Origin of the sequence: Bacillus sp. TH50 (assembly GCF_016650565.1) — a bacterium.
GTDB lineage: Bacteria > Bacillota > Bacilli > Bacillales > Bacillaceae_G > Bacillus_A > Bacillus_A mycoides.
Genome location: NZ_JAEKFM010000003.1, coordinates 1,960,835 through 2,018,505, shown reverse-complemented (window position 1 = coordinate 2,018,505; position 57,671 = coordinate 1,960,835). Strand labels below are relative to the sequence as shown.

General features: G+C 37.8%; 58 protein-coding genes, 2 tRNA genes and 1 other annotated feature (1 of these 61 cut by a window edge). Of the genes, 53 read left to right on the top strand and 7 right to left on the bottom strand.

Annotation, left to right across the window (positions count from 1 at the left end; all coding sequences use genetic code 11):
- Positions 1-129 precede the first annotated feature (129 nt).
- Positions 130-1,095 carry a DMT family transporter gene (locus JFU23_RS10460; protein WP_002129291.1) on the bottom strand — a complete coding sequence of 322 codons (966 nt, stop codon included), beginning with the start codon at positions 1,093-1,095 and terminating at the stop codon, positions 130-132.
- A gap of 101 nt (positions 1,096-1,196) precedes the next feature.
- Between JFU23_RS10460 and JFU23_RS10455 the strand changes: the two genes are divergently transcribed.
- Complete coding sequence (locus tag JFU23_RS10455) at positions 1,197-1,769, top strand: helix-turn-helix domain-containing protein (protein ID WP_002034214.1); 573 nt, start codon at positions 1,197-1,199, stop codon at positions 1,767-1,769.
- A gap of 70 nt (positions 1,770-1,839) precedes the next feature.
- Here JFU23_RS10455 and JFU23_RS10450 read toward each other — a convergent pair whose 3' ends face one another.
- Positions 1,840-2,025, bottom strand: a complete 186-nt coding sequence (locus JFU23_RS10450; protein WP_002129290.1) for a PspC domain-containing protein — start codon at positions 2,023-2,025, stop codon at positions 1,840-1,842.
- Between the two features lie 361 nt (positions 2,026-2,386).
- Between JFU23_RS10450 and JFU23_RS10445 the strand changes: the two genes are divergently transcribed.
- The 13 genes from JFU23_RS10445 to JFU23_RS10385 all read left to right on the top strand — a co-directional run bounded on the left by JFU23_RS10445 (position 2,387) and on the right by JFU23_RS10385 (position 12,725).
- Positions 2,387-3,628 carry an amidohydrolase family protein gene (locus tag JFU23_RS10445; RefSeq protein WP_201032274.1) on the top strand — a complete coding sequence of 414 codons (1,242 nt, stop codon included), beginning with the start codon at positions 2,387-2,389 and terminating at the stop codon, positions 3,626-3,628.
- Positions 3,629-3,741: 113 nt separating this feature from the next.
- On the top strand, positions 3,742-5,037 hold the full coding sequence (locus tag JFU23_RS10440; RefSeq protein ID WP_201031853.1) for a purine/pyrimidine permease: 1,296 nt from the start codon (positions 3,742-3,744) through the stop codon (positions 5,035-5,037).
- Positions 5,038-5,202: 165 nt separating this feature from the next.
- Complete coding sequence (gene gerE, locus JFU23_RS10435) at positions 5,203-5,427, top strand: spore germination transcription factor GerE (protein ID WP_000659484.1); 225 nt, start codon at positions 5,203-5,205, stop codon at positions 5,425-5,427.
- A 371-nt stretch (positions 5,428-5,798) separates the two neighbouring features.
- Positions 5,799-6,623 carry a glutamate racemase gene (gene racE, locus JFU23_RS10430; protein ID WP_003191613.1) on the top strand — a complete coding sequence of 275 codons (825 nt, stop codon included), beginning with the start codon at positions 5,799-5,801 and terminating at the stop codon, positions 6,621-6,623.
- Between the two features lie 129 nt (positions 6,624-6,752).
- The gene (locus JFU23_RS10425) at positions 6,753-7,802 is read left to right on the top strand and encodes a GerMN domain-containing protein (protein WP_002129281.1); all 1,050 of its coding nucleotides are present in this window, start codon (positions 6,753-6,755) and stop codon (positions 7,800-7,802) included.
- A gap of 131 nt (positions 7,803-7,933) precedes the next feature.
- Positions 7,934-8,671, top strand: coding sequence for a ribonuclease PH (gene rph, locus JFU23_RS10420; protein ID WP_002015340.1), 738 nt, complete (start codon positions 7,934-7,936; stop codon positions 8,669-8,671).
- A gap of 11 nt (positions 8,672-8,682) precedes the next feature.
- Positions 8,683-9,291: an XTP/dITP diphosphatase gene (locus tag JFU23_RS10415; protein ID WP_201031852.1), complete on the top strand. Its 609-nt coding sequence runs from the start codon at positions 8,683-8,685 to the stop codon at positions 9,289-9,291.
- Between the two features lie 13 nt (positions 9,292-9,304).
- On the top strand, positions 9,305-9,808 hold the full coding sequence (locus JFU23_RS10410; RefSeq protein ID WP_137057153.1) for a metallophosphoesterase: 504 nt from the start codon (positions 9,305-9,307) through the stop codon (positions 9,806-9,808).
- A 108-nt stretch (positions 9,809-9,916) separates the two neighbouring features.
- A tRNA-Gly gene (locus JFU23_RS10405) sits at positions 9,917-9,990 on the top strand.
- Position 9,991: 1 nt separating this feature from the next.
- A tRNA-Arg gene (locus JFU23_RS10400) sits at positions 9,992-10,065 on the top strand.
- A gap of 111 nt (positions 10,066-10,176) precedes the next feature.
- Positions 10,177-11,175, top strand: coding sequence for a tyrosine-type recombinase/integrase (locus JFU23_RS10395; RefSeq protein ID WP_201031851.1), 999 nt, complete (start codon positions 10,177-10,179; stop codon positions 11,173-11,175).
- A gap of 666 nt (positions 11,176-11,841) precedes the next feature.
- Positions 11,842-12,540: a hypothetical protein gene (locus tag JFU23_RS10390; protein WP_201031850.1), complete on the top strand. Its 699-nt coding sequence runs from the start codon at positions 11,842-11,844 to the stop codon at positions 12,538-12,540.
- Positions 12,537-12,725, top strand: a complete 189-nt coding sequence (locus JFU23_RS10385) for a hypothetical protein (protein ID WP_201031849.1) — start codon at positions 12,537-12,539, stop codon at positions 12,723-12,725. Before JFU23_RS10390 ends, JFU23_RS10385 begins: the two co-directional genes overlap by 4 nt.
- Positions 12,726-12,848: 123 nt before the next feature.
- Here JFU23_RS10385 and JFU23_RS10380 read toward each other — a convergent pair whose 3' ends face one another.
- Both JFU23_RS10380 and JFU23_RS10375 read right to left on the bottom strand, forming a co-directional pair.
- Positions 12,849-13,718 (bottom strand): hypothetical protein, encoded by an 870-nt coding sequence (locus tag JFU23_RS10380; RefSeq protein WP_207200004.1) that lies wholly within the window; start codon positions 13,716-13,718, stop codon positions 12,849-12,851.
- 1,409 nt (positions 13,719-15,127) lie between these two features.
- Positions 15,128-15,736 carry a recombinase family protein gene (locus tag JFU23_RS10375; protein WP_201031847.1) on the bottom strand — a complete coding sequence of 203 codons (609 nt, stop codon included), beginning with the start codon at positions 15,734-15,736 and terminating at the stop codon, positions 15,128-15,130.
- Between the two features lie 1,400 nt (positions 15,737-17,136).
- On the opposite strand from JFU23_RS10375, the gene JFU23_RS10370 reads away from it, so the two are divergent.
- From JFU23_RS10370 to JFU23_RS10320, 11 genes are all read left to right on the top strand, one after another.
- Positions 17,137-17,733, top strand: a complete 597-nt coding sequence (locus JFU23_RS10370) for a hypothetical protein (protein ID WP_201031846.1) — start codon at positions 17,137-17,139, stop codon at positions 17,731-17,733.
- 113 nt (positions 17,734-17,846) lie between these two features.
- Complete coding sequence (locus JFU23_RS10365; protein ID WP_201031845.1) at positions 17,847-18,128, top strand: hypothetical protein; 282 nt, start codon at positions 17,847-17,849, stop codon at positions 18,126-18,128.
- 72 nt (positions 18,129-18,200) lie between these two features.
- A complete protein-coding gene (locus JFU23_RS10360) occupies positions 18,201-19,190 on the top strand; it encodes a phage antirepressor KilAC domain-containing protein (RefSeq protein ID WP_207200003.1) in 990 nt (329 codons plus the stop codon).
- A gap of 583 nt (positions 19,191-19,773) precedes the next feature.
- Complete coding sequence (locus JFU23_RS10355) at positions 19,774-20,031, top strand: helix-turn-helix transcriptional regulator (protein WP_201031843.1); 258 nt, start codon at positions 19,774-19,776, stop codon at positions 20,029-20,031.
- Positions 20,032-20,513: 482 nt separating this feature from the next.
- Entirely contained in the window at positions 20,514-20,825 is a 312-nt protein-coding gene (locus tag JFU23_RS10350) for a hypothetical protein (RefSeq protein WP_242483498.1), read from the top strand.
- Positions 20,806-21,603 (top strand): hypothetical protein, encoded by a 798-nt coding sequence (locus tag JFU23_RS10345; protein WP_201031842.1) that lies wholly within the window; start codon positions 20,806-20,808, stop codon positions 21,601-21,603. Before JFU23_RS10350 ends, JFU23_RS10345 begins: the two co-directional genes overlap by 20 nt.
- An 82-nt stretch (positions 21,604-21,685) precedes the next feature.
- The gene (locus JFU23_RS10340; protein WP_201031841.1) at positions 21,686-21,865 is read left to right on the top strand and encodes a DUF4148 domain-containing protein; all 180 of its coding nucleotides are present in this window, start codon (positions 21,686-21,688) and stop codon (positions 21,863-21,865) included.
- A 59-nt stretch (positions 21,866-21,924) separates the two neighbouring features.
- Positions 21,925-22,155 carry a hypothetical protein gene (locus JFU23_RS10335; RefSeq protein WP_201031840.1) on the top strand — a complete coding sequence of 77 codons (231 nt, stop codon included), beginning with the start codon at positions 21,925-21,927 and terminating at the stop codon, positions 22,153-22,155.
- Between the two features lie 243 nt (positions 22,156-22,398).
- Complete coding sequence (locus JFU23_RS10330) at positions 22,399-22,605, top strand: hypothetical protein (RefSeq protein WP_242483497.1); 207 nt, start codon at positions 22,399-22,401, stop codon at positions 22,603-22,605.
- A 32-nt stretch (positions 22,606-22,637) separates the two neighbouring features.
- Positions 22,638-22,838 carry a cytoplasmic protein gene (locus tag JFU23_RS10325; RefSeq protein ID WP_201031839.1) on the top strand — a complete coding sequence of 67 codons (201 nt, stop codon included), beginning with the start codon at positions 22,638-22,640 and terminating at the stop codon, positions 22,836-22,838.
- Positions 22,839-23,126: 288 nt separating this feature from the next.
- Positions 23,127-23,669: a CopG family transcriptional regulator gene (locus JFU23_RS10320; RefSeq protein WP_201031838.1), complete on the top strand. Its 543-nt coding sequence runs from the start codon at positions 23,127-23,129 to the stop codon at positions 23,667-23,669.
- A 375-nt stretch (positions 23,670-24,044) separates the two neighbouring features.
- On the opposite strand, the gene JFU23_RS10315 is transcribed toward JFU23_RS10320, so the two are convergent.
- Positions 24,045-24,659 carry a PH domain-containing protein gene (locus JFU23_RS10315; RefSeq protein ID WP_201031837.1) on the bottom strand — a complete coding sequence of 205 codons (615 nt, stop codon included), beginning with the start codon at positions 24,657-24,659 and terminating at the stop codon, positions 24,045-24,047.
- A 315-nt stretch (positions 24,660-24,974) separates the two neighbouring features.
- Here JFU23_RS10315 and JFU23_RS10310 point away from each other — a divergent pair, with 315 nt between their 5' ends.
- The 7 genes from JFU23_RS10310 (at position 24,975) to yihA (ending at position 34,418) form a co-directional block, all read left to right on the top strand.
- Entirely contained in the window at positions 24,975-25,223 is a 249-nt protein-coding gene (locus tag JFU23_RS10310; RefSeq protein ID WP_001983650.1) for a hypothetical protein, read from the top strand.
- Positions 25,224-25,421: 198 nt separating this feature from the next.
- Positions 25,422-26,420 carry a hypothetical protein gene (locus JFU23_RS10305; protein WP_201031836.1) on the top strand — a complete coding sequence of 333 codons (999 nt, stop codon included), beginning with the start codon at positions 25,422-25,424 and terminating at the stop codon, positions 26,418-26,420.
- A gap of 310 nt (positions 26,421-26,730) precedes the next feature.
- Complete coding sequence (tig, locus tag JFU23_RS10300; RefSeq protein WP_002034203.1) at positions 26,731-28,008, top strand: trigger factor; 1,278 nt, start codon at positions 26,731-26,733, stop codon at positions 28,006-28,008.
- Positions 28,009-28,272: 264 nt separating this feature from the next.
- Positions 28,273-29,532 carry an ATP-dependent protease ATP-binding subunit ClpX gene (gene clpX, locus JFU23_RS10295; RefSeq protein WP_000472285.1) on the top strand — a complete coding sequence of 420 codons (1,260 nt, stop codon included), beginning with the start codon at positions 28,273-28,275 and terminating at the stop codon, positions 29,530-29,532.
- A 106-nt stretch (positions 29,533-29,638) separates the two neighbouring features.
- Complete coding sequence (lonB, locus tag JFU23_RS10290) at positions 29,639-31,309, top strand: ATP-dependent protease LonB (protein WP_002015346.1); 1,671 nt, start codon at positions 29,639-29,641, stop codon at positions 31,307-31,309.
- 185 nt (positions 31,310-31,494) lie between these two features.
- Positions 31,495-33,825: an endopeptidase La gene (gene lon / locus JFU23_RS10285; RefSeq protein WP_201031835.1), complete on the top strand. Its 2,331-nt coding sequence runs from the start codon at positions 31,495-31,497 to the stop codon at positions 33,823-33,825.
- Complete coding sequence (gene yihA, locus JFU23_RS10280; protein ID WP_002088829.1) at positions 33,822-34,418, top strand: ribosome biogenesis GTP-binding protein YihA/YsxC; 597 nt, start codon at positions 33,822-33,824, stop codon at positions 34,416-34,418. Before lon ends, yihA begins: the two co-directional genes overlap by 4 nt.
- Positions 34,419-34,452: 34 nt before the next feature.
- Here the strand turns inward: yihA and JFU23_RS10275 are convergent, their stop codons facing one another.
- Together JFU23_RS10275 and JFU23_RS10270 are read right to left on the bottom strand one after the other, a co-directional pair.
- A complete protein-coding gene (locus JFU23_RS10275) occupies positions 34,453-34,869 on the bottom strand; it encodes an organic hydroperoxide resistance protein (RefSeq protein WP_002015349.1) in 417 nt (138 codons plus the stop codon).
- Between the two features lie 2 nt (positions 34,870-34,871).
- The gene (locus JFU23_RS10270) at positions 34,872-35,324 is read right to left on the bottom strand and encodes a MarR family winged helix-turn-helix transcriptional regulator (RefSeq protein ID WP_002015350.1); all 453 of its coding nucleotides are present in this window, start codon (positions 35,322-35,324) and stop codon (positions 34,872-34,874) included.
- 418 nt (positions 35,325-35,742) lie between these two features.
- On the opposite strand from JFU23_RS10270, the gene hemA reads away from it, so the two are divergent.
- The 21 genes from hemA to JFU23_RS10165 form a co-directional block, all read left to right on the top strand.
- On the top strand, positions 35,743-37,092 hold the full coding sequence (gene hemA / locus JFU23_RS10265) for a glutamyl-tRNA reductase (protein WP_201031834.1): 1,350 nt from the start codon (positions 35,743-35,745) through the stop codon (positions 37,090-37,092).
- A gap of 17 nt (positions 37,093-37,109) precedes the next feature.
- Positions 37,110-37,943: a cytochrome c biogenesis protein gene (locus JFU23_RS10260; protein WP_002015354.1), complete on the top strand. Its 834-nt coding sequence runs from the start codon at positions 37,110-37,112 to the stop codon at positions 37,941-37,943.
- 15 nt (positions 37,944-37,958) lie between these two features.
- Complete coding sequence (gene hemC, locus JFU23_RS10255) at positions 37,959-38,888, top strand: hydroxymethylbilane synthase (RefSeq protein ID WP_002034194.1); 930 nt, start codon at positions 37,959-37,961, stop codon at positions 38,886-38,888.
- A 2-nt stretch (positions 38,889-38,890) separates the two neighbouring features.
- A complete protein-coding gene (gene hemD, locus JFU23_RS10250) occupies positions 38,891-39,643 on the top strand; it encodes a uroporphyrinogen-III synthase (protein WP_201031833.1) in 753 nt (250 codons plus the stop codon).
- Positions 39,644-39,663: 20 nt separating this feature from the next.
- Positions 39,664-40,653: a porphobilinogen synthase gene (gene hemB / locus JFU23_RS10245; RefSeq protein ID WP_002015358.1), complete on the top strand. Its 990-nt coding sequence runs from the start codon at positions 39,664-39,666 to the stop codon at positions 40,651-40,653.
- Positions 40,653-41,942: a glutamate-1-semialdehyde 2,1-aminomutase gene (gene hemL, locus JFU23_RS10240; RefSeq protein WP_201031832.1), complete on the top strand. Its 1,290-nt coding sequence runs from the start codon at positions 40,653-40,655 to the stop codon at positions 41,940-41,942. Before hemB ends, hemL begins: the two co-directional genes overlap by 1 nt.
- A 79-nt stretch (positions 41,943-42,021) precedes the next feature.
- Complete coding sequence (gene spoVID / locus JFU23_RS10235) at positions 42,022-43,029, top strand: stage VI sporulation protein D (protein ID WP_170969887.1); 1,008 nt, start codon at positions 42,022-42,024, stop codon at positions 43,027-43,029.
- A 72-nt stretch (positions 43,030-43,101) separates the two neighbouring features.
- Entirely contained in the window at positions 43,102-44,127 is a 1,026-nt protein-coding gene (gene ysxE, locus JFU23_RS10230) for a spore coat protein YsxE (protein ID WP_012261764.1), read from the top strand.
- Between the two features lie 134 nt (positions 44,128-44,261).
- Positions 44,262-44,493 (top strand) — a binding site (T-box leader).
- 38 nt (positions 44,494-44,531) lie between these two features.
- Complete coding sequence (locus tag JFU23_RS10225) at positions 44,532-47,177, top strand: valine--tRNA ligase (protein ID WP_002129263.1); 2,646 nt, start codon at positions 44,532-44,534, stop codon at positions 47,175-47,177.
- Positions 47,178-47,271: 94 nt separating this feature from the next.
- Positions 47,272-48,573 carry a bifunctional folylpolyglutamate synthase/dihydrofolate synthase gene (locus JFU23_RS10220; protein ID WP_201031831.1) on the top strand — a complete coding sequence of 434 codons (1,302 nt, stop codon included), beginning with the start codon at positions 47,272-47,274 and terminating at the stop codon, positions 48,571-48,573.
- 164 nt (positions 48,574-48,737) lie between these two features.
- Positions 48,738-49,700, top strand: coding sequence for a stage II sporulation protein B (locus tag JFU23_RS10215; protein ID WP_201031830.1), 963 nt, complete (start codon positions 48,738-48,740; stop codon positions 49,698-49,700).
- A 219-nt stretch (positions 49,701-49,919) separates the two neighbouring features.
- Positions 49,920-50,495, top strand: a complete 576-nt coding sequence (locus JFU23_RS10210) for a Maf family protein (RefSeq protein WP_012261761.1) — start codon at positions 49,920-49,922, stop codon at positions 50,493-50,495.
- A 50-nt stretch (positions 50,496-50,545) separates the two neighbouring features.
- A complete protein-coding gene (radC, locus tag JFU23_RS10205; RefSeq protein WP_061674638.1) occupies positions 50,546-51,223 on the top strand; it encodes a DNA repair protein RadC in 678 nt (225 codons plus the stop codon).
- Between the two features lie 158 nt (positions 51,224-51,381).
- Positions 51,382-52,401: a cell shape-determining protein MreB gene (gene mreB / locus JFU23_RS10200; RefSeq protein WP_002015369.1), complete on the top strand. Its 1,020-nt coding sequence runs from the start codon at positions 51,382-51,384 to the stop codon at positions 52,399-52,401.
- Positions 52,402-52,442: 41 nt separating this feature from the next.
- Positions 52,443-53,294, top strand: coding sequence for a rod shape-determining protein MreC (mreC, locus tag JFU23_RS10195; RefSeq protein ID WP_002129256.1), 852 nt, complete (start codon positions 52,443-52,445; stop codon positions 53,292-53,294).
- A 14-nt stretch (positions 53,295-53,308) separates the two neighbouring features.
- Positions 53,309-53,854: a rod shape-determining protein MreD gene (gene mreD, locus JFU23_RS10190; RefSeq protein WP_002015371.1), complete on the top strand. Its 546-nt coding sequence runs from the start codon at positions 53,309-53,311 to the stop codon at positions 53,852-53,854.
- Positions 53,855-53,889: 35 nt separating this feature from the next.
- On the top strand, positions 53,890-54,576 hold the full coding sequence (gene minC, locus JFU23_RS10185) for a septum site-determining protein MinC (RefSeq protein WP_002015372.1): 687 nt from the start codon (positions 53,890-53,892) through the stop codon (positions 54,574-54,576).
- A gap of 2 nt (positions 54,577-54,578) precedes the next feature.
- Entirely contained in the window at positions 54,579-55,376 is a 798-nt protein-coding gene (minD, locus tag JFU23_RS10180) for a septum site-determining protein MinD (protein ID WP_000503308.1), read from the top strand.
- Between the two features lie 133 nt (positions 55,377-55,509).
- Positions 55,510-56,256, top strand: a complete 747-nt coding sequence (locus tag JFU23_RS10175) for a M23 family metallopeptidase (protein ID WP_002034147.1) — start codon at positions 55,510-55,512, stop codon at positions 56,254-56,256.
- The gene (locus tag JFU23_RS10170) at positions 56,249-57,109 is read left to right on the top strand and encodes a M50 family metallopeptidase (protein ID WP_002088816.1); all 861 of its coding nucleotides are present in this window, start codon (positions 56,249-56,251) and stop codon (positions 57,107-57,109) included. Before JFU23_RS10175 ends, JFU23_RS10170 begins: the two co-directional genes overlap by 8 nt.
- A gap of 42 nt (positions 57,110-57,151) precedes the next feature.
- Positions 57,152-57,671 carry the beginning of an Rne/Rng family ribonuclease gene (locus tag JFU23_RS10165; protein WP_201031829.1) on the top strand. Its footprint extends 890 nt past the window's final position, so only the first 520 of its 1,410 coding nucleotides appear in the window; its start codon is at positions 57,152-57,154; the stop codon falls past the right edge of the window.

Below are 57,671 nucleotides of genomic sequence, written 5' to 3'. Positions count from 1 at the left end.
TTAATGCGCATGAAAGGTATTATAACATAGGTTTTAGTATAAACAGCTAATGAAATACTATTCTGATAAGGCGAAATAGGGAGATAATAAAAATAGATATGGTTCTATGAAGAAGAACCATATCTATTTTTATGCTGATTTTTTTTGTTTAATGACTGGAACAGAACGGTTTAAAACACTATTTACGATCATTCCTAGCATGATAATAATCATCCCAATCAGTGACAGCCCGCTAGGGAATGAACCATTTAAGAAAATAATCTCACCAAGCACAGTGAAGACCATCGTTCCAGCTTGTGTTGCTTCAACAGCTCCAAGTAAAGCAAGATTGTCTTTTGCTAAGTCAGTAGCAAAGAAAAATGTCATCGTCGCAATAACTCCGGAACATAATGCTAACAAAAATCCTTGCATCATTTGACTTGATGATGGAATACCGGTAGTGGAAAATCCGTATATACCAAGTAGGATTGTAATAGGGAGACTTCCGATTGCCATTCCTAATACACGTTGGAATGTATCAAGACGCCCGCCAACAAGTTCCATCATTTTTCGGTTACCGAACGGATATAAGAAAGCTGCTAATACGACAGGTAAAAATCCCGAGATGAACTGAGTCATTGTAATATGACCCGCTGCAGTCGCTTGCATACAAATTACACCAAGTAAAATAAATAATGCTACATATAAACTGCGAAGTGGAATTTTTCCACGTACAAGTTTTGTACCTGATTTCGTTTCTATTTTAACGAAAAATAATGGTGATAGTAGTAAACCTGCTAATATCGTAACTTGCCAAGTTCCAGCAACGAGCCAAGCTGGAGAAAAAACAGCTGCGAAACTTAATAAAGAATAGAAGCCGATGCCAGCGACCGAGCCCCACCCGATCCATACAAATGGATGTTTTTTTAATTCTGCCCATAAAGCTCCTAAGTTTTTGCGAAATAAAACGATAAGGAATAAAATAGGGAGAGCAAATAGAAAACGGAAGGAAGCAGTCCAAGCCCAGCTTGTTCCAGATACATTCATTGCTCTGTTAATAATAAAGGTTGCAGAAAAAAAGGCCGATGATAAAAGACCTAGTAATATTGCGCGCATGAAGTATGGCACTCCTTTCGGAATTGAGTATTTATGTATATTATAATATACTTAAAGTTAATAAAAGTAAACTTTTTTATATTTTAAGGTGGTTTTTATATATGAAAGAAAATGAAGATATGCAAACGAAAGAAGTAATTCAGCAAGTAGGTCAGCTATTAAGACAAATTCGAAATGAACAAAAATTAAGTTTAGAAGAATTAGCCCAAAAAACAGGGGTTAGTAAATTAACATTAGGGAAAATTGAGAGAGGCGAAACGAATCCAACGTTAGCTGTCATTTGGAAAATAACGAAAGGGTTATCGATTCCTTTATCGAGATTAATGGTTGTTGGAGAACCTGTAGCTGTTGCGCGCTGCGGAGAAGGATTTGCAGTAGATGTAGGACAAGCATGGCATTTAGAAACGATGTTCCGTTACACGAAAGAAACAGGGATGGAAATGCACCGTGCTTGTTTAAGAGCGAATAGTATATATGAACCGGAAGCTCATCATGAAGGAGCAATTGAGCTGGTAACAGTAATGAAAGGGAAAGTTTCTATTCAAGTTGAGAACGACGTATATGTGCTAAATGAGTTTGACTCCATTCAGTTTGAAGCTAATAAGAAACATAGTTATAAAAATGAAGAGGATGAAGTAGCGGTATTACATTTAACGATGAAATATTCTTCATGAAAAAATCCCCTATAGAAAAATCTATAGGGGATTTTTTATACGCTATGCTCAAATATATGAAAGAAAGTTATTAGTAAGAGCGTGGCATAAGTAATAAACAAATAAAATAAACTAAAAACCCCGTCCCAAAACATAAAATAGCAATGACCCAAAGTATGCGAATGAGAGTAGAGCTAATATCAAAATATTCTCCTAAACCACCGCATATACCAAATAACATTTTATCAGTTTCGGATTTATATAACCTCTTCGACATATTATGATCCTCTCCTTTTTATATCACCGCTGTTATGTATGAGTGATACAGTGTACTTTTATTCTATATGGAAATTTATCCCGCTATTTGTGGGTAGTAAAACTCCCACCTCAAAATTTGGCTGAAGCAAAGAAGTTAGGTGGGAGATCAACTGCCCGTAAACGCCCGATTGGTGAAGGCTAATAATCAGTGGGGGATGCCCCCCACTGATTATAGTTTCACTTTATGAGAAGACCATTAGGTTATATTACATTTTTTTGTGAAAGGACAATACAGTGGATTAATTGTCTTAATTTTCAGTTGGTATTAAAATGAAAATGAGGGTGTGACGTATTTTCTAATATAAGGTGGGGAAATGGTAATGACATTATATTGGTTGACTAATGTAAAGCTTGAAACAGGTTATACATATGAAGAAGCGAAAATTTCACAAACGGAAACTGAGATATGCAGTCTTCTTATTGAAGATGGGCGAATTAAAAGAATTATAGCGGGAATCGCCCAAGAGGAAGGAACGTTAACTTTTGATGCTAATCGTTTATTAGTTTTACCAGCTTTTGAAGAGATGCATATTCATATTGATAAAACATATTATAGTGGGCCTTGGAAAGCTTGTATGCCAGCAGAAAATATTTTTACACGTTTTAATGAAGAAAAAACGATTTTACCAAAGCAATTAGCAACTGCTCAAGACAGGGCGGAAAATATGCTAGAGTTATTGCTTCGAAATGGCGCAACAAATATTAGAACGCATTGTAATGTGGATCCGGTTATTGGACTTCGTAATTTAGAGGCAACGTTAGCGGCTTTAGGAACATATAAAGATCGGTTGTCTGGTAGAATAGTTGCATTTCCGCAACATGGATTATTGCGAAGTAATTCTATGCAACTTGTGAAAGATGCGATGCGTATGGGCGCACAATTAGTTGGCGGAGTGGACCCAGCTACAGTAGATAATGATATTGAAAAATCATTACATACGATTATGGACATTGCGGTAGAATTTAATGCGGATGTTGATATTCATTTGCACGATGCGAATAATCTTGGAACGTTTACAATGAAGAGATTAGCCAGTCTAACGGAAGAAGCAGGATGGCAAGGTCGTGTAACAATTAGTCATGCGCTTGGACTTGGTGGTGTTACTGATAAAGAAGCTGAAGAAGTGGCAGAAAGACTAGCAGCATTAAAGATTGATATCACTTCAACCGTTCCAATCGGTAAACAAGTAATCCCAATTCCATTATTAGATCGAAAAGGAGTTAAAGTTTCATTAGGAAATGATAGTATTACAGATCATTGGTCTCCGTTTGGCACAGGTGATATGCTTCAAAAGGCAAATCGATTGGCAGAACGATTTGGTTGGAGTGATGAAAGGTCTTTAGGGAAAGCTCTTCGTTTTATTACTGGAGGGAAAGAAACGTTAAATAATGAAGGGAAACGAGTGTGGCCGAATGTAGGTGATGAGGCAAGTTTTGTTTTAACGAATGCAACATGCGCCGCGGAAGCAGTGGCTCGTCAAACAGAGAAGCGTGTAGTTATGTATAAAGGAAATGTTGTTATAGGGGATTTAAATCAAGTGAAATCTGATAATCTTGTATAGAGGAATCGTTTAGATGTTTTGAGAAGGGTTCTAATTGTGAAAATAGAACCCTTATTTTTTTTTTTAGTAGAAACACGGAAGTACTATACTTCCTTATAAGGAAGCAAGAAGGGATGAAAAGTTTGGACAATCAACATAATCAAAATCATATTATGGGAACTTTGCAATGGTTTATTTTTTTATTAGCAAACTCAATCGCGCTACCAATTGTCGTTGGCGGATTATTTCATCTTACGACGGAAGAAGTATTTTATTTAATGCAGCGTACGTTTTTCGTAGTTGGTATATCTTCTTTTTTACAAGGATGGCTTGGACATAAGCTTCCGATTGCGGATGGACCAGCAGGATCTTGGGTTGGTGTATTTACCGTGCTTGCTTATGCAACTGTAGGGCAGGATCAATTACATAGTACATTGCAAATTTTAGAATTAGGAATGATGGTTGCGGGAGTTGTTTTAATAGGGCTAGGAGTAACGGGAGTTATCGGGCGTATTTTATTTTTATTTACGCCGCTCGTGACAGGGACGTTCTTACTTTTATTATGTTTACAATTAAGTGGTGTATTTTTAAAAGGAATGCTAGGAATTACAGCTACTGCTTCTCAAATTGATGGATTTACAGCATTAATTGCTTTTGGCATATTTTTATTCGTAGTCATACTCTCCAACTTCGGAAAAGGGTTTGTTAAAAGTTATGCGGTTTTAATAGGGTTAATTAGTGGCTGGATCATTTTTCTCATTGCAGGAAAAGTGACGATCCCATCTCAAGTAACTCAGTTTGTGCAACTTCCACATATATTCGCGTGGGGAATTCCAAAATGGAATACAGGTATGGCTGTATCAAGTTTCGTTATGGTATGTATTTTAGTTTCAAATACAGTGGCAGCTATTATAGCAATCAATCAAGCTACGATTCATAAAGCGACTATTGAACAAAAACAGTTGAGAAATGGTACGTGGGTCGGAGGGATTTCGCATATGATTTCCTCTTTGTTTTCAACTGTAGGTGTCATTCCACTACCAGCAACGGCAGGTTTCATACGTTTAACAAATCAAAAGTACATGCGTTCATTCTTATTTGCATGTGTACTATTAGTCGGTATGTCGCTGTTTCCAAGTATTATCCGCTACTTAGCCTCTCTGCCATCCGCGGTCGCATCTGCGGTTTTAATGGCTTCGTTCGTACAGTTAATTGGAATTGGATTTAATAATATAAAACAAGTGCCAATCAGCGAAAGGAATGTAACGATTTTAGGAGTTGCTATATTATTTGGAAGTGGTGTTATGTTTTTACCGTCTGGAGCACTCCAATCCTTGCCGTCTGTGATGCAATATATATTCGGAAATGGTTTGTTCGTAGGTACTGTTGTAAGTATATTGCTAGAACAAATATGGCGTACTGAAAAGTAAGTGGATAAAAAGAGTGTACGCACTGTATAAAAGTCTAAAATAACATAAGAAATAAAGCCTATTTTCATTCACCACCTGCACATTTCGTTCATACAATATCTTGACTAAATAAACACCCAACTTACACATATACAGCTCTGGCTTAAGCAAGGAGGGTTATACCAGTTGAAGGAAAAAGCGTATCAATCTAAACCGTTACTCACAAAGAGAGAAAGAGAAGTATTTGAATTACTGGTTCAAGATAAAACGACGAAGGAAATTGCAGGTGAACTGTTTATAAGTGAAAAAACAGTACGTAATCACATCTCAAACGCAATGCAAAAGCTAGGGGTTAAAGGACGTTCACAAGCAGTTGTTGAGCTTCTTCGTATGGGAGAGCTTGAACTATAAGAAAGCAGCCGACTTTTATACAAAAGGTCGGCTATTTTTCTGTTTGTTTCATGCTCCATATGAATGATAAGAATGTTTCATACATAAATAGGTAAGGCTATAAAGAACGCGATAAATAAAATATAGAAATAAAACTCCCGCTATTAATAAAAGTAGCGGGAGTTTTATTTTGAATGAGCATTTTATATAGAAGAAACCGACTTTCATATAGAAGGTCGGTTATTTTTCTGTCTTGCAAATTATGAAAAAAAGGAGCAAAATAAAAAAGGTCCTGATCTATATAGGTACAAATGAAAATTTTTATACAGGGGCACTTTAAGTTAGCGAACTTAAAGTGTGTGAAATATACTGATAAACATAAAAGATGATGAATGAGAAAACGGGTGATTAAGTTGAATAGAGCGATCGGTGTTATTGATTCAGGAGTGGGCGGTTTAACAGTAGCGAAGGAATTAATTCGTCAGTTGCCGAAAGAGCGTATTATATATTTAGGGGATACAGCACGTTGCCCTTATGGTCCGCGTTCTCGTGAAGAAGTGCGTCAATTTACGTGGGAAATGACGGAGCATTTATTAGATTTAAATATCAAAATGTTAGTTATTGCGTGTAATACAGCAACTGCGGTTGTATTAGAAGAAATGCAGAAACAATTACCAATTCCAGTAGTTGGAGTTATTCATCCAGGATCACGTACAGCTTTAAAAGTGACAAATACGTATCATGTTGGGATTATTGGAACGATTGGAACAGTAAAAAGTGGCGCCTATGAAGAGGCGCTAAAGTCTATTAATAACCGTGTTATGGTAGAAAGTTTAGCGTGCCCACCTTTCGTTGAGCTTGTAGAGAGTGGGAATTTCGAAAGTGAAATGGCGTATGAAGTTGTAAGAGAAACATTGCAACCGTTGAAAAGTACTGACATTGATACGCTTATTCTAGGATGTACACATTATCCGATTTTAGGTCCTGTTATTAAAAAGGTAATGGGGGATCAAGTACAATTAATTAGTTCGGGTGATGAAACAGCGCGTGAGGTAAGTACGATTTTATACCATAGTAAGATGCTAAATGAGGGAGAAGAACAAAGTGATCATCTCTTCTTAACGACTGGTAAAATAGGCCTGTTTAAAGAAATTGCATCAAAGTGGTTCGGTCAGCCGATTGAAAATGTGAAGCATATCAATTTAGAAACAGAATAATAGTAGATTCATATAAGAGAACTCCTGAGAAATCAGGGTTTTTTCTATATAAGTAGCCATAGCTTGTTCTAAAACATGAAACAGCTCGTATACATAATAGTACAAACTTAGATTTTAGGGGGGAATGGCATGCCTAAATCCACTTTTAAATGGGTTGTTGGTGCTACTGTGAGTGCGATTTTATTATCAGGGTGTGGCTTGTTAAATCAAGAGAAAGCGACAGAACAAATTGATCCGCCAAAAAAAGTTACGTATACAGAAGGTGAAAAGAAAGAAACTGCTAAAAAAGATAAACAAGGGCAAACAGTAAATAGAGAGTTATACCTCGTTGATAAAAATGGATATGTCGTACCGCAAACTATTGCAATGCCTACTCCGAAAGCGAATGAAGTTGTACAGCAAACGTTAGAGTATCTTGTGAAAGATGGACCAGTTACAAATTTATTGCCAAATGGATTTCGAGCAGTCCTTCCAGCGAATACGACGATGACCTTGAATTTGAAAAAAGGCGGGACAGCAGTAATTGATTTCTCTAAAGAAATGAAAAATTATTCAAAAGAAGAAGAACGTCAAATTGTTGAATCAGTAGCGTGGACTTTGACTCAATTTACAGAAATAAAACAAGTGCAGTTCCAAATAAATGGTGAAAAGTTAGTGAAGATGCCTGTTGCGGGTACACCGCTTGGTGAAGGTGTAAGTCGTGCGAATGGTATTAACTTTGATGATGAACAAGTAGCAGATGTGACGCATACAAAACCGGTTACACTTTACTTTATGGCGCAAAATAATAATAAGCAGCAATATTACGTACCGGTAACAAGGCGCGTTGCAGAAGGAAAAGAAAATGATTACTCGGCAATTGTGGATGAGCTTGTAAAAGGTCCGATTCAAGGGTCGCTACTAAATGATTTTAATCCAGGAGCTAAGCTTATTACGAATCCAAAAGTGGAGAACGGAAATATTACATTAAACTTTAATGAAAATATATTTGTGAACCCAGACAAAAACATGATTTCAAATTATGTGTTGAAATCGTTAGTCTTATCTTTAACGGAAAAACAAGGTGTGAAAAATGTTTCTATTGAAGTGAATGGGAAAGCAAATCTTATGGATGAGAAAGGTGAAAAGTTAATAAAACCTGTTGATCGTCCACAAAACGTGAATACAGGTAGTTTTTAATCGCGAATAATTTGATATACTTATGTAAGAAAGGGGAATTGCTTTTTGAGTTCCCCTTCTTTTATTGTTATACATATCGTACATTTAAATTTGGCTATACTAATGAGAGTATTTATGAGGGGGTTATTTTTATGCGAGTAGATGGTAGAGGAAAAGCAGAGCTACGCCATATACATATTCATACAAATTATTTAAAACATCCAGAGGGATCAGTACTAATTGAAGTTGGGGATACAAAGGTAATTTGTTCAGCGACAATTGAAGAGCGTGTACCGCCGTTTATGCGCGGAGAAGGAAAAGGCTGGGTAACAGCAGAATACTCAATGATTCCACGTGCGACAGAGCAACGTACAATCAGAGAGTCAAGTAAAGGGAAAGTAACAGGGCGCACAATGGAAATCCAGCGTTTAATTGGACGAGCATTACGTGCGGTTGTTGATTTAGAAGCGCTTGGCGAAAGAACGGTTTGGATTGACTGTGATGTAATTCAAGCGGATGGCGGAACGAGAACAGCTTCTATTACAGGTGCTTATGTAGCGATGGTATTAGCTTTTGAAAAATTATTGCAAGCAGAAAAAGTATCTAAAATTCCGGTGAAAGATTATTTAGCGGCAACGTCAGTAGGTGTTGTTGAAGAACAAGGTGTTGTTTTAGATTTAAATTATGCTGAAGATTCTAAAGCAGACGTTGATATGAACGTTATTATGACTGGAAAAGGTCAGTTTGTTGAAGTGCAAGGAACTGGAGAAGAAGCGACGTTTAGCAGAGCTGAATTAAATGAATTACTTGATGCTGCTGAACAAGGGATTTTCCAACTTGTTGAAAAGCAAAAAGAAGCGTTAGGTGACATCGTATCTCATATAGAGTAGAGGTGGAAAATATGAAGCAAGTTGTTGTAGCGACGAAAAATCTTGGAAAAGTACGTGAGTTTGCTGAGTTATTTGAGAGATTTGACTTAGAAGTGAAATCTTTACACGATTTTCCTCATATTGAAGAAGTCGAAGAAACTGGTGAAACATTTGAAGAAAATGCAATTTTAAAGGCGGACAGTCTTAGTAGACAGTTGAATTCCATCGTAATTGCGGATGACTCTGGTCTTATTGTAGATGCCTTAAACGGGAAACCAGGTGTGTATTCAGCTCGTTTTGCTGGAGAGCCGAAAGATGATCAGGCGAATATAGATAAAGTGTTACAAGAGTTAACTGACGTCGATTTAGAAAAACGTACAGCTCGTTTTTACTGTGCGCTAGCAGTTGCTTTCCCTGAAGTGGATAAAGAGCCGGTTATTGTAAACGGAACGTGCGAAGGGAAAATTCTAGAACAGCGTCGCGGGGAAAATGGTTTCGGATACGATTCGATTTTTTATGTAGAAGAATATAAAAAAGCGATGGCTGAGCTAAATTCGGATGAGAAAAATGCGATTAGCCACCGCGGACGCGCTCTTCGTAAATTAGAAGAGAAAATCCCGGAATGGTTTTTAGAAGAATAAGGGAGAGAGATTGATGAAAGCTTTAATCGTAAGCGATAGTCATAGCTCCGTGAAGGAATTACAGCAGTTAAAAGAGAAATATGAAGGGAAAGTAGATGTCATGATTCATTGTGGTGATTCAGAGCTAACGCCTGCTCACGAAGAGCTACAAGGTTTCCAAGTTGTAAAAGGGAATTGTGATTATGCTAACTTTCAAGATGAAATTGTAACTGATGTAGATGGAATTCGTTTCTTAGTTGTACACGGTCATCGTCATAATGTGAAAATGACGTTACAAACGTTAGCGTATCATGCAGAAGAAATAGGAGCACAAGTAGCGTGCTTTGGACATTCTCATGTATTAGGGGCAGAATTACTTGATGGGATTTTATTTATTAATCCAGGAAGTATTTTGCTCCCGCGCTCTCGTGTGGAAAAGACATTCGCTTTATTAGAAATGGATGAAAATCATATAGAAGTTCGTTTTGAAACATTAGATGGACAGCTGGTGGAACAAGCAATTTTTAAAAGAGGATAAGAAAAATTATCCTCTTTTAAAAAAGTGTTGACTTTATAAGTAGTTATGAATATAATAAATATTGTCGATAGGGCAACGGCGCTAACGAAGAAAAATAAAATAACATATGCGGGTGTAGTTTAGTGGTAAAACAAGAGCCTTCCAAGCTCTGGTCGAGAGTTCGATTCTCTTCACCCGCTCCATGTCCCAGTAGCTCAGCCGGATAGAGCATACGCCTTCTAAGCGTACGGTCGGGAGTTCGAATCTCTCCTGGGACGCTAAAAAAACCTTTTGCGGTGACGTCAAAGTCCGCAATATATAAGCTCTCTAATTCGTAAGTTGAATCGTACAATGTGCGGTCGCTAACGAGTTAGGGGGCTTATTTTTTTATGTCCAAAAGACGTGATTCTTTAACGATTAGCGAAGATTTAACGAATGTTTTTAAAGATAGATTGAAAAGTGATCCACGGAAGAAAGAGACCGCAGAGGGTCGTTATACATTTAATTTAACAATCGACAAAGCACTCGAAATAGTTGTACGTCAAATGAAGGCGACAGGCTTACGTGAGCGTACGATAAATGACTACTATTTACACGTTAATCACTTTACGAAGATAACAGATACGCAGTACTTAGAAGAATTAAATGTTAATCATATTTACGAGTGGTTATCGTCTATGAACGTTAGTAATCAAACGAAATTAACTCGCTTAAAGTGTCTAAAGGCGTTTCTAGGGCGTTGTCACGATAACGGGTGGATTGATATTAACTTTTGGCGCAATGTGAAGATAAAGGTAGATACGCCTGTTAAAGAAGGTGCGACGGATAGAGAAATTAATATCTTGTTATCGGTACTCGATTTAACACGATTCTTAGATTTACGAGACGCTACCGCTATTTTACTTATGTATCAAACGGGAATACGTGTCGGCACATTGGCGCAATTAGAACATAAGCACGTCGATTTAGATGCGAAAGTATTAGGGGTTGACGGCGGTATTATTAAGAACCATGAATCAATATATCTGCCGTTTGACGACGCTCTCGCACGATTGCTAGACGTTCTTATGAAACAAAACGAAATTATTCGAAGAGAATACAACGTGAAAAATGATTATCTCTTTATTACGAAGAGTGGAGGAAGTGTCTTAACTAGTCTGACGAATAATATTATATCAAAACGAATGACTAAACACGCTAAAGAATACGGACTTAAAAATATTAATCCGCACGCAATACGTAGAGGTTTTGCAAAGAATCTCTTAAAGAAAGGTGCGAATGTTGCGTTGATATCTAAAGCGCTAGGGCATAGTGATATATCCGTTACAACGCGTTATCTGCACTTAGATAAAAACGAAGTAGCGGAAAGTCTAAGGAATTTCTTGTAAATAAAAAGTCCCCAGCGCCAACTGGAGACTCAAAACATACACAAACCAAACTGAATACAGGACAAGCCGTATCAGTCCGAATTTCTACCTTCATTCTATCGAAAAAAATCGAGGATTGCAAGGTGTCTTTAGTGATGTCTTTTTTAGGTATTGATGCGGTAAGTCAAAAAGCGGAAGCCGTACCGCTATAACAACGTAAAAGGGGAGCTGAACCGCCGCACACATCAGCGCTATACACTCCAACGCATATCATTCCCCGTGCGTCGTATAGGACTAGCCGATTGCGGGCATTGTACGGCAAGGGTGGAAATACGTTGTTACTACGGTAACAAGGTGTATCGAAAGATTTGCGCACTATGGGACGTTTTGTAGTGTAGAAAGTCGATACGTGTGAAAGCACAAGGACGGGGAATGCGTTACTGAAAACCTCACACAACGAGCCGACGCTAGTTGTTAACGCCTTACCTCTATTCGCATTGACGATTATTTTTATCTCTGCGAAATAGGGGTTCAAACTGCAACCTGCTTCCTACGACTTCCTCGCCTCTGCTAGTCGATGTGTCAACGCTTGTCAATAGCATAAACTCGGTATTTAACGTCACTAGCGGAAGTGAGTTAAACATCGAAGGTTGACACAGGGCGCTACAAGAGGCGGAGGACTTATGCATGGAAAGACGACTTAATATAAGACAATACGCCAATAAAGGCGAAGACATAAACGCGACATTAAACAGACTAGCGACTTTAGCTAAGAAAGAAGTGGAAGATTGTTACACTGGAATAAGTGATAATAATAAATATAGAACGGGGATCGAGGCGCACTACGTACCGCTGATCGAACGACTAGCCAACGATAACTGGCATAAGATGAATAACGAAGTACACTTTATAGACGATTGTTTCCGTAAAATAAGGTATGCGATCAGAACATTCGATGTAGATCGAGGGGACTTTGACAGTCGAGTTAAATGGTTATTTTATCAAAGTGTTCGCCAATACTGTGGAAGTAGAGGAAAGAAGCGAGATGTGTTAACGCTGATCGGAGATATTAGTGGATTGGAAACGTTAAGCGACTGTACAGATACTACGGAAGAAAAAGCGATCTGTAATGCGTGTACATACGAAGAGATCTACGAAACTTTATATGGATCTATCTGTGAAAAGAAGATCGATAAGATTATATTAGATTCGATATTTGATACCATTGATAGCGAGGACGTAGTCAGGTCGGGAGTTAAAGAGAACGAGATCACTCGGACGGTGGCGCAGAAAACGGATCGTTCGTTTGATTCTGCTAGAGGTGCAGTTCGAGGATTTAAGCAGAGGTTACGAAACAGAAATGTCAGAAGGGAGGATATAGCGTGAGAAACAAACGTAAAGAAATGTTATTAATCGTATTCGCATTCGTATTTATGACGATAACCAAAGCAGTTGGCAATCTGTACGTAGCAGCATTCGGGGTAGTATTCGGATTAGCCGTAGCAGCTTCGTTTATTACTGCGATGATTGGCGATTTTATACGCAAGAGGAAGGAAGAGGGGGACGCGTAAAGTCTTCACGCGAAGAAAAGAAAATTATGAGATAAACTTAAGTACAATGGAATTATGAGATAAACAGTAAAGAGGTTTAGTGATTTTATCGCTTTCCCTCTTTACTTATTAATTTGGTTCTATTTATGATGAGGTACGTACATTCATAAGAAGCGTACCGTTTTGATGTTCTTTCATGCTCTCCCAAAATTCTTTCATGGCATTACTGTATTTTTCAAAAGATATTTTATCAACATCTAACACTCGTTCCAAATTTGTTGTACGATATAAATCCATTAAACGAGTGCTATTTACTTTTTTAAAATATTGAGGATATGCCTCATATAGGTTGGTAGCGGAGTGACCACTTCCATGCTTATAAGTATTGGAGAGTAAATTGCATTCTCGAATCATTTTCCAAATGTCAGTTTCTACTATAAGCTCTTCATCGCCAAGAGGATTAGTAAAGGTTAATTTTAATGCGGTGAATAAATCAGTTAATTTACCGAAATTATTGAAAAAGTTATCATATGCATTCTTATTTTTATTGTCAACATGGGTAAATTCAACTTGATTAATATATTCATTAAAATGATGAGTCATCGCTTCATACAACCATTTCCTGAGTTGTTGTTCAAAAACTTGATATAGATTGCTTAGAGACATTAATTCGAATTGATAATGCATTAGAAATTGTTCATCAAGCCGTTCATATACATATTCACAAATTGAATCTAAATAATCACCGTAATCAAAGTAATCTGGGTCAATGTTATTACAATCGATTAGTACATTTTCAGCTTCTTTCGCCAATTCAGCTTCTACTTCATCTGTACGAGTATTTAATCGTTCATATACGGCTTTAAATGTATGGTCATGTGTGTCTTTCAATACGTCATAAATCCGCATGTATTGACCTTTTGTAAAACTATTAAGATAGAATTTAAAGTTTAAGTTTCTTTTTTCCATAACAGAACCTTTAGGGTTGTTACTACGCTTTCCCAAACTCCTCACAACCTTTTGTAATTTATTTCAATTTTATCATTTATATAGTGGATAAAGAAGATTGTTTTTATCATCTTTTAACCTTTTGCATCCCTTCAAGTAGTGCATCTCATATGCAGTATCTTATTATGCAAGCGATGTACAAACCGCATAGCATAAACGTTGATATGACGGTGCCATGACTGCGGCGCGTTCGCTTGAAGCGAATTTTTTAGCTTAACTTGCTTGTAACTGGACTCTAGGTTAAGTTATAATGTTGCTATAAGGATACTAAAAGTATCCATTATGATCAAAAAGTTAATGATCCTGATGGAGGGGTATGAAAGTTGCTTTCGGGGATACATGAGTTCACTTAAAGTTAACTGTTACATTATTTTTTTATCTTTATGTTGCCTAAGGGGCAACAATGAGCTAAATGTTCTCAAAACGAAGACTTTGCATACCTAATTAGTAGACTACAGGCTTATAAGTAATATTCTGCATTAGATGTGGAATACTATATAAAGAAAAAAGTCTTTCAAGTGCTACCAACACTGAAAGACTTTAAATAAAAAATATTACTTCTTTCCTTTGCTCATGTTAATCATTCCCATAACAACCATGAGTAAAGAGCAAACCGCAGTAACGGTGATTGCATCCATATGTATTCACCACCTTACGAAGCTTGTCGTACTACCAATACGATGGGCTTTTTTCGTATATTCGTATTATAACCTATCTTGGTTATAGATTCCAAAAGTTATTTTCTATACAAAAAACTAAATCTTTATTTTGAAACTATCAAGAATAAATCTAAAGTAATCATGAGTTGTTGGATCTTGAAGTGTGTGAAATGTTATAATAGTTTTCTAACACTTCTAATAGCGGTTGTACGTCTAATAGAAGCGCCCTATGTAGATGTGGAAATTCTGCATAGGCTATGGGGTTGCGTTCCAGCGTTCTCTCACGTTGGATATATCGCAGCTCCTTTTTATTTACACACTATATCGTATAATTTAAATATTGATGTAAACTCGCGTAATATCTTAGATGAAACACCGAACCTCCTGCGAGAGTAAGCGTCACACGCATATAATTAAGCATAAATACGTTTACGTGCGTTTGCAAAAAAACGAACTCATAGGGATCAGTATACTTCGCTACATTTCGGTAGTGATTTATGATAGGTTGCGAGTAGTGATCGTTGTACATCGATACATATGTGTAGTACTTCGTGTAGATCGGTAGGATTATCTGCGCATTCTCTTTGCTACATCAGCACGGCGCCGTATTGGACGAGCATTCCTAAACTCATAGGGTTATAAATGCCGACCTGATCTGCGTAGAAAATTATTTAATTTATTTTACGATATGCATACAACTCATGGCGTCATAGAGGTCTAAGGATTCGACCTTAGTGCAACAAAAAAGACACCGATCTATTTCGCCGCTGCCTCGTACTCTTTTACCTTCTTATAAAATGTCGCTTTCTTCATATTGACCGCTGCCATAAACTCGACTGCCATGATCTTCTTCGCTTTCCATTCGCCATATAGTCGATCCCAGTCCGCAGGAAGTTTCATAACAGGGCGACCGAGGTGTTTTCCCTTCGCTGCTGCTGCGTCGATCCCTTCTCGTTGTCTCTCTTTGATCGTACGGCGTTCTTGTTCTGCGATCGATGTATAAACCTCGATAATAATATTATTGATCATATCGATTACCCAATCTTGACCGTCGGGAACGTCTGCCATTGTCGTAGGAAGGTCGATGATCTTAACGCGAATCTTTTCTCGTTTGAAGTATTCTAAGTACTCTTTAATCTGCTGCTTATTACGCCCCAGTCTATCAATCGATTTAATATAGAGCGTATCGCCCCCGCGCATCGCTTTTAGCATATTCTGAAAGCCCTCGCGATCCATATCCTTTCCGCTTGCCTTATCGGTATAGATATATTTCTCATCTGTTACATACGGCTGCACCGCTTTATATTGTCGGTCAAGATTCTGATCGTTCGATGATACTCTCAGATATGCGAAATTAATTGCCATAATGAAAACCCCGTTTCTTTTTATCATTAACCTAAATATACACCGCTAGTCTATAAAGGTCAATTATTTAATAGATGTATATAAAGGTTTATTAACGCTGATTAATAGACTGATATATGATCGTTTTCTTAGTGTCTACAAACGTGTACCTTTTTAGACTGATACCCACGACGTACAATTATATAACATAGCCCGCTATGTGTTTTGTGTTGTGATACACTGCCATATTATTCGACCAACCTACGAAGAACACGCCACCATACCTAGCCGCGTATCTGATCGACCAACAGGCGCATACCTATTCGGGATAGCCCGATACGTATACCCCGATATATGTAGGCGGGCATAGGTAGGCTCACACGGCTTTATATGCTACGTTATAACGTCTCGCCTAACACAATTATGCTCAAATAACCTAGAAGCTCGTACAGGTTAATCTAAGGTGTCTGATAGGATATTGTACGTTAGTGCATAACCGCAGGCTATCATATATCATACGACTACACTACGATGTACTGCATCAGCGCAGAGATAATCGTAAAGGAATCGAAAGCAGAAGCGACCTTCTTCGATTGTCTTCTTCTTTAATTGTTATCGATTGAATTCGATTGAATTCGATTGATAAAAAGATTGTGATTGTCTTTTTTCTTCTTTGATTATCTTCTTCGAATGAATGTTAACGATTAAGTTCGCGCGATTCTTTTCGTTTAGTTTCGTTTGTGTTATTGATCTTCTTTCTTCTTCGCATCGAATCGAATTAAGTTATCGATTAAGTTTCGTTTGTTGTTTCTTCTTTGTATTTCCTTTCGTGAATCTTTCTTGATCTTAAACTTCGAAACTTCTTTTAAGTGTCTTCCTTCGCTCGCTGCTGAATTTTAAACGATCTGACATATCGCGAGCATCCCAAATCGAAAAAAGTCACCAACCCCCCAACGTGGCAGCGATATCCTCGTACACAACTGTTCAGAAATAGCGACCACCGATTTCACCTCAAGGCGTTAGATCGCCCGACTACGAAAAAGATCGCGTCTATGTTTAAGAAGGACGTTGATCCAACCCCCAGTTATTCTAAACGATCGGAAGCCGCCAAAAATTTCGCTACATATTTTAAACTCGATAGGTTGCGTTTCTTCCATTATAGGCGAGATCAGCCGATATAAATTTTCGCATCAGTTAACCGAAAAGGATCGGGCGGCAGCGCCTATATTAACGTAAGGGCGAGATAGTGAGTGTGTACTACATAGATCTAGGATGTGTTAAAACGCATAAATAGGAAGTGCATCTAATCGCGTTTTCGTGGGTTATCTAGAAAAGATTTAGAAAAAAGAAAATAAAGAAAAGGCTTTTTGCTTTTTTCTTTTAAAAGACAACGCAGCAACGAGGAAAGGGAGAGATAGATAATGCGTAAAGAAAAAGATACAAAGAGAGTGCGCCAAAAGAATACTGCTGAAATGAAAAGCAAAGCCGACACTCACATTTATGATCCGAAAGAGGCGACGGGAACCTTTTACCGTTTGCCGCAGGATATCGAGCATTATCAGTGGATCGACGGCTATAAGATCGAAATGTCAGTTCTATATAGTATCATCGCCAATTATTATCGACCAAAATTAGGATACGCTTACCCGACGCAGTATGATCTAATGCTTAAATACAATAAGTCAATTAATGTTCTGCGTTCTCATATTCGAAAACTAGTCGAGGTTGGTTTATTATCCGTCATGACTGCGAACACGGGTGGGAATCACTGCTATGTAGCGCATGAACCATTAACACAAGCTGAAGTTTTTAAGAAGTTTCCGAGTGCTGCGAAAAATTATGCCGCTCGAAAGAAATGGATCGAAGAAAGAGAAGCAAAGGATCATAGCAAACTGCGAGAACTTCACGAGAAATTCGGTAAGAAGGCGATCACAGAGCAGGGCGCAGCAGAGACGGCAGCGGGCGATCATCAGGATCTAGAAGCGCAACAGGCAGCGGAATTGGACTGCGATTTTTAATCGTTGGTTATCGCGAAGCCTTGACGATTATCAATCGTTCCTTAGACCTCTAAGCGTTATTTATTTGTATGACTAGAGTAAAAATAAATAAAAATATGATCGGAGGTTTCGCGATGTACATCGAAATCCCTGAAGCTGATCGCCGCTATCTTGATCTACCCGACGAGAAGAAGGCGGCAGCAGCAGCGAAGAAAAAGAAACGTAAACGAAAGAAGAAGCGTAACTATGCGACTGGGTTCGGTATAACATCGGCTGATCTTGTTATCGAGTTGAATACGGAAGGCGAAGCGGAAAATAAAACGCTGATCAACGAAAAGTTGTATACTACGCCCAAAATAAATACGAAAAGTTCCATCGAGATCACACTTAATAACTGGAAGGCTCTCGACAACTGAGACTATAAAACAAACGGAAAAATATAAACCAACATAAAGGGGATAGTGAAAATGAAAAATACAAACATCGAAATGACACTAAACGAGGAAATCAAAGCGAAGATCGGACAAGTGGAGAAAGTCGGCGAAACACCAAAAAACAATGTCGTACCATTCCCGACCGCATCGCCAATCGCAGCAGCAGAGATGATCGATCAGGACTCGCTTATTGATCCGAAAAACGTTGATCTGCGTAATACGTATGTCGAGAGAGTAGAAGTACTGGATCGAACAAGAGGGCTATTACTGCTACCAAATATCGCAATGGCAACTACGAAGCAGGTTGCGGAATTATACAAGGTAAGTCGCTACCTAATTAATAAGGTTATTGAGCGTAATCGTGACGAGCTTACATCCGACGGACTAAACTATCAGACATATAGCGAGGTTGCAGAAAAAGTAAGTGTACACGATGTCAACTTACTTTCTAGCGGTGTATCTTACCGAGGTACGTACCTATTCCCTAAACGGGCTGTTTTAAGAGTTGGTATGCTACTACGTGATAGTAAAGTCGCGAGAGAGGTTCGTGATCAGCTACTCAACATCGAAGGAAACGCGACGGATCAGCAGCGCACGAAAGAAATCGATCACGAGCTAGAATTGCAGGCAGCGATTGGAAAAGCGATGATGAGCGGCGATGTTTTAGCGTTAGCACAAGCAACTACGAAAATGGCAGACTATAAAAACCGCCATATCGCGAAGATCACGGAAGAACTAGACGAAGCGAGAGCGGAAATCGATGAGATCAACGGAAAAGAATTAATCTCGATGGAGAACGTAGGAAAAAGCTACATAGGCAATGTTTCTGCGATGAAATTAAATAGATTCCTACAAGATCGAAAAGTATTGGCGAAAGGTAAAACGGACGGGCATTACACGGCTAATTTAAAGTATGCGAAGTATTTCCGAACAAGCACGTATCTTCATAACGGTAAGATCCGAAAAAGCCTGAAAGCAACGCGAGAAGGCGCGAAGTTTATCGCTGATCTATACGAGAAGCACGAGAAAGGAGGCGGTTGTTAATCGCCCTCTTTTTGTACGAGTTAACCGAAAAGTCTATCGTCAATGCATCTATTAGTACAAGAAAGCAGAAAAGGGATCTTAAAATTTCACATATCGTATACAAATTATAAAAAAGTTATAGAAATCACAAAAGGTAGTACAAATTCGGTATAAACAGAAGTACATATATTACGAGAGAAGAGTTTCTTTTTCTCCTTCTAGTTTCCTACTTTTTGAGTAGGTTTGATCGTTTGCCATTAACGGCGAGGTTGTCATTTTCCTCGTCGATCTCCATTGGATCAGGACTCGCAACCTGATCGACTACTACTACCATATGACACATGATCACTTCCTTTCTTAGTGCCAGCCGTAGATTATTCCCGATCTGCGGAAAATCTCGTTTTTATCCTGTCAATAATGGCGGGATCTCTTGGACGGTGAGTTGCATCGCTGTCAGTATCGTTGAAATTACGTAGGCGTCCATATGTTTCGTTCGCGTAAACATAATCCATAAATGCGGAATAACGTCGGGGTTGGACGCCTCGGCGCCGCAAAATATTTTTTTAAATACTCGATATAACTCAGTTATAAAGGAGCTGATACGATGGACTACAAAATAAAAATGTTACGTGCAATTCTCGGCGTAAATCAGGAACAGTTCGCAAATTTGATCGGCGTATTTCCGCTAAGCGTTTGGAACTGGGAAAACGGAACGAATCCAAGCCGATCAAGTATGAAACGAGTAGCCGATTTTCTCGGAGAGGATGATCTCGATCGATTTATGTCGTGTGTAGATGATCCCGAATTTCAAGAAATGGCGTATAGAATGCAATGCAAAGTACAAAACAAACAAATTCACTAAAAGGAGATCGATAGAATGTCAGCACACGAAAAAGAACACGCAACGAAAGTGGAGGCGAAACGCCCGCTAGTAGTAGCCGATGTCCTAAGTTTCGAGGGGATGGCGTTTCTAGTAGCGTTTTTATACGAATCTACGTACACGATCGCTCAGATTATAACGCCGATCACGAAGATACACGATGAAGGATCTACATTATCCGATGCGTTAACCGAGATCGTACGAGTTAATTTTAATTTAGCCGATCCGATCGCCTTCGACTTGTATACGAGTAGTGATCTTTTGATCGCTGAGACGCTGGCAAGCCCGTATATTTTGGGACAACTGAAGAACAAGAACGAAACAAGCGAGTGTCAACACTGCATCGATCATCCATATATACAAGAAGCGCTACATGATCTATACGTCGAACCATATCGCAAGGTACAACAAAGAAAACGCGGATCTAAACGAAAAGGTCGATCGTTATTCCGTAAGGTTGGCGAATGGATTGGAAGCATGTTCCGAAAGGTCGTGTCACGATCATGATCATAAAACAACATGACGATCATATGACGATCGAAGGCGACGCGGATCTTTTGCAGCTCGCAGGGATCGAGATCACGCCGACGCCGTTAAAATCGGGAGAGCCGCCGATCAATGTTAGTTCGTTGCGATGGCTATATGAACAAGCTAAACGAAGAAAGACACGCGATACCGCTGCATTGTACGTGATCAGCCGTGTTAATTATCTATATCAGAACGATCGAAGAAAACAAAAACTAGGGGGAAATAAAAATGACAAAGATCAACAATAAACTAACGGTAGCAGAAATTCGAGAATACTTAAACGATGCAAGAGAGATCAGCAAGGGATTAACAGGGCATGTTGCAAACACCACACTACCTAAATTCCATGAAACGATGAAAAAGATTGGACAAGATCCAACTTTAACGGCTCAAGGACAGTTTGAGAAAAAGGAAAAATTCCGAAAGCAGCAGGAAGTATTACTTCTGAGCGAAATCGCCGAAGCAAAAGAAACGTACAATCTATTATTATCAGATGCGCAAGCAAGTGCCGAAGCGATCTTACTCAGCGACGTAGAAAAGCCCGACGAAACTGCGATCAAACTATTCAAATTAGAAAAGAATCGCCTACAATCAGCAGTCATGTTCGCACCTACTGCGGACGCGAAGGCGAAAGCCCTAACAGAATTCGCAAAATTAGGCGATAAAGGGCAATATTTTGCGCGAGAAATTCAAGGCGAGTTCATCGGATTATCTCAACAAGCAATGGCAGGTGTAGCGGATCCGCAAGCCCTAGCAAACCTAACACGATCACTCGGCAGAGTTAACGCAAGTCTACAGGCAGCAGCATTTACCGAAGATCAGCGCGAGGCGGGCGAGTTATTAAATTCAGTTACGGCATATCAGAGTGGCGATTTTGTAAATACGATCGTACTAGGTGACTCGTTAATGACGATCAGCAAGGTTACACACGACTATGCAAATAACCTCGAAGGATATCAGGTAGATCACGCCGATACGATCGAAGAGGTTAATCGATTAAAGCGATATGAAAATCCGATTAAATAAAAGATGCGGACGATCGGGGAGGCGAGGTCTACGGGCTTCGCTACGCCTTGTTATAAAACGACAAAAAGGAGATGGCGAAGAAATGGCAAGTAAAAAGGCAAACTTATCCGAGCTGATCGACGAGGCTCGCAGTAAGTACGGTAGCGACTATATTATAGTTAACGAAGGTAGCGAAGGCGCGCCAAACTGGAAGATCGTACACCAATCACCGAAAGGATCAGGCGGTATTCGAGAGGCGGATATATTTGATCGTTGGGCTTAGCTATAGCGATAAGTTAGCGATTATCTTACATAAAATAATAATGAAAAGGACGCGATAAAATGGAGAAGGTAAAAGCGCAAGCAGCAGAAACGAAGATCGAGACGCAAGAAGAGGAAATAAACGAAGATCCGATGTTAACGAACGAGGAAGCAAAAGCAATGTTCACGCCCAAAATGAAAGAGGGTATGATCTACGCTAGAGTAGGTAGAATCCATTCGAAGGAAACCTACTCGACACCCCAACCGCAAGTCGTTCGAGGTATGGCAATGGCACGAAACATCGTAGGATAATGGCGAAGCGGCATCGAAGTCTAGAGCGATCAAGGGGTCGATAAGTTTAAGGGAAAAAGGGCGGGGGGCACCTCGCCTTTCTTTCTATTCATAGACTATACGCAAAAAACGATACCGAGAATGACGGCACTCTATATATCTTAGGCGACGAAACGGTCAAGGAAGAAGAAGTCGTTAAGGCGTTAGCTAAAACGAAATAATCGAAAATGATCGGCTAGGGCTTCGGCTCTAGTCGCTTTTTTTATGCGTAAACGATATAGATTGGTAACGAATGGAATCGCATCATTTAGCGTAACTGGCGTCGGATCATTCACATTCAAAGAAAATAACGTTTCTAATGCGATTGGGCAGCCGTTGTCGGAACTTATCCTCGACAGTGTGTTACAATTAAACGAAGCGGAAAGCGAGGATCTCCAATTGACTGGACGTGTGATTAGTTGGACAGTTTAAGAAGGTTGTATAAAAAGGGAGATGGCGCAAAGATGGCGAGAGCAAACGAGAATGATATAACGGAGAAATTGGCAGAAGGTCACCGAAAATATGGTGACGGCAACTTTACAATACAGAACATCGGTGATGAAACTAACCCAAATTGGACTGTCTTAAAAAACGTGAGGAAGGGAGCGGCGGGTATTCACGAGGGCGAAGATATATTTAGCCTGCGATCAAAATATATAAAATAGTGCGGAGATGGGCGGGCATCACTTCGCCTGTCTTTCTTTTTATAGACTACATGCAAAAAGCGCGATACCGAGAGGCGCAATTCCAGTCGATTAAATTTAATGTGATGAACAGTTCGCCTATATGCGTTCTATTTCGATTTAATTAGATTAAGAGACGGGCGGAAGTGAGGTGAGCGGCAGATTTGCTACACCTTTTTTATTATTTATGTGATATATTTAGAAGATAATATTGTAAAAATTAGATAATACAATATTACGCAAGTTGCGTAATGAGAAGGAGAGGATCATGTGAAAATTGAGGAAGTACTAGCGTCGTTGAAAGAAAGTAACGCTAAGGAAGTTGGAAAAGAAATTGGTATGTGTGATAAAAGGTTGTTAAAGAGGTTAAAAAACGCGGGGTATAAACATAGTAAAAAAGGTGGTATAGGTTGGTATTTTACAGGACAAGGAGAAGCGCCTTTAAAAGCGGATATCCGAGAATTTATAGCGGTTGCCGATGATACGAAGGTAGAAGCTATGGATAATGTATTTACGAAAAAAGACATACGTGAAATACGGAAAATGCTAAGCGAATGGGGTACGACTAAAGACGCAGTTAATACGCTCATGCAACAAGAGGAAAAGATTTCGGCGCAGAAGAATACTAATCCGATGTATTCGTTGTATATGCGTATTGGAGAAAGTGGGACGCAAGAAAAGGTGAGTAGGACAGTGAATCTCAGCAAGGAGGCATGTACGAAATTAGGTACAGTCGAAGAGAAGCGTCGTTTAAGTCGTGATGAAATTGTAGAGATTGCGCTTTTTGAGTTCTTCGAGAAGTATAAGGTGTAATAGCGGTGAGAGGGACGTGGGATTTCGTTATCTACGTCCTTTTTGCGGCTACAAGTGCATAAGGTTGCGCTGAGAAACACAATTTGAGACGATTATCTTGTCTTCCGTGGATATAGTATCATCTAAATGCGTCAGAATCGTCGATAGAGAATCGGTAGAATAAAAGAGTTTTCAACGTTGACGTAGAGTCGTACTATAGCGTATAATATTAATTAACAAAAACGGTCAGTTGACCGCCCAAATGAACGTTCAGCAAACGATGAAAGAGTCGTTTATATATCGTAGGTAAATGACGGAACGGGAGTTCGAATCTCTCCTGGGACGCTAAAAAAACCTTGTTATCTTTTGATAACAAGGTTTTTTGTTTGTTTTAAATTAGTTATTAATAAATTTTTCAAAGACAAAACCGTAATCTTTCACGTTATATTGCTTTTTCGTATCAACGAGCCAGCTAAAGGCGATCTCGTTCATCTCTTTAAACTGTTCTGCTAAATTTACTTGTGCATTTGAAATACGGCTGAAAGCGTTAGATGCCATATCTAAACTTTTATGTGCATACTGCAATGTAATGTCGTTGTCGTATGAAATTTCTTCGATTTTAAGAAGAGCCTTATATAAATCTTTTAATTCTTCAATATGTATTTTATGAACATCAATTGAGTAATGCTCATCTCCCATTTGAAATTTAATTTCTACATCTAAATCAATCGTTCCTGCAGTTTCAAGTGCTACGTTTTTAATTTGATATTTACTATAGCTAAAGCGGCGTAATGTACGTTTTTTGCTTGTGGCACTTGTACCATCTAGGTGAATTAATCCTTTGTTTGTAAAGCAATATTCATCCGATTTTGATTTAATAAGAAAGTAAATTTTCTCCCCATCTTCATGCATTACGTAATCATCAGCATCGACCTTATCGTAATCTTTTGGTGTGATAACGGAACCTACATCGCTTAATCCTAAAACGTCAGCTGCCATTTTTTTGAACATATATAATCCCCCTTGTAAATTAAATTCTTAATTGTACAAAAATACATTAACATGATTTTAAACTTATTTTTGAAATCTTACAACTCTGTAAGGTAAGTGTAAGGAAGTTCGATGGTAACAAATTACTAATCCTATATAATGAAGATAACAACGATAAATGAGGAGGAAGAGATGATGAAAGGATTAATCGTAACGGGTTTAACAGTAGCTTTTGGGTTTGTGGCGTATGAAAAGTTAACATATGTAATTGATGTTGTAAAACATTTAGTAGCGTAGAAAAAACTGCCATGAGAGGGAAAGGGAATGAGTGAATGAATGGAATGGTTATTTGGAATTATAGGTACTTGTAGTGTAGTTTTATTGTTCTTTGTCCCGAGTGGTATACTTAGTTCGACAACGAGTTTGTTCTTTTTAAGTTTGTTTGCTTGTACGATGCTTATTATTATGTTTTTAATGAAGCGAAGTAAACCAATCTTCTATTTTAGCATGATTGTTATGGCAATTATTGTTCTCCAAATTATTACCCTTGTTATATACCCCACAATTATAAAAGCTTTCCATTAATGATGAACCCTCTGCCGTCTGTTGCTGAGGGTTTTTGTTTGTGAAAAATGAATTTCATTTAGAAGTTTGTTGCTTTTTCGTTATGAAAATAGAATATTCCTATATTTCAAATAAATAATTTTGGAATGTTGTGTTCTCATTACGCATTTGATATATTTACTTTGAAGATCATTAAAATCTAGAAAAAGAGGCGGACGTATGGATAAAAAAGAAAATACGGTCGTATTGTTTCCGCAACTATCAGAACGCTATATTGATAAAGGTTTTTTAGCGTTGAAAGAGCGGGAATTCGAAGATGCATTGCGCTGCTTTGAAATATTACGTCAGTATAATGCAGAAACGGAACAAACAGAATTAGCTTCCGTTATTTGTTTGCTAGAATTAAAACGTATGGAAGAAGCGAAAGAAAAATGTGAGCAGTTGCTTGAAACAGGAGCTATATTATTTGGTGATATTCTTGAAACGTATGTAACTATTTTAGTTCAAACAAATGATTATGAAGGTGTCATTGAAACTGTTGAGGAAGTTTTGCAAACGAAAGATATAATTCCTGAGCAAAAGGAAAAATTGGCGCAGCTGGCTTTGTTTGCGCAAGGGATGCTGAATGAAGAAGATACACCGCTAGTGGATTCGAATTTTGAATTAGAAGAATTTACCGATGGGCTTTTTGGAGAAAACTTTGGTCAAAAGCTAAGAGTTATCCAGAAACTTTCGTTAAAAGACCTGGATCTCGCACTTCCTACTTTAAAGAAATTTTTAATAGACGAAGATCAGCACCCGTATTTAAAAACTTCTATTTTGTATAAAATGGTAGAAAATCAAATAGAAGAAGAGATAGAAGTAGAGAAGTTTGGAAATACGATAAAGGTGATTCCAGCATTTACAGGTCATAATGAGGAGCAATCCGATAAAATTATACATAAATTCTCAAACCGATTAGAGCAAAATTATCCAGATATATTTAGTACGATGGTTACATACTGGAAAGAATTACAAATTAGCATTTTTCCGTTCCCTCTATTAATGGATAAAGTAGAAATTTGGGCTGCTGTCTTAGAGAGAATTGGAAGAAAGCGTTTCGGATTGGCTATTGATGAAGAAGAACTTATGACAGCATACAATATTGAGTTTGAGGAATTTCATATTGCCTATCAATGGTTACTGCGCATTGAAAGAGAAGGGTATTTGCCCGTATAATTATGAAAAAGAATCGTTCAGTTATTGAAACGAGCACATTCTATGTTATAATGTAAGGGTTGCAAAAGGCAGAAATCTGCCTGTTTGTAAGAGAAGAGGAGTATAATTCTCTTACTTAATATGTTTCATATTAGTCTCGAACAAAATATACCGTAGTTGTCTTTTAGACAATTAGTAGATTGGAACATTGTATCTGAAAGCTTTTTGCTAGAGGGTTATTTGTATATTTGTTATTTCAAGAAAGAGATAATAAAAATTTTGATCTATAGAGGTATGTGCATACATTATTATAGTTGGAGGGAAAGAATAAATGTCTACAAAATGGGAAAAATTAGAAGGTAACGTTGGCGTTTTAACAATCGAAGTTGATGCTAAAGAAGTAAATAACTCTATCGACGCTGCATTCAAAAAAGTAGTAAAAACAATTAATGTACCAGGTTTCCGTAAAGGAAAAATGCCTCGTCCATTATTCGAACAACGCTTTGGTATTGAATCTTTATACCAAGATGCTTTAGATATCATCTTACCAAAAGCATACGGTGAAGCAATCGATGAAGCTGGTATCTTCCCAGTTGCTCATCCTGAGATTGACATCGAGAAATTCGAAAAAGGCCAAAACTTAATTTTCACTGCAAAAGTTACTGTAAAACCTGAAGTTAAATTAGGTGATTACAAAGGTTTAGCAGTAGAAAAAGTTGAAACAACTGTAACTGACGAGGATGTAGAGAACGAAGTAAAAGCTTTACAAGAGCGTCAAGCTGAACTAGTTGTTAAAGAAGAAGGAACTGCTGCAGATGGTGATACAGCTGTAATCGACTTCGAAGGTTTCGTTGATGGCGAAGCATTTGAAGGCGGAAAAGGCGAAAACTATTCTCTTGCAATCGGTTCTGGTACTTTCATCCCAGGTTTCGAAGAGCAAGTAATTGGTCTTAAATCTGGTGATTCTAAAGAAGTTGAAGTATCATTCCCAGAAGAGTACCATGCTGCTGAATTAGCTGGTAAACCAGCAACATTCAAAGTAACAATTCACGAAATCAAAACAAAAGAACTTCCTGAGTTAAACGACGAGTTCGCTAAAGATGCTGACGAAGAAGTTGCAACTCTTGATGAATTAAAAACAAAACTTCGTACAAACTTAGAAGAAGGCAAAAAGCACGAAGCTGAGCACAAAGTACGTGACGAAGTAGTAGAATTAGCTGCTGCTAACGCTGAAATCGACATTCCAGAAGCTATGATCGACACTGAGTTAGATCGTATGGTTCGTGAATTCGAGCAACGTTTAAGCCAACAAGGTATGAACCTTGAGCTTTACTACCAATTCACAGGTACTGACGCTGACAAATTAAAAGAGCAAATGAAAGAGGATGCACAAAAACGTGTAAGAATCAATCTTGTTCTTGAAGCTATCATTGAAGCTGAAAACATCGAAGTTACTGAAGAAGAAGTAACTGCAGAAGTTGAAAAAATGGCTGAAATGTACGGTATGCCAGTAGACGCTATCAAGCAAGCTCTTGGAAGCGTAGACGCTTTATCTGAAGATCTTAAAGTGCGTAAAGCTGTAGACTTCTTAGTAGACAACGCTGCATAATAAAATAACAAGGCGCGATTTTAATCGTGCCTTGTTTTATAAATATAGAAATATATTTATAAAACTTTTCGATGAAGAAGGAAAAGTACCTTTGTAAGTCGAATATACATATTTCAAAAGTTTTAAAATTTTTTTATTTGTACATAACTAGTCATATTATTTGTATTTCTCGCTACGTAGTGACATAATATGTATTTACATACGATACATTTATCGTGTACATACGAAGGCAAGAGGTTAGCACTTTGTAAGGGGTGTGAAAATATGTTTAAATTTAATGATGAAAAAGGTCAATTAAAATGTTCTTTCTGTGGTAAAACACAAACGCAAGTTCGAAAGTTAGTTGCAGGTCCAGGTGTTTACATTTGTGACGAGTGTATCGAGCTTTGTACTGAAATTGTACAAGAGGAGCTTGCGAAGGACGAAGAAGTAGAATTCAAAGATGTACCGAAACCGGTAGAAATTCGTGAAATCTTAGATGAGTATGTCATCGGACAAGATAACGCGAAAAAAGCACTAGCGGTAGCGGTATATAACCATTACAAACGCATTAATTCTAACAGCAAAATTGATGATGTAGAATTAGCGAAGAGTAATATTTCACTTATTGGGCCAACTGGTAGTGGTAAAACATTATTGGCACAAACATTAGCGCGTATTTTAAATGTTCCATTTGCAATCGCGGACGCAACATCTTTAACAGAAGCTGGATACGTTGGGGAAGATGTAGAAAACATCTTACTAAAACTAATTCAAGCGGCTGATTACGATGTAGAAAAAGCGGAAAAAGGAATTATTTATATTGATGAGATTGATAAAGTGGCACGTAAGTCCGAAAATCCATCAATTACACGTGATGTATCTGGTGAAGGTGTACAGCAGGCACTTCTGAAAATTTTAGAAGGTACTGTAGCGAGCGTTCCACCTCAAGGTGGTCGTAAGCACCCGCATCAAGAGTTTATTCAAATTGATACAACGAACATCCTATTCATTTGTGGTGGAGCGTTTGATGGCATCGAGCCTATTATTAAACGTCGCCTTGGTGAGAAAGTAATTGGATTTGGTGCTGAGAAGAAAAATGCTGATGTAAATGAGAAGCATGTTTTATCTCACGTTTTACCAGAGGATCTTTTAAGATTCGGTTTAATTCCGGAGTTTATCGGTCGTCTTCCAGTTATTGCGAACCTAGAGCCGCTTGATGAAGATGCTCTTGTAGATATTTTAACTAAACCGAAAAATGCACTTGTTAAGCAATTCCAAAAATTATTGGAGCTTGACGATGTTGAGTTAGAGTTTGAAGAAGGTGCACTAGTTGAGATTGCGAAAAAAGCAATTGAACGTAAAACAGGTGCTCGTGGACTTCGTTCTATTATTGAAGGCTTGATGCTTGATGTAATGTTCGAACTTCCATCTCGCAAAGATATCGAGAAGTGTATTCTTACGAAAGAAACAGTAGCTGATAATGAACCGCCAAAATTGGTGTTACAAGACGGTACTGTACTTGATACAAAAACATCTGCATAATGCGAAGAAGAAACAGCAATTTTTATAATTGCTGTTTTTCTTTATGTTTAGCACTATTCCTCCCAGGAAATACTAAAAGGTAAAACATAGCGGGAGGAAATGAATTATGAGCTGGACAAATATATTTTTACTTGTTCAACTTGTTTTTGGCGTAATTGTCGGATTGTATTTTTGGCATTTACTTCGAAATCAGCGAACACAAAAAGTTTCAATTGATCGAGAATCGAAAAAAGAATTAGAGCAGCTTCGTAAAATGCGTGAGGTTTCTTTAACAGAGCCGCTTGCGGAAAAGGTACGTCCTACATCCTTTATAGACATTGTAGGGCAAGAAGACGGGATTAAGTCGTTAAAAGCGGCTCTTTGTGGTCCTAATCCGCAACATGTGATCATATACGGTCCGCCAGGTGTCGGAAAGACAGCGGCAGCACGCCTTGTATTAGAAGAAGCGAAACGAAATCCGAAATCTCCATTTCGTACAAATGCAACATTTATCGAACTTGATGCGACGACAGCTAGGTTTGATGAGCGTGGTATTGCGGATCCATTAATTGGTTCAGTGCATGATCCTATTTATCAAGGAGCAGGTGCGATGGGACAAGCGGGTATCCCGCAACCGAAAAAAGGGGCTGTAACAGATGCGCATGGTGGTATTTTGTTCATTGATGAGATTGGTGAATTACATCCAATTCAAATGAATAAAATGCTAAAAGTGTTAGAAGATCGGAAAGTGTTTTTGGAAAGTGCGTATTATAGTGAAGAAAATTCGATGATTCCAACGTATATACATGATATTTTTCAAAAAGGTTTACCTGCAGATTTTCGCTTAGTTGGTGCAACGACACGTTCACCAGAGGAAATTCCTCCTGCAATTAGGTCGCGGTGTTTAGAAGTGTTCTTCCGTGAGTTAGATACAGAAGAAATTCAAAAGGTAGCGAAAAATGCAGCTGACAAAGTGGAGATGCAAGTAGGTGAGAACGGTATCGAAATGATTGGAATGTATGCAAGAAATGGGCGAGAAGCAATTAATCTCGTGCAAATTTCTGCTGGTATGGCGATAAATGAAGAACGACCTTTCATTAAAGATGAAGATATTGAGTGGGTTGTTCATTCTAGTCAGCTTACACCAAAGTACGAAAAACGTATTTATCCAATTCCGAGAATCGGTCTTGTGAACGGGCTTGCTGTATACGGGCCGAATACAGGTGCGTTATTAGAAATTGAGGTAACAGCTATTCCTGCGAAAGATAAAGGATCAGTAAATGTCACTGGAATTGTAGAAGAGGAAAGTATTGGGAATCAAACGAAATCAATCCGCCGTAAAAGTATGGCGAAAGGTTCTGTTGATAATGTGTTAACAGTACTTCGTTCTCTAGATGTCTTGCCAGAAGGGTATGATATACATATTAATTTTCCTGGTGGTATCCCGATTGATGGTCCTTCAGCAGGTATTGCTATGGCAACAGGTGTCTATTCAGCAGTGCATCGTACGTATGTGAATAATGAAGTAGCGATGACAGGTGAGATAAGTATCCACGGAGAAGTGAAGCCTATTGGTGGTGTGTACGCAAAAATAAAAGCTGCGAAAAAAGCGGGAGCTAAGAAAGTCATCATTCCGGCTGAAAACATGCAACCATTTTTGTATACAATAAAGGGAATTGAGATTATTCCTGTTCGCAAATTAAAAGAAGTATTTGAATTAACATTTATGCAGGAAAATGTGCATCGTGAGCTTGATGCACATAATGATTTGGGTGAAACAGATGCACAATCAATGTGAGAATATACAATAATAAAAATTTGCCAGACTTCGTTTAAGTTTGTATGCTTAAGCGGAGTCTTTTTTCTTTTCGTGAGGCACAAAAAAACAGGGGATTTACAATTGCGAAGAATCTCTGCAATTGCATCTAGATGTATTGTAATATAGAATAGTTGAACAGGAGTTTAATTTATTATGGAGGTGCTATGTCTAGTATGAATACGAATGAAAGAATTGTGCCCCTCCTACCATTAAGAGGCATTCTCGTATATCCAACGATGGTTCTGCATCTTGATGTAGGACGTGATAAATCGATACAAGCACTAGAGCAGGCGGCAATGGATGAAAATATCATCTTTTTAGCAATGCAAAAAGAAATGAATATCGACGATCCGAAAGAAGATGACATATATAGTGTAGGTACAGTGGCGAAAGTGAAGCAAATGTTAAAATTGCCGAACGGTACGCTTCGTGTCCTTGTAGAAGGTTTACATAGAGCAGAAGTAGTAGAGTTTATCGAAGAAGAAAATGTGGTACAAGTTTCTATTAGAACAGTAACTGAAGAAGTAGAAGATGATTTGGAAGAGAAGGCTCTTATGCGTACGTTACTGGAGCATTTCGAACAATATATTAAAGTTTCGAAAAAAGTTTCAAATGAAACATTTGCAACGGTAGCTGATGTAGAAGAACCCGGAAGACTAGCTGATTTAATTGCTTCTCACTTACCGATTAAAACGAAGCAGAAACAAGAGATTTTAGAGATTGTATCTGTGAAAGAGCGACTACATACACTTATTTCAATTATTCAAGATGAACAAGAGTTACTTAGCCTAGAAAAGAAAATTGGACAAAAAGTGAAACGTTCAATGGAGCGCACGCAAAAAGAATATTTCTTACGTGAGCAAATGAAGGCGATTCAAACTGAACTTGGTGATAAAGAAGGCAAGGGCGGGGAAGTTGAAGAACTTCGTGAGAAAATTGAACAGTCGGGAATGCCTGAAGAAACAATGAAGGCTGCACTGAAAGAATTAGATCGTTATGAAAAATTACCTGTAAGTTCTGCTGAGAGTGGTGTCATTCATAATTATATTGATTGGTTATTAACTCTCCCATGGACAACAGCAACAGAGGATATGATTGACCTCACTCATTCGGAAGAAATTTTAAATAAAGATCATTACGGTCTTGAAAAAGTGAAAGAGCGAGTACTTGAATATTTAGCTGTACAGAAGTTAACGAATTCATTAAAAGGGCCAATTCTTTGTCTAGTAGGACCTCCTGGGGTTGGGAAAACTTCGTTAGCACGTTCTATTGCAACATCGTTAAACCGTAATTTTGTACGTGTTTCTCTTGGTGGTGTGCGTGATGAATCTGAAATTCGTGGTCACCGTCGTACATATGTAGGAGCGATGCCAGGACGTATTATTCAAGGTATGAAAAAGGCGAAAACAGTTAATCCAGTCTTCTTATTAGATGAGATTGATAAAATGTCTAACGATTTCAGGGGAGACCCATCAGCGGCGTTACTTGAAGTGTTAGATCCAGAACAAAACCATAACTTCAGTGATCATTACATTGAAGAGCCATATGATTTATCGAAAGTTATGTTCGTTGCAACTGCTAATACACTTGCAAGTGTTCCGGGCCCATTGCTTGACCGTATGGAAATTATTTCAATTGCTGGTTATACAGAACTTGAAAAGGTGCACATTGCTCGTGAGCATTTATTGCCGAAACAATTAAAAGAGCACGGTTTGCGAAAAGGTAATTTGCAAGTACGTGATGAAGCGCTTCTTGAAATTATTCGTTATTATACACGCGAGGCTGGTGTTCGTACGTTAGAGCGTCAAATTGCAAAAGTTTGCCGTAAAGCAGCAAAAATTATCGTTACAGCAGAACGCAAGCGCATTGTTGTAACAGAGAAAAATATTGTTGATTTACTTGGTAAGCATATATTCCGTTATGGTCAAGCTGAAAAAACAGACCAAGTTGGTATGGCAACAGGTTTAGCTTATACAGCAGCGGGCGGCGATACACTTGCAATTGAAGTGTCTGTAGCGCCAGGAAAAGGGAAATTAATTTTAACAGGGAAACTTGGGGATGTTATGAAAGAATCCGCACAAGCCGCGTTTAGCTATATTCGTTCTCGTGCAGAAGAACTTCATATTGATCCGGATTTCCATGAGAAAAACGATATTCATATTCATGTTCCAGAAGGAGCAGTTCCAAAAGATGGACCATCAGCAGGTATTACGATGGCAACGGCACTTATTTCTGCACTAACAGGTATTCCTGTAAGTAAAGAAGTTGGTATGACAGGTGAAATTACACTTCGTGGTCGTGTATTACCGATTGGTGGTTTGAAAGAAAAAACATTAAGTGCTCACCGCGCGGGATTAACAAAAATTATTTTACCGGCGGAAAATGAGAAAGATTTAGATGATATTCCAGAGAGCGTAAAAGAAAACCTTACGTTTGTGCTTGCATCTCATTTAGACGAAGTATTGGAGCACGCATTAGTAGGAGTGAAACAATGAAAGTAACAAAAGCAGATATTGTAATTAGTGCCGTTAAACCGGAACAATATCCAGACAGTGATTTACCAGAAATTGCCTTAGCAGGTCGTTCTAATGTCGGGAAGTCTTCCTTTATTAATAAAATTTTAAATCGTAAAAAGTTAGTACGTATTTCTTCTAAACCAGGAAAAACGCAAACGCTGAACTTTTTCTTAATCAATGAAATGATGCATTTTGTTGACGTTCCAGGTTATGGATATGCGAAAGTATCTAAAACAGAGCGCGCGGCATGGGGCAGAATGATTGAAACTTACTTTACAACACGTACGCAATTAGACGCAGCTGTATTAGTAGTTGATTTACGTCACCAACCAACAAAAGATGACATTATGATGTATGATTTCTTAAAGCATTATGAAATCCCAACAATTATTATTGCAACGAAAGCCGATAAAATTCCGAAAGGGAAATGGCAAAAGCATTTAAAAGTTGTAAAAGAAACGCTTGCTGTTGAAATTGGCGATGAAATCGTTCTATTCTCTTCTGAAACAGGACTTGGAAAAGAAGAAGCATGGAAAGCAATTCATAAAATGACAAAAACAAAAAACGCGTGACGAATGTCGCGCGTTTTTTTTATTTACTAAACTTTTAGCGTACGTTTAATGTAACTTCAATATTTCCTCTTGTTGCTTTAGAGTAAGGACATACACCGTGAGCGGCTTCTACAAGTTCTTGTGCTTCGGCATGAGAAACACCAGCAACATGTACGTCAAGTACAGCAGATAGTCCGAAACCACCATCTGTATCTTTACCGATAGAAACGTGTGCAGTCACTTCTGTACTTTCCACCTTCATACGTTTTGTACGAATTACAAGTTGTAATGCACTATCAAAGCAAGCTGCATAACCAGCTGCAAATAATTGTTCTGGATTTGTTGCTTCTCCGCCTGCGCCACCTAGTGCTTTTGGCATTTTTACATCAAGATTTAATATGCCATCATCTGAAACTACCTTACCGTTTCTTCCACCTGTTGCTGTTACTGAAGCAGTATATAATTTATCCATGTTTATTCCCCTTTTCTGTCATTAATTTTTTTCATTGTTTCAATTAATGTGTTTAATTGGATTAATAAAGAATGATATTCTTGCTCTGTAATTCCTAAATTTGTAGCCATCGTTGTTGGTAATGAACAAGCTATTTCTTTTAAATCTTTACCTTGTTCTGTTAATTCAATACAAACTTTTCGCTCGTCTTCTTTTGAACGAACACGTTGTACAAGTTTTAATGATTCCATACGTTTTAACATAGGTGTTAAAGTACCAGAATCTAAAAATAGACGTTCTCCAATTTCTTTTACTGTTAGTCCGTCTTGTTCCCAGAGTACGAGTAAAGTAATGTACTGGGGATACGTAATGCCCATTTCTTCTAAATAGGGGCGGTAAAAACGGGTAACCTCTCTAGAACAAGCGTAAATAGAAAAACAAAGTTGGTTATCTAGATGCAAAGGATTTTCTTTCATAGGCAACTCCTTGTAATTTTTAAATTGTGCACAATTTAATTTTGTAAAACCAATATAACGAAAAAGAAATACAATGTCAAATGCATTGCATCGAGAAAGTGAGTACTATATTTTGGAACAATCATACATATTTTCCTTCATGATGAAAGAAGATAGAAAAGATGATGTTATAATTAATATGGAATAGTTTCCATCACTTGATTATGAGGACTTTTTTTGGTAACGTACAAATAGAGTTATTATTTTATAATTATTATAAAGTAGAAAGTTCTTTATTAATCTTACTGAAGCTCCTTTATTACATATGGAGAATAAATAAAAAATAATCAGTTGTTCACACGATTGTCAGATTCATAAGAGGAAAGTTGTATTATGATAGTAGATAAAGTGATAAAACGGGTGAAGGGGGACATGCTGCGTGCATATTCTTGTTGTTAGTGTAAATTATCGAACAGCCCCTGTAGAATTTCGTGAGAAACTCACATTTCAGGCAGCAGAGCTAGAGCAAGCAATGACTATATTACAAAACCAAAAGAGCGTGCTAGAAAATGTCATTGTATCAACTTGTAATCGCACTGAGATTTACGCTGTTGTCGATCAATTACACACGGGACGGTATTACATTAAGAAGTTTTTAGCTGATTGGTTTCAGCTTGAAATAGAAGAAGTCGCACCATACTTGTCTATTTTTGAACAAGATGGCGCAATAGATCATTTATTCCGCGTAACGTGCGGTTTAGATTCTATGGTTGTTGGAGAGACGCAAATTTTAGGTCAAATAAAAGATAGCTTTTTAGAAGCACAACAAGTAAAAGCGACAGGTACAATTTTTAATGAGTTGTTTAAGCAAGTGGTTACGTTAGCAAAACGTGCGCACTCAGAAACAACGATTGGTGAAAGTGCGATGTCTGTTAGTTATGCTGCTGTTGAGCTCGGAAAGAAAATATTTGGCGATTTAACAGATTGTCATGTACTTATTCTTGGTGCGGGTAAGATGGGTGAACTTGCACTGCAAAACTTATACGGAAGTGGAGCTCGTAAAGTAACGGTTATGAATAGGACGCTTACGAAAGCGGAAGTGATGGCTGAGAAATATATGGGACATGCAAAGCCTTTAAGTGAATTGCAATGTGCATTATTAGAAGCGGATATTTTAATTAGTTCAACGGGTGCATCAGAATATGTCATTACGAAAGAAATGATGACAAAAGTAGAGAGAATGCGCTCTGGTCGTCCGTTATTTATGGTTGATATTGCAGTACCACGTGATATTGATCCGGCGATTGATGAATTAGAAGGCTCTTTCTTATATGATATCGACGATCTGCAAGGTGTAGTTGAAGCAAACCGTGCTGAACGTTTAAAAGAAGCAGAGAAAATTCAATTTATGATTGAAGAGGAAATGGTTTTATTTAAAACTTGGTTAAGTACGCTTGGTGTTGTACCGTTAATATCAGCTCTTCGTGATAAAGCGCTAGCAATTCAAAGTGATACGATGGAAAGTCTTGAGCGAAAAATACCAAACCTTAGTGATCGTGAGAAAAAAGTAATTAGTAAACATACGAAAAGTATTATTAACCAATTGTTAAAGGACCCAATTTTAGTAGCTAAAGAATTAGCTGTTGAAGAGGGAGCCGGCGAAAAATTAGCTTTATTTGCGAAGATTTTTGATTTAGAAGTGGAAGAAGCGGAAGAAGCGGAAGAAGCGGGAAATACGGAAGAAGTAGAACATAAAAGAGCGTGGACACCATCCGTTCCATCTTTATAACTTGGAAGGATGATCGGATGAGTTTTTTAAATAACAGTATTATTTATCATATTGCAATTATTTTATATGCTTGTAGCATTAGTTTATATTTTATAGATTATTTCCAAAGTAACCGAAAGGCGAACCGCTTTGCTTTTTGGTTACTTTCGATTGTATGGGTTCTGCAGTCTATCTTTATGTTGCTTAGGGCTACAGATTCAGAAACGAATCCTATTTTAACTTTATTATCAGGGATTTATTTTTATGTTTGGTTATTGATTACGATGTCATTAGTCATTAATCGATTTATGCGTATTGACTTTTTAGTCTTTTTTACAAATGTTGTAGCATTTGGCGTAAGCGCTTTTTCTATTTTTACACCGCTTGGGAAGATGTCGCCAGTACTTGCAGAGCAATTAGTTTCAGAACTTGTATACGTGCATGTCGGTATGGCGATTATTTCTTATGCAACGTTTACTGTATCGTTTATTTTTTCTATTATGTATTTATTGCAATACCGACTATTAAAAAAGAAAAAGTGGAATGCGAGATTAAGAAGATTAGGAAATTTGCCGAAGCTTGAATCTATGTCTTACGGATTAAATTTATTTTCTGTTCCGTTTTTCTTATTAGCAATTATATTAGGATGCATATGGGGATATACAAAATTGGATAATTTCCATTGGTATGATACGAAAGTAATTGGGTCTTTTGTCGTTCTATTTGTATATTGCGTGGGCTTATATTTACGAGCGGCAGATGTGTTGCAAGGTAAGAAAATTGTGCAGTGGAATATCGGGGCATTTCTCGTAATGCTAGTTAACATTTTTCTATTAAGCAGTTTATCTAATTTCCACTTTTGGTATTTATAATGAGGAGAGAGAATTATGCGCAAAATTATTGTAGGTTCACGAAAGAGTAAACTAGCATTAACACAAACTAATTGGTTTATTGATCAATTAAAAGCGCTTGGTTTACCATATGAATTTGAAGTGAAAGAAATCGTCACAAAAGGTGATGTTATTTTAGATGTTACTCTTTCAAAAGTAGGCGGAAAAGGTTTATTTGTAAAGGAAATTGAACATGCGTTACTTACGAAAGAAATTGATATGGCTGTACATAGCATGAAAGATATGCCAGCTGTACTTCCAGATGGATTAACGATTGGTTGTACGCCAAAGCGCGTTGACCCTCGTGATGCTTTTATTTCTAAAAACGGAGAATCGTTTAAAGACTTAGCAGAAGGCGCGATCTTAGGAACGAGTAGTTTGAGACGTAGTGCACAACTACTAGCTGCGAGACCAGATTTACAAGTGAAATGGATTCGCGGAAATATCGATACACGCTTACGTAAGTTAAAAGATGAAGATTACGATGCAATTATTTTAGCGACAGCTGGATTACAGAGAATGGGCTGGGACGGAGAAGTTATTACAGAACATTTAGATGAAACGTTATGTGTACCAGCCGTAGGACAAGGTGCATTAGCGATTGAATGTCGTGAGGATGATACGGATTTACTTCAGTTGTTAGCGCATATTAATGATGCAGTAACAGAAAGAACAGTGGCTGCTGAACGAGTATTTCTTCATAAACTTGAAGGTGGATGCCAAGTTCCAATCGCTGGATATGCAACTCTTAAAGAAAATGATGCAATCGAATTAACAGCGCTTGTCGGTTCTATGGACGGTTCTGTTTTATTGAAAGAGATAGTAGTAGGTAATGATCCGAAGCAAGTTGGATTAGAGGCTGCGGACCGTTTAATTAAACAAGGAGCAAAAGAGCTCATCCTTGCTGCAAATAAGGAGCAACAATAAATATGAACGCTCTCGCTGGCAAAACAGTATTGATTACACGTGCCCAGCACCAAGCGAAACAAATGAGTGTAGCAGTGAAAGAAAGGAGCGGAATTCCATTGGAAATTCCGCTTTTGCGTATGGAAGGTACGTCTCATAGGCAAATTCAACATATAGCAGGGCAGCTACATTCGTATGACTGGGTTATTTTCACGAGTAAAAATGGTGTAGCTTTTTTTCTAGATAGTTTGAGAAAGAAGCTCCCTGGACCGATTAAAATTGCTGCGGTAGGCGTGAAAACAAAATTAGAGTTAGAAAAAAGGGGCTATCAAGTTCATTTTGTTCCGACCTCGTTTGTTGCAGAAACATTTGCCAAAGAGTTTCTAAGAGAATTAAGTGGAAACGAGCGTATTTTATTTCCGAAAGGGAATTTAGCAAGAGATGTAATCCCGGTTAAACTTAGGGAGTTTGGTATTTTTCTAGATGAGTTAATTGTATATGGTACGAAGGTGAATGTAGAGAAAAAACAAGAACTTATAACAGCATTGAAATTAGGGGAAGTAAATATTATTACATTTACGAGCCCTTCAACTGTTGATAGTTTTGTTCGTTTACTTGAGGGTACAAACTGGAGAGAATGGACGAAAAAATGTACAATTGCTTGTATAGGGCCTATTACGGAAAAAGAGGCGAACCTCTATTTTCCACATGTTATTGTGCCAAAAGAGTACACTGTAGAAGCATTACTGCAATGCATTTGTGAATCTATAAAATAAAAGAATGGGGATAGAAATCTATGAATTCTTTACAATTTAATCGTCATCGTCGTTTAAGACAAAGCGGGGGCATGCGTGCGCTTGTACGTGAAACATTTTTACATACAGAAGATTTTATTTACCCTATTTTTGTATTAGAAGGAGAAAATACTCGTAATGAAGTTCCTTCTATGCCAGGCGTATATCAAATGTCTTTAGATTTATTGCAAGCTGAAATGCAAGAGGTCGTTGATTTAGGTATTCGTTCTGTTATTGTATTTGGTTTACCTGCTGAAAAGGACGAAGTTGGATCATCGGCATATTGTGAGCATGGAATTGTACAGCGTGCAATTAAGCAAATTAAAGATGAGTTCCCAGAGCTAGTAGTAGTTGCAGATACATGTTTATGTCAATTCACAAGCCATGGTCATTGCGGTGTTATTGAAGATGGCGTTATTTTAAATGATGAGTCTCTTGCAGCTCTTGCAAAAACAGCTGTAAGTCAAGCGAAAGCAGGGGCAGACATTATTGCACCATCTAACATGATGGACGGATTTGTAACAGCAATTCGCCATGCATTAGATGAAAATGGTTTCGCGCACGTACCAGTTATGTCGTACGCTGTGAAATATTCATCAGCATTTTACGGACCGTTCCGTGATGCAGCACACGGTGCACCGCAGTTTGGTGACCGTAAAACATATCAAATGGACCCAGCGAACCGTATGGAAGCATTCCGTGAAGCAGAATCAGATGTAATGGAAGGGGCCGACTTCTTAATTGTAAAGCCAGCTCTTTCTTATCTAGATATCGTTCGTGATGTGAAAAATAACTTTAACTTACCAGTCGTTGCTTATAACGTAAGTGGTGAATATTCGATGATTAAAGCAGCAGCACAAAATGGTTGGATTAATGAAAAAGAAGTTGTACTTGAGAAATTAATTAGCATGAAACGCGCAGGAGCAGACTTGATTATTACGTATCATGCAAAAGATGCAGCAAGATGGTTACAAGAAGGAGGCGCTAAATAATGAAAAAATTTGATAAGTCGATTGCGGCGTTTGAAGAGGCTCAAAATTTAATGCCTGGAGGCGTAAACAGCCCTGTTCGTGCTTTTAAGTCTGTTGGTATGAATCCGCTGTTTATGGAGCGCGGAAAAGGCTCTAAAGTATATGATATCGATGGGAATGAATACATCGATTACGTATTATCGTGGGGACCTTTAATTCATGGTCATGCGAATGATCGTGTTGTTGAGGCTTTAAAAGCTGTTGCTGAAAAAGGAACAAGCTTTGGTGCACCAACAGAAATTGAAAATAAATTAGCGCAGCTTGTTATCGAGCGTGTACCATCAATTGAGGTTGTGCGTATGGTTAACTCTGGAACAGAGGCGACAATGAGTGCACTACGTTTAGCTCGTGGTTACACTGGACGTAACAAAATTTTGAAATTCATTGGTTGTTATCACGGTCATGGTGATTCTTTATTGATTAAAGCAGGTTCGGGTGTAGCAACGCTAGGTTTACCAGATAGCCCTGGTGTACCAGAAGGTGTAGCGAAAAATACGATTACAGTAGCGTATAACGATTTAGAAAGTGTAAAATATGCTTTCGAACAATTCGGTGATGACATCGCTTGTATAATTGTAGAACCAGTGGCAGGGAATATGGGCGTTGTTCCCCCGCAACCAGGGTTTTTAGAAGGACTTCGTGAAGTGACAGAGCAAAACGGTGCACTACTTATTTTTGATGAAGTAATGACAGGATTCCGTGTTGCTTATAATTGTGGACAAGGTTACTACGGTGTAACTCCTGACTTAACTTGTTTAGGTAAAGTAATCGGTGGTGGCTTGCCGGTAGGAGCATACGGTGGGAAGGCAGAGATTATGCGTCAAGTTGCACCAAGCGGACCGATTTACCAAGCTGGAACATTATCGGGTAATCCACTTGCAATGACAGCAGGTTATGAAACGTTAGTGCAGTTAACGCCAGAATCATATGTGGAATTTGAGCGTAAAGCAGAAATGTTAGAGGCTGGACTACGTAAGGCAGCTGAAAAGCATAATATCCCGCATCACATTAATCGTGCAGGTTCTATGATTGGTATTTTCTTTACAGATGAGCAAGTTACTAATTATGATGCAGCAAAATCTTCAAACTTAGAATTCTTTGCAGCTTACTATCGTGAAATGGTAGAACAAGGTGTATTTTTACCACCTTCTCAATTTGAAGGTTTATTCTTATCGACAGCACATAGTGATGCAGATATTGAGGCGACAATTGCGGCGGCCGAAATTGCAATGTCAAAATTAAAAGCATAATTTCTTAGAGAAAATCGCTTTCCATTAGGGGAGCGATTTTTTTTATTCATAAAGTAGCCTTAGGGAACATAAATCTGTAATGACATATAGTTTGGGAGGGGGAAAAGAAGTGGCAACAGATCATTCATTACGATTTTCATTAAAAGAATCTGTTTGGTTCCAGAAGGGACAGGAAGTCGAAGAACTTTTGTCAATTTCGTTAGATCCAGACGTTGAGATAGAGGAGCTCGATCATGAAGTTATCGTGAGGGGGCAATTAGATTTAACGGGAGAGTACGTTGCAAGGCAAGATGATTCAGCTTATTCGTTAAGAGAGCTATCACCAGCAAAGGCAATTGATTATGTAGAAACAAGGGCAGACGGGGTTAATGAGCTTGTCCATTCCTTTCCGCTCGAAATATCAATTCCAAGAAATCGAGTGAAAGTAATTGAAGAATTATATGTATCAATCGAGGAATTTGATTATGAATTAAAGGAAAATGGTTGCTTACAACTATTAGCGGATATATCTATTACAGGTTTATGTGACGAAGAAAGAACCGAGGATGAAGAGGAAGAGACGGTGTATGCCGAGTTGGAAGCTGATTCAGCTGAAGAAGATGAAAGTAGACCTGCACCGCACGAAGAGGTACCAGCCTATAAAGAATCAGATGGATGGGAAGATTATGCATTTGAGCCGTTTCAGTTAGAAGAAAGAAAAGAGCAAGAAATAGAAGAAGAGGAATTAGAAGAACATGAACTTGTGGAGCGTGAAGAGGAGCAAGAAAAGACGCCACAATTTGAATTGTTCGGGCGGAAAAATTTCAAGAAAGAAAAAGCGAAAAAGCAGGAAGAGCCAGAGGAAGAAGCATATTCACAGCGAGATGAAAATGCACTTTATTTAACGAAATTATTTACGAAAGAACCAGAAGAAGAATTTACGAAGGTAAGAATGTACTTCGTACAAGAAGGAGATACAATTGAATCGGTTGCAGAACGTTATGAAACGACTGTACAAAGCTTATATCGTGTAAATCAATCAGAAGATATATATTTAACTACAGGGCAAATTATATATATTCCTGTTTCAAAAGCAACAGTGAAATAAGTGAGTGAGTTTTTTCACTCACCTCTTTTCTTTTCCTAGAAGCTATGTTTTGAATAAGAAAGGGTTATTCGTATGGATATTGAATTACGAAATCGCTATGAACCCATTGTGAGGCAATATAGATTGGACACTCAGCATATGGAAGAGCACGGAAGTGTAATGAAAATTTATACGAATCAAGGTCCGTATGCGTTAAAGAAAATACAAGATAGAAAATTAGAGCGGAATAATTTTTTACACCATATTCAATATTTGAAGGAGAAAGGTTTTTCGAATTATGTACCTATCTATCACACGACGGACGGGAATTATGTTTTAAGTGATGGGGCATATAGCTATTATTTAATGCCTTGGTTAGAACGTGCGGAAGGAAATGGCGAAGATAATGATCAATACCATAAGATGTTTCAAACGCTCGGGACGTTGCATCAAAAAACGGTGAAAGAGGAGACTTATACAGAAGAAGATTTAGAAAAACATTATACAAATATATCCGGCCGTTGGGAAAATGATGGTGAGATATTAGAAGAGTTTCTTGTAGAATCAGAAGCGAAATGGTATATGTCTCCATTTGAATTACAATATTGTACGTATTATCACCACGTTATGAGAGCACGTGAGTTCGCAACGAAACAATTAAGTGAATGGCATGATGCAATGAAAGAAAAGGAAAAAACACGTACTACTTTCGTTCATGGAAATGTATCGCTTAATCACTTTTTATTTGATTATGAACGAAACGGTTATTTTATTAGTTTAGAAAAGTCTCAGTTTGCTACACCGGTACAGGATATCGTCAGCTTTTATTCAAGGTCCTTGAACACATATCCAATTGCGCGGAGCGACCGCTTTGAATGGTATCAAATGTATCAAAAAAATTTTCCATTTACGAAAGAGGAGCAGCTTCTTATGTTTGCGTATATGACGTACCCGTCGCATTTTATTCGGCAAATTCAGTCGTATACGAAAAGAAGAAAGAGTCGTAATGAAGAAAATGAGCTTCGCGGGGTAAAAATTCTGCAGCAATCGCATTGGCTTATTAGTAATACAGAATATTTCCTTTCGCAATTACAAGCTGCCCAGCAAGGGAACGGATAAAGAAGATAAGTAGGGAGAACCCTGCTTATCTTTTTTTATTAGTTTCATAAAGAGATAAAAGCCGTAGTTTCAAATTTATCTTGACGAATAAGGTTTCGTTTTTTACACTATTGTATATAATAATTAACAATCACATAAATGCATTGAAGGGGAAGAGTATAACATGAAACGTCTTCAGAGAGGGGAACCATTGGCTGGGAGGTTCTCTAGATAGTTATGTTAGAAGGTAGCCCTGGAGCATCTTTTCTGAACGGAATGATTCTTATTAGGAAAAGACGGATTTGTCCGTTATCAAATTAAGAGTATAAGCAAATTCTGAATTTGTTTGTAAATAAAGGTGGTACCGCGATGTCCCTCGTCCTTTTTTGGATGAGGGGCATTTTTTATTTTAAGGAGGGAAAATAATGTCAAATACGGAAAATAATTTACCAACTAAATATGATCATATGTCCGTTGAAGAAGGCCTTTACAAGTGGTGGCTTGAAGGCAAATATTTCGAAGCAACAGGAGATGAGAAGAAACAACCATATACAATTGTAATTCCACCTCCGAACGTAACTGGTAAGTTACACTTAGGTCACGCTTGGGATACGACGCTTCAAGATATTTTAACTCGTACAAAGCGTATGCAAGGTTACGATGTATTATGGCTTCCAGGAATGGACCATGCTGGTATCGCAACGCAAGCGAAAGTAGAAGGAAAACTTCGTGAAGAAGGTATTTCACGTTACGATCTTGGTCGTGAGAAATTCCTTGAAAAAGCTTGGGAATGGAAAGAAGAATACGCTTCTCACATTCGTCAACAATGGGGGAAAGTGGGTTTAGGACTAGACTATTCTCGTGAACGCTTCACATTAGACGAAGGTTTATCTAACGCTGTTAATAAAGTATTCGTTCAATTATATGAAAAAGACTTAATTTACCGCGGTGAGTATATCATCAACTGGGATCCAGCAACACGCACAGCTCTTTCTGATATTGAAGTAATTCATAAAGAAGTTCAAGGTGCATTCTACCATATGAACTATCCGTTAACAGACGGTTCTGGTCACATTCGCCTTGCAACTACTCGTCCAGAAACAATGCTTGGTGATACAGCGGTAGCAGTTCATCCAGAAGATGATCGCTACAAACATTTAATCGGAAAAACAGTTACACTTCCAATCGTAGGCCGAGAGATTCCGATTATTGCTGATGAATACGTAGAAAAAGACTTCGGAACAGGCGTTGTGAAAATTACACCAGCTCATGACCCGAATGACTTTGAAGTAGGTAACCGTCATGACTTACCACGTATTTTAGTAATGAACGAAGATGGAACGATGAACGAAAAAGCTGGTAAGTATAACGGTATGGATCGTTTCGAATGCCGTAAAGAGTTAGTGAAAGACTTACAAGAAGCTGGCGTATTAGTAGAAATCGAGCCTCATATGCACTCAGTAGGTCATAGTGAGCGTAGCGGTGCAGTTGTTGAGCCTTATTTATCAACACAATGGTTCGTAAAAATGGCTCCACTTGCAGAAAAAGCGGTAGAACTTCAACAAAAAGAAGAAGAAAAAGTAACGTTCGTACCAGAGCGTTTTGAAAACACATACTTACGCTGGATGGAAAACATTCATGACTGGTGTATTTCTCGTCAATTATGGTGGGGACACCGCATTCCAGCTTGGTATCATAAAGAAACTGGTGAAGTATACGTAGGTACAGAAGCGCCAGCAGATCTTGAAAACTGGAATCAAGATAATGACGTGCTTGATACATGGTTCAGTTCAGCATTATGGCCATTCTCAACACTTGGCTGGCCGAATGAAGATGCAGCAGACTTTAAAAAGTTCTATTCAACAGATGCTTTAGTAACTGGTTATGATATCATCTTCTTCTGGGTATCTCGTATGATTTTCCAAGGTTTAGAGTTTACAGGAGAGCGTCCATTTAAAGATGTATTAATTCACGGTTTAGTTCGTGATGAGCAAGGACGTAAAATGAGTAAATCTCTTGGTAACGGTATTGATCCGATGGATGTTATCGAGAAGTACGGTGCAGATGCGATGCGTTACTTCTTATCAACAGGAAGTGCACCAGGTCAAGATTTACGTTTCAGCATGGAAAAAGTAGAATCTACTTGGAACTTCATTAATAAAATTTGGAACGCATCACGTTTCGTATTAATGAACATGGATGACATGAAGTATGAAGAAATCGATTTAACTGGTGAAAAATCAGTTGCAGATAAGTGGATTTTAACTCGCTTAAACGAAACAATCGAAAGTGTAACACGTAACATGGATAAATATGAGTTCGGTGAAGCTGGTCGTTCATTATACAACTTCATTTGGGATGATTTCTGTGACTGGTACATTGAGATGGCGAAACTTCCACTATACGGTGAAGATGAAGCAGCTAAGAAAACAACTCGTTCGATTTTAGCTTACGTATTAGACCAAACGATGCGTCTATTACATCCATTCATGCCATTTGTAACAGAGAAAATTTGGCAACATTTACCGCATGAAGGTGAGTCTATTACAGTAGCAGCATGGCCAACAGTTCGCGAAGATTTACAAGATAAAGAAGCGGCAGCAGAAATGCACCTTCTAGTTGATATCATTCGCTCTGTTCGTAACATCCGTGCGGAAGTAAATACGCCAATGAGCAAAAAAGTTCAAATGCAAATTAAAGCAAAAGACGAGGTAGTACTAGCTCAGCTTACGAAAAACAGCTCTTACATTGAGCGTTTCTGTAACCCAAGTGAACTAACAATTAAGATTGATTTACAAGCGCCAGAAAAAGCGATGACTGCAATCGTATCAGGTGCAGAGTTATTCTTACCGTTAGCTGATCTTATCAATCTTGATGAAGAGAAAGCGCGTCTTGAAAAAGAACTTGAGAAGTTCGATAAAGAAGTAGAACGTGTACAGAAGAAACTTTCAAACCAAGGATTCGTAGCGAAAGCTCCTGCAGAAGTTATTGACGGAGAGCGTGCGAAAGAGCAAGATTACCTAGAAAAACGCGAAGCGGTTCGTCAACGTCTAGCGGATCTTGAGAAATAAAAATGTTTTTCAGAGACTCACTATATTGGTGAGTCTCTTTTCTTTGCGTATAATAGAATTAAGAAGTTTGTCTTTTGAAAGGGGAATAGCAAACGTGATACATACATACGAAGAAGCGATAAACTGGATTTATAGCCGATTGAAATTTGGGATAAAACCAGGACTAGAAAGAATGCAATGGATGTTAGAAGAACTCGGAAATCCAGAGCGTCATATAAAATGTGTTCATCTAGCCGGCACAAATGGAAAAGGTTCAACCTTAACATACATGCGCTACATGTTAGAAGGTGCGAAATATAAAGTAGGATCGTTTACATCGCCTTACATAGAAACATTCAATGAACGTATTAGTGTAAACGGAATACCGATTGCAGATGAAGAGATTGCGGAACTTGTAAATATGGTAAAGCCAGTCGTTGAAAAATTAGATGAGACGGACTTAGGAGAAGCGACTGAGTTTGAAATCATTACAGTAATGGCAATTTATTATTTCGGTAAAGTTAATTTCTGTGATGTTGTTTTATTTGAAACGGGGCTTGGGGGAAGATTTGATTCTACAAATGTTATTCATCCGGTTCTCACGATTATTACGAATATCGGTCACGATCATATGCATATTTTAGGCGATACACTAGGAGAAATTGCATATGAAAAGGCAGGGATTATTAAGTCTGGTGTTCCAGTTATTACTGGTGTGAAAAATGAAGAAGCATTGCAAGTAATTCAAAAGGTTGCTAAGGAAAATCATGCAAGCTTATATGAACTTGGAAAACAGTTTACAACATTACATAAACATTCTAATAAAGATGGGGAACACTTTGATTTTGATTGTCCATTTGCCTCGTTTGAAAATGTTCGGATTTCAATGAAAGGCATTCACCAAGTAGGCAATGCAGCACTAGCGCTTATGGCAGTAATGTATTTAAAAACATATTTATCATTTTTAATTAATGAAGAGGAGATGAAAGCTGGCTTACAAGAAGCATACTGGATTGGTCGATTTGAAAAGTTACAAAGTAATCCAGATATTATAATAGATGGTGCTCATAATCCAGAAGGTATTGAAAGTCTTGTAAAAACAGTAGAGGCACATTATAAAAAGAAGAATGTAATAGTTTTATTTACTGCTCTTGGTGACAAACAGTTACATAACATGGTAGGGCAATTAGAAAAAGTTGCTGATGAAATAATATTTACGACGTTTGCCTTTGATCGTGCCATTTCTGCTGACAAGCTTGCATCGTATTCACAACAAGAGTCAAAATTAGTTTTTGAAGATTGGAAAGAGGCAATTGATACAAAGGTTGACATGATAGGAGAACATGATGTTTTTATCATAACAGGTTCTTTATATTTCATTTCCGAAGTTAGAAAATATATTCGCGAGAAAAACTAGATAGTCTTTGCTATCTAGTTTTTTGTTCTACAAATGAAGTCAAATGCATACATATAAGATAATAATATAGGGTTATTTGACGAATTCCTCTGACAAATATCTCGTTTTTTTGTGGAATGAATATGATATGATGCGGACAATGACAAGAGGTGAGGTGTGAGTGTATGGACAAGCAATCACGAACGATCTCGGTGAAAGTAAATGGAACAGAAGCGAAGTATGAGGAAAAAAAGAAGGATGAGTTTGACTGGATGATAGCAGAAAGTGAGAGACCGAAAAATGTCGTTCCGTTTCAAAAAGCGAAATCAGTATCTATGGAAAAATATCGAAAGAAGTGGAGCAATACAATAATCGCAATTGTTGCAACTGCAATAATTATCGGTACTGCATTTGGGATGGGTATGATTCATTTATTAACTGGACAAGGGACGACAGGAGAAGGTAAGGTAACGGCTTCGAAGCAGACAGGTAATGAGGAACAAAAGGTGGGTGGAACGGCAGAACAAACACCAACACCGAAAGAGGAAAAACAAAAAGCACAGGTAGGAACGTCATTAGAACCAATGAAACTATTTTTCGTTCAAGGAGGGCTTTATTCCTCTGAAGAAAAAGGACAGGCTGCTATTGAAGAGTGGAAAAGTAATGGGGGCGTGGCTACTTTGAAACCGAGTGGTGATAAGTATGCGTTAGTTGTTGCTATTACGAGCGATGAACAGGCTGTTAATCAATTAATAGATCAGTATAAGCAAGATGGTGTTTCAGTTTTGAAAAAAAATTGGGATATTACAGATAAAGCATTGCTCAAAAATGATAAAGAAGTAGGAATGTTTTTAGCGAAAGTGCAGCCATTATATACTCATTTAGCAAAATATGTGTCCAGCGTACAAACTAGTGGAAAAAGTAATCCAAAAGATATAGAAGCGATTCAAAAAGAGTGGAAAGCTATGGAAAAGGAAGGGAAGAGTATGAAGCGTGAAGATGCAAAGAAGCTTTATACGTATACGTCAATAGCGGTGCAAACGATTAAGGAAGGGAAGAGCGATAAGGAATCTGTAGCTAAATTAAATCAAGTTATTATTGATGGTATACTTTCGTATGAAAAAATGGTTTCACAAAAAGTGAAATAATAGGATAATGAAATGACGAAGAAAGAAGTACATATACTTCTTTCTTTTCTTTTGAATTTAGAACAAAGTGCTTTCTGTATGGGCAGCGTATAATCGTATTTAAAAAGAACTATTATTTTGTTTAGAGAAAATGATATTTCTAGAATTTGTGGGGAAACTATTCCTTTGATACGATTGATTTAAATTATTTTGCTTCATGTGAGAAGGGAAGGAGAAAATATGAGGAAAATTATTTTAGCTTCAGGGTCACCTAGGAGGAAGGAACTGCTGGAATTAGCAGATGTGCCATTTGAAATCGTTGTTAGTGAAGTAGAAGAGACGATTGGTGCATATTCATCACCTTCTGATATTGTTATGTCGCTTGCTTTGCAAAAAGCATCTGCTGTGGCAGAAAACCATAGTAATCAAGTTGTACTAGGTGCAGATACAATTGTTACATATGATTCGCGTATTCTTGGAAAGCCGTCTAATGAGGCTGAGGCGAAAGAAATGTTACGATTATTATCGGGGAAAACACACGAAGTATACACAGGTGTTGCAATTATATCGAAAGAAAAAACGGTAACTTTTTATGAACGTACAGAAGTAACATTTTGGGGATTAACAGAAGAGGAAATAGACGTATACGTTGCATCGAAGGAACCACTTGATAAAGCAGGGAGCTATGGAATTCAAGGTAAAGGGTCTATTTTTGTTCAACATATTCAAGGGGACTACTACAGTGTAGTTGGCTTGCCAATTGCGCGTCTTGTCCGTGAATTAAAACAGTTTGATAGCGATGTAACCCATGCGTAAAATTGCATGGGGTTTTCTTTAGGAGAAATTGTAAAAAAAGGGGTGGAGAGATGAACGGTATTCGTGATGTTGTGAGAGAAGAACAGCCACGGGAGCGTTTATTGTTAGAAGGAGCAGGAAGTTTATCGAATCGAGAACTTCTTGCAGTTTTACTCAGAACGGGTTCTAAAGAAGAAACGGTGTTAACGTTATCAGATAATATTCTCCATCATTTTGACGGCTTACGAATGTTAAAGGATGCAACGTTAGAAGAGATGATGAGCATTCATGGTGTTGGGATTGCAAAGGCGTCGCAGCTTATGGCTGCTTTTGAATTAGGTAGAAGAATGGTACGTTTAGAATATCAAAATAGATATAGTATTCGAAGTCCAGAAGATTGTGCGAGTTATATGATGGAAGAGATGCGTTTTTTGCAACAGGAGCATTTTGTTTGTTTATATTTGAATACGAAAAATCAAGTTATACATAGGCAAACTATTTTTATTGGAAGTTTAAATACGTCGATTGTGCACCCAAGGGAAGTTTTTAAAGAAGCGTTCCGTCGGGCAGCAGCCTCTATTATATGTCTTCATAACCATCCCTCAGGAGATCCGGCGCCGAGCCGTGAAGATATTGAAGTTACAAAACGATTAGTAGAATGTGGCCAGATTATCGGAATTGAAGTACTTGATCATATCATAATAGGTGACCATAAATTCGTGAGTTTAAAGGAAAAAGGTCATATTTAAGACTATTCTTTTTACTTATTTTGTTTTATAATGTGATTTATGAGTTTTTTGTAGAAAATTATCTACAAAAAGGATGCAGATATAAAAAAACGTACTGTTTTTATAAATATAAAGTAAGAAAAATGAGTCCGTGAAAATAAGAAGGGAAGATAAATGATATGTTTGGATTTGGTGGATTTACTCGCGATCTTGGAATAGACTTAGGAACAGCGAATACGCTTGTATATGTGAAAGGGAAAGGTGTAGTTTTACGTGAACCTTCAGTAGTAGCATTACAAACTGATACGAAACAAATCGTTGCGGTAGGTAGCGATGCAAAACAAATGATTGGTCGTACACCAGGAAACGTAGTGGCACTTCGTCCTATGAAAGATGGTGTAATTGCTGATTACGAAACAACAGCAATTATGATGAAATACTACATTCAACAAGCTCAAAAATCAAATGGATTCTTCTCACGTAAACCATACGTAATGGTATGTGTACCATCTGGTATTACAGCTGTAGAAAGACGTGCAGTAATCGATGCGACTCGTCAAGCTGGTGCTCGTGATGCTTATCCAATCGAAGAGCCATTTGCAGCAGCAATTGGTGCAAACTTACCTGTTTGGGAGCCGACTGGTAGTATGGTTGTTGATATCGGTGGTGGTACAACAGAAGTTGCAATTATTTCTTTAGGTGGTATTGTAACAAGTCAATCAGTTCGTGTTGCTGGTGATGATATGGACGATTCAATCATTCAGTACATTAAGAAAAGCTACAACTTAATGATCGGTGAAAGAACAGCAGAAGCATTAAAATTAGAAATCGGTTCTGCAGGCGAGCCAGAAGGTATTGAGCCTATGGAAATTCGCGGTCGTGATTTAGTAAGTGGTTTACCGAAAACAGTACTAATTCAACCAGAAGAAATTGCAGATGCATTAAAAGATACAGTAGATGCAATTGTAGAATCAGTTAAAAATACGTTAGAAAAAACTCCACCTGAATTAGCAGCGGATATTATGGACCGTGGTATCGTATTAACGGGTGGCGGGGCATTACTACGTAACTTAGATAAAGTTATTAGTGAAGAAACAAATATGCCAGTTCTTGTTGCAGAGGATCCATTAGATTGCGTAGCAATTGGAACGGGTAAAGCATTAGACAATATCGATCTTTTCAAAACTGCTGCTCGATAATATTGCAAAATAAAAATCAATGAAATTAAGAGGGTGTGAACGTGCCACAGTTTTTCTTAAACAAAAGATTAATTGTTTTGTTAGTTAGTATTATTCTTCTCGTGGCATTGATTGGAATCTCATTGAAAGAACGGAACAGTTTATCATGGCCAGAGCAGTTTATAAAAGATACTGTCGGTGTTGTAGAACGTGTATTCCAAAAGCCAGCGAATTATGTTGCCGGATTCTTCGAGAACGTAGAAGATGTAAAGCGCACGTATGAAGAGAATAAAAAGCTGAAAGCAAAATTAGATTCTACCGCAGATTTATCTGCAGTAGTGAAAAATTTAGACGATGAGAATAAAAAACTACGAGAATTAACTGGTAAAGAAAAGTCCCGTGGTGATTATACGGAAGTACAAGCTAGTGTGGTTTCTCGTAATCCCGATAAATGGTACGATTTAGTTGGAATTGATAAAGGAGCACAGCAAGGGATCAAAAAAGATATGGCTGTTGTAACTCCGAAAGGTTTAGTTGGACGCGTAAAAAGTGTATCTCAGTTTACATCTTCAGTAGAGTTGTTAAGTTCGATGAGCCGAACAAACCGTGTTTCTGCTATTGTACAAGGACAAGAAAATATCTTTGGATTAATTGAAGGTTACGATAAAGAAAAACAACTACTTCTTTTCACAAAGATTAGCTCTGATGCAGAGGTACAAAAAGATCAACTAGTTGTAACATCTGGACTTGGTGATATCTTCCCTAAAGGTCTTGCGATTGGGAAAATTGTTGATGTTCAGCCAGATCCATACGGTTTAACAAAAACGGCTTATGTAAAACCATCCGCTGATTTGAATGATGTAGAGCATATTATAGTTGCAAAACGTGATATGCCTACAGCGCCGTTAGAATAGGAGGGAGAGAAGAGATGATGACGATTTTAAAAAGAGCAGCTCTTCCTCTTTTGCTCCTTTTTGTTTTTTTATTTGAAAATATGTTCTCTACTGTTGTTCCAACAGACGTCTTTTGGAAAGGCAGTATAGCAGCACCGCATTTCTTTATAATTGTGTTATGTTTTATTACAGTGTACTATAGTCCGGTTCAAGGGATTTACTACGGACTATTATTTGGTTTCTTATTTGATACCGTATACACGGAACTTGTCGGTATATATATATTTGCTTATCCGATTTTAGCTTATTTAGTTTATAGTGTGATGAAAGTATTACAATTGAATTTATTTATTGTCGCTTCTATCGTACTGGCTGGCATTGCAGCATTAGAGTATTATGTGTATGGGTTTTTAACTTTGTTAGGACGTACTCACATGTCAGCATCTGTCTTTTTCACAGATCGTCTCCTTGCTACTTTATTGCTAAATGGAATTTTCTTATTAATAGTTTGTTTCCCACTGAGACGATATTTAGTGCGTCTTTCAAAAGCGATAGAAGAAAAAGAAAAAAGGATTTTCTAATTTTATGTCGAATTGAATCGGTGGGGTGAACTTTAGTGGAAGAAAAAAAGCAACAAAATGTAACGATAAAAGGGACAAAAGATGGAATAACACTTCATTTAGATGATTGCTGTTCATTCTCTGAGCTACTAAAAGAATTGGATGAAAAGCTTTCTACACATTACTATGAGAGTGACGGACGTTCTTTAATTGAAGTGCGTGTTAAAGTAGGAAATCGCTATTTAACAGAAGTACAACAAGAAGAGATTCGTACGTTAATTCGCAATAAGAAGAACCTTGTTGTAGAATCAATCGAAAGTGATGTTATAACAAAAGCAGAAGCAATAGCTTGGAAAGAAGAAACAGAAATTGTCCCTATTTCCAAAATTGTTCGCTCTGGACAAGTGTTACATGTAAAAGGCAATTTATTATTAATTGGAGATGTTAATCCAGGCGGAACGGTTATCGCTGGGGGGAATATTTTTGTCTTGGGATCATTAAGAGGAATTGCACATGCGGGGTATGATGGAGATTCAGAAGCTGTTATTGCTGCATCTATTATGAACCCTATGCAACTCCGAATTAGTGATGTGACAATGCGGGCTCCGGAAGAGAAAGAAGACGGAGCAGAGGCGGCAGAATGTGCGTACATTAATGAGAACAATCACATTGTTGTCGATCGCCTGCAACTTCTCACTCATCTTAGACCTAATTTAACAAAGTTAGAAAGGGGAATTGTATAGCTGTGGGAGAGGCAATAGTAATTACATCTGGAAAAGGCGGAGTAGGTAAAACTACAACGTCTGCGAACATTGGTACAGCCCTTGCGTTATCTGGAAAAAAAGTGTGTTTAATTGATACAGATATCGGTTTACGCAATTTAGACGTAGTAATGGGGCTAGAAAATCGTATTGTATTTGATCTTGTTGATGTCGTTGAAGGGCGTTGTCGTTTACCTCAGGCTCTTATTAAAGATAAGCGTTTTGATGATCTTTATTTATTACCTGCAGCACAAACGAGCGATAAGTCGGCGGTAACACCTGAACAAATGGATGAATTAATACAAGTATTACGTCAAGATTATGATTACATATTAATTGATTGTCCTGCGGGGATTGAGCAGGGGTTTAAAAATGCAGTAGCAGGTGCGGATAAAGCAATCGTTGTAACAACACCAGAAGTATCCTCAATGCGTGATGCGGATCGTATTATCGGGCTTTTAGAGAAAGAGGATATTGAACCACCGAAACTTGTCATTAACCGTGTGCGTAGTCATATGCTTCATGAACAGGATATGTTAGACGTTGATGAAATCGTACGTACACTGTCAATCGAGCTTCTTGGAGTTGTCGAGGATGATGATGAAGTTATTCGTGCTACGAATACAGGTGAACCTGTAGCGCTGCAACCTAGCGGGAAAGCAGCAATAGCTTATCGTAATATTGCAAGACGCTTGTTAGGTGAGAATGTACCATTACAAGCATTTGAACAAGAAAAAGTATCGGTATTTACAAAGATGAAAAATTTCTTTGGAATCCGTTAAAAGCACTTCGCATAAATGCGGAGTGCTTTCTTTTTTCTTCGCATGAATATCTTCCTTCTATAACTCATACATATGTACAAACTGTATATAACTGTTTCTATTTGAATAAGGCTAACGAAAGAAAGGAGACAGTATGAAGAATAGACGTGTGGAAGAAATTAAAAAGCGGATTGCGAAAAGGAAAGCAGAGCAAGAATTGCTAGAAGAAGAGCAGTATTTTGCGGGAGGAGATTTTGATAGCGAAACGGTCTTTATTGAAGAGGGGGAGAAGGAAATTCATCCTCTATTTCGAAAAGAAGTTTTTCTCTTCAAAGTTTTGCTATCAGCAATATTAGTTCTTTCGGTTGCTATTTTATTTAAGAACGCACCTTCTTCTTTTGATGGTACTAGAGCTGTTACAGAAAAAGTTATGCAAGAAGAATTTCAATTTGCTACTATATCAAAATGGTATGAAAATCAGTTTGGAAAACCTCTCGTGTTCTTTTCTCCAAATGAGAAAAAAGAAGAGGCTATTCAGCAAAAGGATTATGCGATTCCTGCCTCTGGAAAGGTGATGCAAGGATTTCAAAAAAACGGCCAGGGTGTATTTGTTCAAACGGCTACAAATGCAACGGTGGAGTCAGTAAATGAAGGTATAGTTGTTTTTGCGGGCAAGAAAGAGGAACTTGGAAATACAGTTCAAATTCAGCACGCTGATGGTACGGAGTCATGGTATGCAAATTTAAATGATATGTCAGTAAAATTATATGATTACGTTTCAAAGAAACAAAAAATTGGAATAGTGAGTAATGATGAAAATAATAAAAATGGCAAATTTTATTTTGCAATAAAAAAGAATGAAAAATTTATTGATCCAATTCAGGTGATTTCATTTGATTAAATATAGGGATGTTTTCACGAAAATTTCTGTGCATCCGTTGTTTTGGGTTATTATTGTCATTGGTATTTTTACAGCACGTTTTAAAGAGTTACTATTACTATTTTGTATCGTTTTAGTTCATGAACTTGGGCATGCTTTTGCCGCAGCGTATTATAATTGGCGTATTAAACAAATTCAGCTTTTGCCGTTTGGTGGTGTAGTTGAGATGGAAGAACATGGGAACAAATCGTTAAAAGAAGAATTAATTGTCGTTATGGCGGGGCCAATTCAGCATATATGGATGATTGCAGTCGCTTACATTTTGTATAAAGCGGGCTGGGTAACTGACGATTTGTACCATTTCTTTGTATGGAATAATGTCATTATTTTAGGGTTTAATTTATTGCCTATTTGGCCACTGGATGGTGGAAAAGTATTATTTAATGTATTATCATATCGTTTTCCCTATTTACAAGCACATGAAAAGATGATGAAATTGTCATGTGTTTTTTTTAGTGTAATATTAGGATGGCAGTTACTTTGGAATAGTAATAACATTATGATGTGGGTATTACTCGTTTTTCTAGCGATTTCTTTATATCAAGAATGGAAACAAAGACGGTACGCATTTATGCGTTTTTTATTAGAGCGTTATTATGGGAATAAAAGAGATATTGAAAAAATAGCACCTATTGAGGTGAAAACGGAAGATCATTTATATACGATTTTCACAAAATTTCGCAGAGGATATAAACACTCTATTATCGTCCATGGAAAATATAAAGAGCATTACACATTGGACGAAAATGAATTGTTGTATGCGTATTTTGCTGAAAAACGAACAACCTCATCTGTTGAAGAATTAATTGGTTAGTGTTGACGACGACACTAACCTTTTATATTGTAAGGAAAAGAAATGAAAAGTGAGGAAAGAATTTTGAAGACGTTATATATTAACTACACTGGTTCGGAAAAGCGTGTTGCGATAGAAGAGAAACAAAAAATTGTAGAGCTTTTATGGAAACGGAATGAAGAGCAGGAGATTGTCGGACATATTTATGTTGGGCGTATCGTAAGAACAATTGCTGGAATGAACGCAGCCTTTGTAAATATCGGATTAGAAAAACATGCATATCTTTCATTTGATGATGTACCATCTTCATATCGCATACATGAAGGGCAGGCGATACTTGTACAAGTTGTGAAAGAGGCAATTGATACGAAGGGGCCAAAATTAACGGCGAAGATAGAATTTACCGGAAAATATGTCGTTTACATGCCCTATGATGAAATGCGCGCTGTTTCTCGGAAAATAAAAAATAATAAAAGAAGACAACAGTTACTGGGAATTGAAGTAGAAGGAACAGGTGGATACATTTTCCGTTCTGCTTCTGAAAAAGGAACGATCGATGAAATACAAGCTGAAATGCAAGGGT

Excerpts from the sequence above, each read along its gene's own strand:
- JFU23_RS10460 (WP_002129291.1), bottom strand. The coding sequence starts at position 1,095 with ATGCGCGCAATATTACTAGGTCTTTTATCATCGGCCTTTTTTTCTGCA.
- JFU23_RS10455 (WP_002034214.1), top strand. The coding sequence starts at position 1,197 with ATGAAAGAAAATGAAGATATGCAAACGAAAGAAGTAATTCAGCAAGTA.
- JFU23_RS10450 (WP_002129290.1), bottom strand. The coding sequence starts at position 2,025 with ATGTCGAAGAGGTTATATAAATCCGAAACTGATAAAATGTTATTTGGT.
- JFU23_RS10445 (WP_201032274.1), top strand. The coding sequence starts at position 2,387 with ATGACATTATATTGGTTGACTAATGTAAAGCTTGAAACAGGTTATACA.
- JFU23_RS10440 (WP_201031853.1), top strand. The coding sequence starts at position 3,742 with ATGAAAAGTTTGGACAATCAACATAATCAAAATCATATTATGGGAACT.
- racE (WP_003191613.1), top strand. The coding sequence starts at position 5,799 with ATGAGAAAACGGGTGATTAAGTTGAATAGAGCGATCGGTGTTATTGAT.
- JFU23_RS10425 (WP_002129281.1), top strand. The coding sequence starts at position 6,753 with ATGCCTAAATCCACTTTTAAATGGGTTGTTGGTGCTACTGTGAGTGCG.
- rph (WP_002015340.1), top strand. The coding sequence starts at position 7,934 with ATGCGAGTAGATGGTAGAGGAAAAGCAGAGCTACGCCATATACATATT.
- JFU23_RS10415 (WP_201031852.1), top strand. The coding sequence starts at position 8,683 with ATGAAGCAAGTTGTTGTAGCGACGAAAAATCTTGGAAAAGTACGTGAG.
- JFU23_RS10410 (WP_137057153.1), top strand. The coding sequence starts at position 9,305 with ATGAAAGCTTTAATCGTAAGCGATAGTCATAGCTCCGTGAAGGAATTA.
- JFU23_RS10395 (WP_201031851.1), top strand. The coding sequence starts at position 10,177 with ATGTCCAAAAGACGTGATTCTTTAACGATTAGCGAAGATTTAACGAAT.
- JFU23_RS10390 (WP_201031850.1), top strand. The coding sequence starts at position 11,842 with ATGGAAAGACGACTTAATATAAGACAATACGCCAATAAAGGCGAAGAC.
- JFU23_RS10375 (WP_201031847.1), bottom strand. The coding sequence starts at position 15,736 with ATGGCAATTAATTTCGCATATCTGAGAGTATCATCGAACGATCAGAAT.
- JFU23_RS10370 (WP_201031846.1), top strand. The coding sequence starts at position 17,137 with ATGCGTAAAGAAAAAGATACAAAGAGAGTGCGCCAAAAGAATACTGCT.
- JFU23_RS10365 (WP_201031845.1), top strand. The coding sequence starts at position 17,847 with ATGTACATCGAAATCCCTGAAGCTGATCGCCGCTATCTTGATCTACCC.
- JFU23_RS10360 (WP_207200003.1), top strand. The coding sequence starts at position 18,201 with ATGACACTAAACGAGGAAATCAAAGCGAAGATCGGACAAGTGGAGAAA.
- JFU23_RS10355 (WP_201031843.1), top strand. The coding sequence starts at position 19,774 with ATGGACTACAAAATAAAAATGTTACGTGCAATTCTCGGCGTAAATCAG.
- JFU23_RS10350 (WP_242483498.1), top strand. The coding sequence starts at position 20,514 with ATGGATTGGAAGCATGTTCCGAAAGGTCGTGTCACGATCATGATCATA.
- JFU23_RS10345 (WP_201031842.1), top strand. The coding sequence starts at position 20,806 with ATGACAAAGATCAACAATAAACTAACGGTAGCAGAAATTCGAGAATAC.
- JFU23_RS10340 (WP_201031841.1), top strand. The coding sequence starts at position 21,686 with ATGGCAAGTAAAAAGGCAAACTTATCCGAGCTGATCGACGAGGCTCGC.
- JFU23_RS10335 (WP_201031840.1), top strand. The coding sequence starts at position 21,925 with ATGGAGAAGGTAAAAGCGCAAGCAGCAGAAACGAAGATCGAGACGCAA.
- JFU23_RS10330 (WP_242483497.1), top strand. The coding sequence starts at position 22,399 with ATGCGTAAACGATATAGATTGGTAACGAATGGAATCGCATCATTTAGC.
- JFU23_RS10325 (WP_201031839.1), top strand. The coding sequence starts at position 22,638 with ATGGCGAGAGCAAACGAGAATGATATAACGGAGAAATTGGCAGAAGGT.
- JFU23_RS10315 (WP_201031837.1), bottom strand. The coding sequence starts at position 24,659 with ATGTTCAAAAAAATGGCAGCTGACGTTTTAGGATTAAGCGATGTAGGT.
- JFU23_RS10310 (WP_001983650.1), top strand. The coding sequence starts at position 24,975 with ATGGAATGGTTATTTGGAATTATAGGTACTTGTAGTGTAGTTTTATTG.
- JFU23_RS10305 (WP_201031836.1), top strand. The coding sequence starts at position 25,422 with ATGGATAAAAAAGAAAATACGGTCGTATTGTTTCCGCAACTATCAGAA.
- tig (WP_002034203.1), top strand. The coding sequence starts at position 26,731 with ATGTCTACAAAATGGGAAAAATTAGAAGGTAACGTTGGCGTTTTAACA.
- clpX (WP_000472285.1), top strand. The coding sequence starts at position 28,273 with ATGTTTAAATTTAATGATGAAAAAGGTCAATTAAAATGTTCTTTCTGT.
- lonB (WP_002015346.1), top strand. The coding sequence starts at position 29,639 with ATGAGCTGGACAAATATATTTTTACTTGTTCAACTTGTTTTTGGCGTA.
- lon (WP_201031835.1), top strand. The coding sequence starts at position 31,495 with ATGTCTAGTATGAATACGAATGAAAGAATTGTGCCCCTCCTACCATTA.
- yihA (WP_002088829.1), top strand. The coding sequence starts at position 33,822 with ATGAAAGTAACAAAAGCAGATATTGTAATTAGTGCCGTTAAACCGGAA.
- JFU23_RS10275 (WP_002015349.1), bottom strand. The coding sequence starts at position 34,869 with ATGGATAAATTATATACTGCTTCAGTAACAGCAACAGGTGGAAGAAAC.
- JFU23_RS10270 (WP_002015350.1), bottom strand. The coding sequence starts at position 35,324 with ATGAAAGAAAATCCTTTGCATCTAGATAACCAACTTTGTTTTTCTATT.
- JFU23_RS10260 (WP_002015354.1), top strand. The coding sequence starts at position 37,110 with ATGAGTTTTTTAAATAACAGTATTATTTATCATATTGCAATTATTTTA.
- hemC (WP_002034194.1), top strand. The coding sequence starts at position 37,959 with ATGCGCAAAATTATTGTAGGTTCACGAAAGAGTAAACTAGCATTAACA.
- hemD (WP_201031833.1), top strand. The coding sequence starts at position 38,891 with ATGAACGCTCTCGCTGGCAAAACAGTATTGATTACACGTGCCCAGCAC.
- hemB (WP_002015358.1), top strand. The coding sequence starts at position 39,664 with ATGAATTCTTTACAATTTAATCGTCATCGTCGTTTAAGACAAAGCGGG.
- hemL (WP_201031832.1), top strand. The coding sequence starts at position 40,653 with ATGAAAAAATTTGATAAGTCGATTGCGGCGTTTGAAGAGGCTCAAAAT.
- spoVID (WP_170969887.1), top strand. The coding sequence starts at position 42,022 with ATGACATATAGTTTGGGAGGGGGAAAAGAAGTGGCAACAGATCATTCA.
- ysxE (WP_012261764.1), top strand. The coding sequence starts at position 43,102 with ATGGATATTGAATTACGAAATCGCTATGAACCCATTGTGAGGCAATAT.
- JFU23_RS10225 (WP_002129263.1), top strand. The coding sequence starts at position 44,532 with ATGTCAAATACGGAAAATAATTTACCAACTAAATATGATCATATGTCC.
- JFU23_RS10215 (WP_201031830.1), top strand. The coding sequence starts at position 48,738 with ATGGACAAGCAATCACGAACGATCTCGGTGAAAGTAAATGGAACAGAA.
- JFU23_RS10210 (WP_012261761.1), top strand. The coding sequence starts at position 49,920 with ATGAGGAAAATTATTTTAGCTTCAGGGTCACCTAGGAGGAAGGAACTG.
- radC (WP_061674638.1), top strand. The coding sequence starts at position 50,546 with ATGAACGGTATTCGTGATGTTGTGAGAGAAGAACAGCCACGGGAGCGT.
- mreB (WP_002015369.1), top strand. The coding sequence starts at position 51,382 with ATGTTTGGATTTGGTGGATTTACTCGCGATCTTGGAATAGACTTAGGA.
- mreD (WP_002015371.1), top strand. The coding sequence starts at position 53,309 with ATGATGACGATTTTAAAAAGAGCAGCTCTTCCTCTTTTGCTCCTTTTT.
- JFU23_RS10175 (WP_002034147.1), top strand. The coding sequence starts at position 55,510 with ATGAAGAATAGACGTGTGGAAGAAATTAAAAAGCGGATTGCGAAAAGG.